The organism is Hoyosella sp. YIM 151337 (assembly GCF_026041215.1).
Lineage (GTDB): Bacteria > Actinomycetota > Actinomycetes > Mycobacteriales > Mycobacteriaceae > Hoyosella.
This window is the reverse complement of the sequence record NZ_JAPEIQ010000039.1, coordinates 403,701-461,371: the sequence shown is the minus strand read 5'-3', so window position 1 is coordinate 461,371 and position 57,671 is coordinate 403,701. Positions and strand designations below refer to the sequence as shown.

At 62.8% G+C, this 57,671-nt stretch carries 50 protein-coding genes (1 of these 50 only partly in view); 18 read left to right on the top strand and 32 right to left on the bottom strand.

What is annotated here, in order from left to right:
• On the bottom strand, positions 1–548 hold the 5' portion of the coding sequence (locus ONR57_RS20295) for a DNA-3-methyladenine glycosylase (RefSeq protein ID WP_265125487.1). The gene continues 70 nt to the left of window position 1, outside the view; 548 of the gene's 618 nt are visible here — the first part of the coding sequence; its start codon is at positions 546–548; the stop codon falls past the left edge of the window.
• A 126-nt stretch (positions 549–674) separates the two neighbouring features.
• On the opposite strand from ONR57_RS20295, the gene ONR57_RS20290 reads away from it, so the two are divergent.
• Positions 675–1,103, top strand: coding sequence for a hypothetical protein (locus ONR57_RS20290; RefSeq protein ID WP_265125486.1), 429 nt, complete (start codon positions 675–677; stop codon positions 1,101–1,103).
• 3 nt (positions 1,104–1,106) lie between these two features.
• Here the strand turns inward: ONR57_RS20290 and ONR57_RS20285 are convergent, their stop codons facing one another.
• The 17 genes from ONR57_RS20285 to infC all read right to left on the bottom strand — a co-directional run bounded on the left by ONR57_RS20285 (position 1,107) and on the right by infC (position 19,686).
• Positions 1,107–1,325, bottom strand: coding sequence for a Trm112 family protein (locus ONR57_RS20285; protein WP_265125485.1), 219 nt, complete (start codon positions 1,323–1,325; stop codon positions 1,107–1,109).
• Between the two features lie 28 nt (positions 1,326–1,353).
• Complete coding sequence (locus tag ONR57_RS20280; protein ID WP_265125484.1) at positions 1,354–4,335, bottom strand: AMP-binding protein; 2,982 nt, start codon at positions 4,333–4,335, stop codon at positions 1,354–1,356.
• A 106-nt stretch (positions 4,336–4,441) separates the two neighbouring features.
• Positions 4,442–5,875: an argininosuccinate lyase gene (argH, locus tag ONR57_RS20275; RefSeq protein ID WP_265125483.1), complete on the bottom strand. Its 1,434-nt coding sequence runs from the start codon at positions 5,873–5,875 to the stop codon at positions 4,442–4,444.
• A gap of 9 nt (positions 5,876–5,884) precedes the next feature.
• A complete protein-coding gene (locus tag ONR57_RS20270) occupies positions 5,885–7,084 on the bottom strand; it encodes an argininosuccinate synthase (protein WP_265125482.1) in 1,200 nt (399 codons plus the stop codon).
• Between the two features lie 62 nt (positions 7,085–7,146).
• On the bottom strand, positions 7,147–7,659 hold the full coding sequence (locus ONR57_RS20265) for an arginine repressor (RefSeq protein WP_265125481.1): 513 nt from the start codon (positions 7,657–7,659) through the stop codon (positions 7,147–7,149).
• Complete coding sequence (gene argF, locus ONR57_RS20260) at positions 7,638–8,561, bottom strand: ornithine carbamoyltransferase (protein WP_265125480.1); 924 nt, start codon at positions 8,559–8,561, stop codon at positions 7,638–7,640. Before argF ends, ONR57_RS20265 begins: the two co-directional genes overlap by 22 nt.
• Positions 8,558–9,781 (bottom strand): acetylornithine transaminase, encoded by a 1,224-nt coding sequence (locus tag ONR57_RS20255; protein WP_265125479.1) that lies wholly within the window; start codon positions 9,779–9,781, stop codon positions 8,558–8,560. The genes argF and ONR57_RS20255 overlap by 4 nt, the downstream gene beginning before the upstream one ends.
• Positions 9,778–10,731, bottom strand: a complete 954-nt coding sequence (gene argB, locus ONR57_RS20250; protein ID WP_265125478.1) for an acetylglutamate kinase — start codon at positions 10,729–10,731, stop codon at positions 9,778–9,780. Before argB ends, ONR57_RS20255 begins: the two co-directional genes overlap by 4 nt.
• A gap of 38 nt (positions 10,732–10,769) precedes the next feature.
• Entirely contained in the window at positions 10,770–12,029 is a 1,260-nt protein-coding gene (argJ, locus tag ONR57_RS20245) for a bifunctional glutamate N-acetyltransferase/amino-acid acetyltransferase ArgJ (RefSeq protein WP_265125477.1), read from the bottom strand.
• The gene (gene argC, locus ONR57_RS20240) at positions 12,026–13,063 is read right to left on the bottom strand and encodes an N-acetyl-gamma-glutamyl-phosphate reductase (protein WP_265125476.1); all 1,038 of its coding nucleotides are present in this window, start codon (positions 13,061–13,063) and stop codon (positions 12,026–12,028) included. The genes argJ and argC overlap by 4 nt, the downstream gene beginning before the upstream one ends.
• A gap of 48 nt (positions 13,064–13,111) precedes the next feature.
• Positions 13,112–13,606, bottom strand: a complete 495-nt coding sequence (locus tag ONR57_RS20235; protein WP_265125475.1) for a hypothetical protein — start codon at positions 13,604–13,606, stop codon at positions 13,112–13,114.
• 81 nt (positions 13,607–13,687) lie between these two features.
• Positions 13,688–16,183 carry a phenylalanine--tRNA ligase subunit beta gene (pheT, locus tag ONR57_RS20230; RefSeq protein WP_265125474.1) on the bottom strand — a complete coding sequence of 832 codons (2,496 nt, stop codon included), beginning with the start codon at positions 16,181–16,183 and terminating at the stop codon, positions 13,688–13,690.
• A 33-nt stretch (positions 16,184–16,216) separates the two neighbouring features.
• The gene (gene pheS, locus ONR57_RS20225) at positions 16,217–17,239 is read right to left on the bottom strand and encodes a phenylalanine--tRNA ligase subunit alpha (protein WP_265125527.1); all 1,023 of its coding nucleotides are present in this window, start codon (positions 17,237–17,239) and stop codon (positions 16,217–16,219) included.
• Positions 17,240–17,402: 163 nt separating this feature from the next.
• A complete protein-coding gene (locus ONR57_RS20220; RefSeq protein ID WP_265125526.1) occupies positions 17,403–18,218 on the bottom strand; it encodes an RNA methyltransferase in 816 nt (271 codons plus the stop codon).
• A 45-nt stretch (positions 18,219–18,263) separates the two neighbouring features.
• Positions 18,264–18,653 carry a 50S ribosomal protein L20 gene (rplT, locus tag ONR57_RS20215; protein WP_265125473.1) on the bottom strand — a complete coding sequence of 130 codons (390 nt, stop codon included), beginning with the start codon at positions 18,651–18,653 and terminating at the stop codon, positions 18,264–18,266.
• Between the two features lie 77 nt (positions 18,654–18,730).
• Positions 18,731–18,925 carry a 50S ribosomal protein L35 gene (rpmI, locus tag ONR57_RS20210; RefSeq protein WP_265125472.1) on the bottom strand — a complete coding sequence of 65 codons (195 nt, stop codon included), beginning with the start codon at positions 18,923–18,925 and terminating at the stop codon, positions 18,731–18,733.
• Positions 18,926–19,080: 155 nt separating this feature from the next.
• Positions 19,081–19,686, bottom strand: coding sequence for a translation initiation factor IF-3 (gene infC, locus ONR57_RS20205; RefSeq protein WP_265125525.1), 606 nt, complete (start codon positions 19,684–19,686; stop codon positions 19,081–19,083).
• 325 nt (positions 19,687–20,011) lie between these two features.
• Here infC and ONR57_RS20200 point away from each other — a divergent pair, with 325 nt between their 5' ends.
• The gene (locus ONR57_RS20200; protein ID WP_265125524.1) at positions 20,012–20,362 is read left to right on the top strand and encodes a DUF1844 domain-containing protein; all 351 of its coding nucleotides are present in this window, start codon (positions 20,012–20,014) and stop codon (positions 20,360–20,362) included.
• Between the two features lie 11 nt (positions 20,363–20,373).
• Here ONR57_RS20200 and uvrA read toward each other — a convergent pair whose 3' ends face one another.
• Complete coding sequence (gene uvrA, locus ONR57_RS20195) at positions 20,374–23,361, bottom strand: excinuclease ABC subunit UvrA (RefSeq protein WP_265125471.1); 2,988 nt, start codon at positions 23,359–23,361, stop codon at positions 20,374–20,376.
• A 189-nt stretch (positions 23,362–23,550) separates the two neighbouring features.
• Between uvrA and ONR57_RS20190 the strand changes: the two genes are divergently transcribed.
• The 4 genes from ONR57_RS20190 to ONR57_RS20175 all read left to right on the top strand — a co-directional run bounded on the left by ONR57_RS20190 (position 23,551) and on the right by ONR57_RS20175 (position 28,319).
• Entirely contained in the window at positions 23,551–24,228 is a 678-nt protein-coding gene (locus ONR57_RS20190; RefSeq protein WP_265125470.1) for an MBL fold metallo-hydrolase, read from the top strand.
• A gap of 163 nt (positions 24,229–24,391) precedes the next feature.
• Complete coding sequence (locus ONR57_RS20185; RefSeq protein ID WP_265125469.1) at positions 24,392–25,363, top strand: DoxX family protein; 972 nt, start codon at positions 24,392–24,394, stop codon at positions 25,361–25,363.
• A gap of 144 nt (positions 25,364–25,507) precedes the next feature.
• The gene (locus ONR57_RS20180) at positions 25,508–27,754 is read left to right on the top strand and encodes an AAA family ATPase (protein WP_265125523.1); all 2,247 of its coding nucleotides are present in this window, start codon (positions 25,508–25,510) and stop codon (positions 27,752–27,754) included.
• A gap of 100 nt (positions 27,755–27,854) precedes the next feature.
• Positions 27,855–28,319 carry a DUF732 domain-containing protein gene (locus ONR57_RS20175; RefSeq protein ID WP_265125468.1) on the top strand — a complete coding sequence of 155 codons (465 nt, stop codon included), beginning with the start codon at positions 27,855–27,857 and terminating at the stop codon, positions 28,317–28,319.
• 51 nt (positions 28,320–28,370) lie between these two features.
• Here the strand turns inward: ONR57_RS20175 and ONR57_RS20170 are convergent, their stop codons facing one another.
• Positions 28,371–28,823, bottom strand: coding sequence for a universal stress protein (locus ONR57_RS20170; protein ID WP_265125467.1), 453 nt, complete (start codon positions 28,821–28,823; stop codon positions 28,371–28,373).
• A gap of 183 nt (positions 28,824–29,006) precedes the next feature.
• Complete coding sequence (uvrB, locus tag ONR57_RS20165; protein ID WP_265125466.1) at positions 29,007–31,175, bottom strand: excinuclease ABC subunit UvrB; 2,169 nt, start codon at positions 31,173–31,175, stop codon at positions 29,007–29,009.
• Between the two features lie 118 nt (positions 31,176–31,293).
• Between uvrB and ONR57_RS20160 the strand changes: the two genes are divergently transcribed.
• Positions 31,294–31,854 (top strand): DUF402 domain-containing protein, encoded by a 561-nt coding sequence (locus ONR57_RS20160; protein ID WP_265125465.1) that lies wholly within the window; start codon positions 31,294–31,296, stop codon positions 31,852–31,854.
• Here the strand turns inward: ONR57_RS20160 and coaE are convergent.
• Together coaE and ONR57_RS20150 are read right to left on the bottom strand one after the other, a co-directional pair.
• The gene (gene coaE / locus ONR57_RS20155; RefSeq protein ID WP_265125464.1) at positions 31,851–32,993 is read right to left on the bottom strand and encodes a dephospho-CoA kinase; all 1,143 of its coding nucleotides are present in this window, start codon (positions 32,991–32,993) and stop codon (positions 31,851–31,853) included. The genes ONR57_RS20160 and coaE overlap by 4 nt on opposite strands.
• A gap of 26 nt (positions 32,994–33,019) precedes the next feature.
• Positions 33,020–36,139, bottom strand: a complete 3,120-nt coding sequence (locus tag ONR57_RS20150; RefSeq protein ID WP_265125463.1) for an AAA family ATPase — start codon at positions 36,137–36,139, stop codon at positions 33,020–33,022.
• Positions 36,140–36,245: 106 nt separating this feature from the next.
• Here ONR57_RS20150 and ONR57_RS20145 point away from each other — a divergent pair, with 106 nt between their 5' ends.
• The 3 genes from ONR57_RS20145 to ONR57_RS20135 are packed head-to-tail and all read left to right on the top strand — an operon-like array spanning position 36,246 to position 38,620.
• A complete protein-coding gene (locus ONR57_RS20145) occupies positions 36,246–36,827 on the top strand; it encodes an NADPH-dependent FMN reductase (RefSeq protein ID WP_265125462.1) in 582 nt (193 codons plus the stop codon).
• A 21-nt stretch (positions 36,828–36,848) separates the two neighbouring features.
• The gene (locus ONR57_RS20140; RefSeq protein ID WP_265125461.1) at positions 36,849–37,862 is read left to right on the top strand and encodes an ATP-binding cassette domain-containing protein; all 1,014 of its coding nucleotides are present in this window, start codon (positions 36,849–36,851) and stop codon (positions 37,860–37,862) included.
• On the top strand, positions 37,859–38,620 hold the full coding sequence (locus tag ONR57_RS20135; RefSeq protein ID WP_265125460.1) for an ABC transporter permease: 762 nt from the start codon (positions 37,859–37,861) through the stop codon (positions 38,618–38,620). Before ONR57_RS20140 ends, ONR57_RS20135 begins: the two co-directional genes overlap by 4 nt.
• A 73-nt stretch (positions 38,621–38,693) precedes the next feature.
• Here ONR57_RS20135 and rpsA read toward each other — a convergent pair whose 3' ends face one another.
• A complete protein-coding gene (gene rpsA, locus ONR57_RS20130) occupies positions 38,694–40,160 on the bottom strand; it encodes a 30S ribosomal protein S1 (RefSeq protein WP_265125459.1) in 1,467 nt (488 codons plus the stop codon).
• Positions 40,161–40,406: 246 nt separating this feature from the next.
• On the opposite strand from rpsA, the gene ONR57_RS20125 reads away from it, so the two are divergent.
• Entirely contained in the window at positions 40,407–41,243 is an 837-nt protein-coding gene (locus tag ONR57_RS20125; RefSeq protein WP_265125458.1) for a class I SAM-dependent methyltransferase, read from the top strand.
• Here ONR57_RS20125 and ONR57_RS20120 read toward each other — a convergent pair.
• Together ONR57_RS20120 and ONR57_RS20115 are read right to left on the bottom strand one after the other, a co-directional pair.
• Positions 41,205–43,037, bottom strand: a complete 1,833-nt coding sequence (locus ONR57_RS20120) for a hypothetical protein (protein ID WP_265125457.1) — start codon at positions 43,035–43,037, stop codon at positions 41,205–41,207. The two genes, ONR57_RS20125 and ONR57_RS20120, sit on opposite strands and share 39 nt — an antisense overlap.
• Positions 43,034–43,711 (bottom strand): alpha/beta fold hydrolase, encoded by a 678-nt coding sequence (locus tag ONR57_RS20115; protein WP_265125456.1) that lies wholly within the window; start codon positions 43,709–43,711, stop codon positions 43,034–43,036. Before ONR57_RS20115 ends, ONR57_RS20120 begins: the two co-directional genes overlap by 4 nt.
• Positions 43,712–43,862: 151 nt before the next feature.
• On the opposite strand from ONR57_RS20115, the gene trxA reads away from it, so the two are divergent.
• Complete coding sequence (trxA, locus tag ONR57_RS20110; protein ID WP_265125455.1) at positions 43,863–44,246, top strand: thioredoxin; 384 nt, start codon at positions 43,863–43,865, stop codon at positions 44,244–44,246.
• Here the strand turns inward: trxA and ONR57_RS20105 are convergent.
• A complete protein-coding gene (locus tag ONR57_RS20105) occupies positions 44,243–45,334 on the bottom strand; it encodes an isocitrate/isopropylmalate dehydrogenase family protein (protein ID WP_265125454.1) in 1,092 nt (363 codons plus the stop codon). The genes trxA and ONR57_RS20105 overlap by 4 nt on opposite strands.
• Before the next feature lie 41 nt (positions 45,335–45,375).
• Between ONR57_RS20105 and ONR57_RS20100 the strand changes: the two genes are divergently transcribed.
• Positions 45,376–45,885 carry a 2'-5' RNA ligase family protein gene (locus tag ONR57_RS20100; RefSeq protein ID WP_265125453.1) on the top strand — a complete coding sequence of 170 codons (510 nt, stop codon included), beginning with the start codon at positions 45,376–45,378 and terminating at the stop codon, positions 45,883–45,885.
• A 2-nt stretch (positions 45,886–45,887) separates the two neighbouring features.
• Here ONR57_RS20100 and ONR57_RS20095 read toward each other — a convergent pair whose 3' ends face one another.
• Entirely contained in the window at positions 45,888–46,046 is a 159-nt protein-coding gene (locus ONR57_RS20095; RefSeq protein WP_265125452.1) for a hypothetical protein, read from the bottom strand.
• Positions 46,047–46,138: 92 nt separating this feature from the next.
• Here ONR57_RS20095 and ONR57_RS20090 point away from each other — a divergent pair, with 92 nt between their 5' ends.
• Positions 46,139–47,122, top strand: coding sequence for a GlxA family transcriptional regulator (locus ONR57_RS20090; protein ID WP_265125451.1), 984 nt, complete (start codon positions 46,139–46,141; stop codon positions 47,120–47,122).
• A 4-nt stretch (positions 47,123–47,126) separates the two neighbouring features.
• Here ONR57_RS20090 and ONR57_RS20085 read toward each other — a convergent pair whose 3' ends face one another.
• Both ONR57_RS20085 and polA read right to left on the bottom strand, forming a co-directional pair.
• A complete protein-coding gene (locus tag ONR57_RS20085) occupies positions 47,127–48,245 on the bottom strand; it encodes an FAD-binding oxidoreductase (protein WP_265125450.1) in 1,119 nt (372 codons plus the stop codon).
• 2 nt (positions 48,246–48,247) lie between these two features.
• Positions 48,248–50,929 (bottom strand): DNA polymerase I, encoded by a 2,682-nt coding sequence (gene polA, locus ONR57_RS20080; protein ID WP_265125522.1) that lies wholly within the window; start codon positions 50,927–50,929, stop codon positions 48,248–48,250.
• A gap of 293 nt (positions 50,930–51,222) precedes the next feature.
• On the opposite strand from polA, the gene ONR57_RS20075 reads away from it, so the two are divergent.
• Genes ONR57_RS20075 through ONR57_RS20060 form a run of 4 tightly spaced genes read left to right on the top strand, consistent with a single transcriptional unit; the run spans position 51,223 to position 55,345 of the window.
• On the top strand, positions 51,223–52,560 hold the full coding sequence (locus ONR57_RS20075; RefSeq protein ID WP_265125449.1) for a branched-chain amino acid ABC transporter permease: 1,338 nt from the start codon (positions 51,223–51,225) through the stop codon (positions 52,558–52,560).
• Between the two features lie 22 nt (positions 52,561–52,582).
• Entirely contained in the window at positions 52,583–53,569 is a 987-nt protein-coding gene (locus tag ONR57_RS20070; RefSeq protein ID WP_374116501.1) for a branched-chain amino acid ABC transporter permease, read from the top strand.
• Positions 53,562–54,554 (top strand): ABC transporter ATP-binding protein, encoded by a 993-nt coding sequence (locus tag ONR57_RS20065; protein WP_265125447.1) that lies wholly within the window; start codon positions 53,562–53,564, stop codon positions 54,552–54,554. The genes ONR57_RS20070 and ONR57_RS20065 overlap by 8 nt, the downstream gene beginning before the upstream one ends.
• Positions 54,551–55,345, top strand: a complete 795-nt coding sequence (locus ONR57_RS20060) for an ABC transporter ATP-binding protein (RefSeq protein ID WP_265125446.1) — start codon at positions 54,551–54,553, stop codon at positions 55,343–55,345. The genes ONR57_RS20065 and ONR57_RS20060 overlap by 4 nt, the downstream gene beginning before the upstream one ends.
• Positions 55,346–55,401: 56 nt before the next feature.
• On the opposite strand, the gene ONR57_RS20055 is transcribed toward ONR57_RS20060, so the two are convergent.
• Positions 55,402–56,745, bottom strand: coding sequence for an ABC transporter substrate-binding protein (locus ONR57_RS20055; RefSeq protein WP_265125445.1), 1,344 nt, complete (start codon positions 56,743–56,745; stop codon positions 55,402–55,404).
• A gap of 156 nt (positions 56,746–56,901) precedes the next feature.
• Positions 56,902–57,621 carry an ANTAR domain-containing response regulator gene (locus ONR57_RS20050; RefSeq protein WP_265125444.1) on the bottom strand — a complete coding sequence of 240 codons (720 nt, stop codon included), beginning with the start codon at positions 57,619–57,621 and terminating at the stop codon, positions 56,902–56,904.
• Positions 57,622–57,671: the final 50 nt, after the last annotated feature.

Here is a 57,671-nt window from a genome sequence, read left to right as displayed (position 1 = left end):
CATTGCCGGTCCGCGGCTTTGCTGACACCCACACGAGGCCCGGCATGGATATCACCGCTGAACTGAGTGATCGACAACGTGACCCCAGAATCACCGGAGATCACGTCGGTTCCCTGGTCATCGAGCGTGATGCCCAGGGCTTGCACAAGATTGGCAGGACCAGACGCGAGACCGCTTGGAGCAACTCCGGCGCGGCGGCGCACTCGCGCACGCTCGACTCCTGTAGTCAGCGCTGCGGCGCGGAGCAATACGGCGCCCGCGTGCCCGTCGGGACCAAAAGACACGTTCGCGCAGAGGTGCATTCCGTAGATTCGATAGACATACAAGCGACCCGCTGGCCCGAACATCACAGGATTTCGGCCGGTGCGTCCCGGATACGCATGGGAGGCCGGATCAGGCCATGGCCCCGCCCTATCACTTCCGTAGGCTTCGACTTCGACAATCGTCGCTGCACAGTCCCTGACTTCCAGCGAACGCCCCAGCAGAGCTGACGCAGCTTGCGGCGGATCCGCACGGATCAGCAGTTCCCGCAAGTCTTCGGGTGTCATCACGTCCCTCATCATTGTGTGCACCATCATCGTCATACGACGCATCGCACGGACGAACGGTTCCCGCGAATAGTTGTCCACAGGGATAACTCCAAGCCTCCGCCATACGATGCAACGATCACCGGCATGACTACGCCTTCATCCCCACTGCACGGTCTCCTTGAGACTCCCGTCCTTACCGATGACGACATGCACGCGCGCATCGTCACGATCGTCGGGCCAGCCATGTTCCCACAGTTGTGGCTACTTTTCTTCACCCCGCTGGGGTACCAACTGCCACTTGTCGTACCGCTCGCTGACCCGGAAGAAGGACTGCCCGAATCCGAACAATGCGAAGTAATGCTGAGTGCCCTCGCAGGCGCCGCACGCGAGATGGCGGATCACCCGTGCGGCGTGCTCGTCATAGAGCGTCCAGACCAGACCACCATCCGAACACGCGATCAAAAATGGGCTAGGCGCCTGCACTTCGCGTCGAACACCGTGGGTCTGCCGCTGCGCGGAGCGTATATCAGCCTCGCTAGCGGAGTCCGGCCGCTCCCGCTCACGCCGGGTTAAGCGTCAGCTCGCAGTCTCTGCCTCAGCGCGGCGAACGTATTCTTGATGCTCCTCGTCAGTGGCGTCCCGGGCTTCGTCGATGAGCAGCACGGGAATCCCGTTCTCGATTGGATACGCCCTGCGCAACCGCGGGTTGTAGAGCACTTCGTCACCAACGAGAAGCAACGGCCCGTGGTCCTGCGGGCAAGCTAGGACATTCATGAGGATCGGATCCAGAGTCACGACGACTACCCTACCTTCGCTGCTTCACTCAGTTGCCTGCCGCGAAACGTTTACGTGCGGCCTCAGTAAGTCGGCGATACTGGTGGCTTTCCGGGTCGTAGTACCACGAGTGGACACCAGCGCCTGGTACTCCCTGCTCCACAAGAGCTTGCCGTTTCGGCCGGTACCAGGCCGTCACCGGGATGTCGTCTACAACGTGGACGATATCCGGCCGCTGACCTTCCGGAAGAATCGACAGCGCCGCATCCAGGTTTCCAGGCTTCACTTCTGGCTTCTGTGCGGCATTCTCGGGCATCCACGTACGCAGCGCCAGAGCTGCGACAACGAGCGTACGGCCGCCTGTACTTACTCCATAAACGACAGCGAGGTCGAGCGCATCGATATCGGAGAGAGCATCTTCGATCGGCAATGCGAACACCACCCCACGATCGGTGCGGATGACGGAGTTTCTGTTGTCGACCATCCAGTAGTCGCCGTCACTGTCGCGCCGGAAAAGGTGGTCCGTAGCAATCCATGTGTCACCCGCCCGGAATACACCACGGATTTCGTTTGCCGTCAGCTCCACGCCCGCTCGCGGATGCGCGAGAAGCAGCCCCACATCTCCATCCTCAGCCAGGGTCACGAACCCTCGCTCGTCTTCGATGAAGCGATCGTTCTCGACGTCGTAGGCAGCGAGGCGGATGGTGGCCGAACCTGGGATGGGCCGACCTTTAGCACCCGGCTTGGACCCGGAGATATTCGCCAGTACAGCTTCGCCTTCCGTCGACGCATAGAACTCGACGACGTTCGCGGGTGCGAACCGCTCAACGACCCGGCGCCACAGCGCGGCAGGCATGCCCGACCCGATAAAGAGCCGGATAGGGTGGTGCCGCTGAATCTGAAGGTCTTCAGCGGCGACAAGCTCCCTGAGCAGCGTCCACGTATACGAAACAACCGTGACGCCGTAACGGTGAACCTCTTCAGCGAATTGATTCGGGTCAAACCCTCTGCTGAGCGCAACCCGGGCGCCTCCGGCCACAGCACCACCAAGTGCCATGAGCAGACCGGACGGGTGATGCAGAGGAGTCAAGCAGTACACAGTGTCGCTCTGGTTCAGCGATGCTGCAGTGGCTGTGCCGAATGCCGACAGCGCCCACCTGTGGTTCGTGATGAACTGCGGTTCTGTGTGCCCGCTCGTGCGAGTGAAGACGATGAACGCCAGATCGCTGGCTAGACCAGGGTCTGGGCGATACCACGCCGGAAGGCGCACCGCGTCGGGATCGATCTGCTCCATGTCAACGACGTCAGAGTCCTCTGTGAGGCCAAGGTCACGCGCCTCGCCGCCCCCGAGCACAAACACACGCACCCCCGTGGCGGTGGCATCGTCGAGATTCGGCGGGTCGGCGACGATCGCCGAGACCTCACCAATCCTGATTGCTTCATCGAGGTCGGTGCCTGGCTGCAGCAGCACACTCACAGCCCCGAGCCGGGACAGCGCCGCAATAGCTGCCAGGGCACTGGGCCGGGTCTCCATCAGCACGCCGATATGGCTCCCCTGCCTCACACCCACGGAGATGAAGCCACGCACCACATTGTCGATGCGCTCGTTGACCGCGGCATGCGTGTGTACTCGATCGTCGAAAAGAAACAGTTCGCCCAGCGGATTGCGCTTGGCTTGCTCGGCAAGGAGCAAGCCAAGCGACATCCGGGTGTGCGCCTGCATCACGCCGAGCCGCGCGAGCTTCGGCAAGGTGCGCATCGCCTCCCCCGTGACTTCTTTGGTCGAGCGGGCAGCGCCAACGGTGGCACCGATGACATCCTGAGCGACGCCGAAACCGATCTCGGCCACTTGGCTTGCACTCGTCACAAGCCGCTGTGCGACCGTGTACTCGCCGTCGGCCGCCTCCTGCGCGTCGTCAGTCATCTGGTTGACTATCGGCGGTTTTGCGCCAGCGTTCTCCTGCCACCTCACCCATTCCGCGACCGTGGGCCACGTATGGGTAGCCGCGCTGGATCCGACAACGAGCCCGAAATGGCCAGCGCGCAGGGTAGCTTCGTGCACATCCGAACGCGGCGCTGCGCGCCGGATAGCCCGCACCGCACGCGGCTGACCTATGTCATCATTTGTACCCACAAAGACCAGTACGGGGCAGGTGATCTCGGCCAGGCTAATGAGCCGGTCATCCACGACAAAGCCGCCAGTGATCATGCGATTGTGCACCACGAATTGCTTGAGCAATTCCGCGATCGCGGGCCCCGACCACGCGACCCATCCTTCAGCCTCAAGGAAGCGCCGCTGTTTCTCTCGCGGCAACAACGCCTCTCGGTCATGCAACTGCAACAAGAAGTCGACGCGAGACTTGAGTGTCTTGACAGGGTCGAGCATCTGGAAGCCCGTTCGCGCCATCCAGCTTGGCAGAGCCAGTCGGCTGAACACATGGTCAGCAAGAAAATCCGCGCCTTTCGACGCGAGTCCCACAGGGATACCAAGAGGCAAGGCGACGGCATCCACCGGCGAGCCGAATGTGATGACGCTTTTGAGCCCCACCGAACGCCGGTATGCGGCAACTTGATAGCAGAACATCCCGCCCTGCGAATAGCCGGCCAGGTGTACGTCCCGCCCGGTGTGCTTGCGTACCAGGCTGACGACCTCGCTCACCGCGACAACGTGATCGGCCAGATTCCGCGTGAGGCCACCAATCTCCCGATCCGGGGAACCGAAGTCCACTACCCAGGGATCGAGGCCCTGCGCGTGGAGAACCCCCACCGCGCCTTTGTCCTGCGTGACGTCATAGACGTCTGCTGCCACCATCATCGGTGGTACCAGCACCACCGGCACACGGTCCTTCAGATTCTTGGTCTGCGGGAAGTACCGCCGCAGCCGGAACATCGGCCGACGCTCTACCACTATGTAGGGCGAAGCGTCTTCCCCGGTGTCGAGCCCACCGAAACGGATGACCTCGAGGCCGTTCTGCGCGGTAGCTAGCACGCGATGCACCGGCGATGTCAGCGTGCGGACTTTGATCGGCACTCAAGACCTCCGTATCCTCTCCGGGCGCATACGCGTCCGGATCCAGTCACGGGAATCTTCGCACATCACCCACGCTGTGCGCAGCCAGGTTAGTGAGACACTCGCCTCACTCCGGCAACGGCTGGGCCCATACACGCAGCGCCGCAGCCTCCTCGCGGACACGCTTCAACTGTTCGAGCACGCGTTCTCCCGCTGTGCCGCCACGAGCGTTACGCGACGCGATCGAACCCGCCACTGTCAGCACCTCGCGGACCTCTGGTGTGAGATTCGGGTCGATCGCGGCGAACTCCGCATCCGTCAGTTCGTCGAGCCCCACGCCGCGCCCCTCCGCTGCCCGCACACACGCACCGGCTGCTTCATGCGCTACACGGAACGGAACCCCTTGCCGCACAAGCCATTCTGCGATATCAGTCGCCAGCGTGTAACCAGCTGGCGCAAGTTCGGCCATACGCGACTCGTTGAATGTGAGGGTTTTCGTCAAACCAACGATCGCGGGCAGCAGCAACTCAAGCTGCGCAACTGAATCAAAGACCGGTTCCTTGTCCTCCTGGAGATCGCGGTTGTACGCAAGCGGCTGCGCCTTCAGTGTTGCGAGCAGGCCAGTGAGATTACCGATGAGACGACCGGATTTGCCGCGTGTGAGCTCGGAAACGTCGGGGTTCTTTTTCTGAGGCATGATCGAGCTGCCCGTCGACCACGCGTCGGCAAGCGTCGCGTAATTGAACTCCGGAGTCGTCCAGATGATGATTTCTTCTGCCATCCGCGACAAGTCCACGCCGATCATCGCGAGTACGAACGCCGCTTCCGCGGCGAAGTCCCGCGACGATGTCGCGTCGATCGAATTCTCGGCGGCAGCCGAGAAACCCAGGTCGGCAGCAATCGCATCTGGGTCCAGGCCCAGCGAGGAACCGGCGAGCGCCCCTGAGCCGTACGGCGATACCGCGGCCCGCCGGTCAAAGTCCTGCAGGCGCTGCACGTCCCGAAGCAGCGGATGCGCGTGCGCGAGCAAATGGTGCGCGAGCAAAACCGGCTGTGCGGCCTGCAGATGCGTCTTCCCGGGCATCACTGCCGCGGGATGGGCGGCAGCCTGCTCGGCCAGAGCGTCAACGACTTCGAGCAATCCGGCGGCGATCCGCCGGGACGCGTCACGCAACCACATACGAAACAGGGTTGCGACCTGGTCATTTCTCGAGCGGCCAGCCCGCAGCCTGCCGCCGACCTCCGGCCCTGCACGCTCAATCAAGCCCCGTTCGAGAGCCCCGTGCACGTCTTCATCCGCCTCTGCTGGCGCAAAGGCACCACTGGCGACGTCACTGGCGAGCTGATCGAGACTCTCGGTCATCGTGACGAGGTCGGCGTCGCTGAGCAGCCCGGCGCGGTGCAGCACCTTCGCGTGCGCCTTCGATGCCCGAATGTCATACGGGGCGAGCGCCCAGTCGAAGTGGGTGGACTTGCTCAGCGCCGCCATGGCCGCGGCCGGTCCCGATTCAAACCGGCCGCCCCAGAGTGCACCTTCGTTGGTTCCGTGTTGGTCAGCCACGCGAATGCCTTACTGGCCGAGATCGCGCTTGGCCGCGACCTTGGATGACAAGCCGTGAATCTGCACGAAGCCTTTCGCGAGTGACTGATCGAACGTATCGCCCTCGTCGTAGGTGGCGAGATTGAAGTCGTATAGCGACTCGTTGCTTCGGCGCCCGTTGACGACGGCACTGCCCCCATGCAGCATGAGCCGGATGTCGCCGCTGACGTGTTCCTGGGTGTTCGCGATGAATGCGTCGAGCGCGTACTTGAGCGGTGAGAACCACAGGCCGTCGTACACCAGCTCACCCCAGCGCTGTTCAACCTGCCGCTTGAACCGCGCCAGCTCACGCTCGTTCGTCACTGCCTCGAGTTCCTGGTGCGCCGTGATGAGCGCGATCGCGCCGGGCGCCTCGTATACCTCGCGGCTCTTGATGCCGACAAGGCGGTCTTCGACCATGTCGAGGCGGCCGACACCGTGGCGCCCCGCGCGCTGGTTCAGCTCCATGATCGCTTCGAGAACAGTGACGGAGCGGCCGTCGATCGCGACTGGGACGCCTTTGTCAAAGGTGATGACGAGTTCATCGGGGGCCTGCCAGTGCGCGGTGGGATCTTCGGTGTAGTCGTAGACGTCTTTGGTGGGGGCGTTCCAAAGATCCTCGAGGAAGCCGGTTTCGACGGCACGGCCCCACACGTTCTGGTCGATTGAGAACGGTGATTTCTTCGTCACCGTGATCGGGATGCTGTTTTGTTCCGCAAAGGCGATCGCCTTTTCACGCGTCCACGCGTAGTCGCGAACCGGCGCAATGACGTTGAGGTGTGGCGCGAGGGCGCCAATCCCCACCTCGAAGCGGACTTGATCATTGCCTTTACCAGTGCAGCCGTGGGCAACGGTGGTGCCACCGTGCTCCCTCGCGGCTTCGACCAAGTGCTTGACGATCAGCGGCCGGGAGATCGCCGATACGAGCGGATACCGGTCCATGTAGAGCGCATTGGCCTGAATAGTGGGCAGGCAGTATTCGTTCGCGAACTCGTCGCGGGCGTCCACGCAGATCGATTCGACCGCACCGCAGTCGAGAGCGCGCTGACGCACAACCTCCATATCCTCGCCGCCCTGGCCAAGGTCGATGGCGAGAGCGACGACTTCGGCGCCCGTCTCCTTCGCGATCCAGCTGATTGCGACGGAGGTATCCAGACCGCCTGAGTAGGCGAGGATCACGCGTTCTGCCATGGTGTCCTGACTCCTTTAGTCGTAGCTCTTACGTTTAATGCGTTTACGTTCAACTCTGGGCGTTATGCGAGACCTTCGAGCATCGCAGCCACCTCCACACCCAGGTGAGGTTCTCGCGCGATTACGACGATCGTGTCATCGCCGGCGATGGTTCCGGCAATTTCCGGCAAGGCCGCTTTGTCAATCGCGCTCGCGACAAATTGTGCCGCACCAGGCGGGGTTCTTAGTACCGCGAGATTCCCGCTGGGCTCGGCTGATACTAAGAGGTCACCTAGCACCCGCGACAACCGGTCGGTTCCTCCTGTAATGCCCCGGACTGGGCTGCCATCTTCTGGCACCACATAGACGCCAGTCCCGCCATCGGCTGCACGCAACTTCACGGCCCCAAGTTCCTCGAGGTCGCGCGACAGCGTGGCTTGTTTGACGTCTATGCCTTCCGCAGCGAGGAGCCGCGCGAGTTCAGTCTGGCTGCGGACCTGATGCTGTGCCAGCAGTTCAACGATGCGCGCCTGGCGTCCCGCGCGACTCGCCGCGAGGGACCTGCCCGGTTCGCTCACTGATGATCCAGCAGCCATGCGAGTAGTGCCTTCTGTGCGTGCAGCCGGTTTTCAGCCTCATCCCACACGACGCTGTGCGGTCCATCCATCACATCGTCAGTGATCTCTTCGCCCCGGTGTGCAGGCAGGCAGTGCAGCACGATCGCGTCCGGGTTCGCATGTTTGAGCAGTTCCGTGTTCACCTGATATGGCAGGAACGGAGCTATCCGGTCGAGTCCGTCGGCCTCCTGCCCCATCGACGTCCACGTGTCCGTGACGATAACGTCCGCTCCGCTCACCGCAGCAACTGGATCGGCAACGACTGCAACCGCAGCGCCGGTCTCCTCGGCGCGGCTGTGGGCGGCCTCAACAACTGCCGGGTCGGGTGAGAACCCCGCGGGCGCGGACACGGTCACGGAAATGCCCGCTGTCACTCCCCCAACCATGAGTGAATGCGCCATGTTGTTCGCGCCGTCACCGAGGTACGTCATTCGCAACCCGCGCAACCGGCCCTTGTGCTCGGCGATGGTCTGCAGATCCGCGAGAACCTGGCAGGGGTGGAACTGATCCGACAGGGCGTTGACGATTGGGACAGTCGCTGATTCCGCCATTGCCTCGAGCCGCTCCTGTCCGAACGTCCGCCACACAATGGCGTCGACATAGCGGGAGAGCACACGCCCGGTGTCTTGCAGTGACTCATCCCGGCCCAGCTGTGTCGAACGCGATTCGACTACCACCGCATGCCCGCCGAGCTGGGCGACTCCGACTTCGAAGGAAAATCGGGTGCGGGTCGAGTTCTTGTCGAAGATGACGGCCACACCCCGTGGCCCTTCGAGCGGACGCTGCGCAAAAGGCTGCAGCTTCATCTGCGCCGCGAGTGCGAGTACCTCCGCCTGTTCGGCTGGCGTCAGGTCATCGTCGCGCAGAAAATGCCGAGTCATGCTTGTCCTTCCTCGAGGGCCTTATCCAGGATTGCAGGAAGCGCACTGATGAACCCGCGGACCTGAGCCTCCGAGATGACGAGCGGCGGCGCGAGACGGAGCACCGATGGCTGAGCGGCGTTAAGCAGGTATCCGCTTTCGCGCGCGGCCGCCTCAGCATGCTTCGCGACGGGTTTGGTGAGCACGACGCCCAGCAGCAGGCCGGCTCCGCGAACAGAGTCGACCAACTCGTGACCCATACCTTCGATCTCGGCGGACAGAAGCTTACCGAGCCGGTCGGAGTGCGTGAGTAGGTCGTCCTCGTCGATCGTGCGCAAAACCGCGAGCGCAGCAGCAGCGCACACTGGGTTGCCGCCGAAAGTGGAACCGTGGGAACCCGGCCCCATGAGTTCTGCCGCGGCTCCCGTTGCCACGCAAGCGCCTATTGGCAGGCCGCCGCCGAGTCCCTTCGCGAGTGTCATGACATCTGGCGTAATTCCGGCCGCCTGGTGAGCGTAAAACCATCCGGTGCGGCCCATGCCCGTCTGCACTTCGTCAAGGACGAGGAGCGCGCCGTGGTCGTCAGTGAGTTTCCGCGCCGCCGCGAGGTACCCCTCTGGCGGCACGACGACACCGGCTTCACCCATCATCGGTTCAAGGATCACCGCGGCGGTGTCGTCGTCGATGGCTGCCGCTAAGGCTTCAACGTCACCGTAGGGAACGTGAACCACACCAGGCACCAGCGGCTCGAACGGCGCTCGCTTGCCGGGTTGTCCAGTCAGCGACAGCGCACCCATCGTCCGCCCGTGGAATGCCTCCTCTGCCGCGATCACTTTGGTGCGGCCTGTGCGGCGCGCGATCTTGAATGCGGCCTCGTTTGCCTCAGCGCCGGAATTGCCAAAGAAGACCCGCCCCTCGCAACCAAGCCGGGCCAGCAGCAGTTCCGCGAGTTCGATGACGGGCGTACTCATGTACAAATTGGACACGTGGCCGAGTGTCGCGAGTTGGGTATTCACGGCGGTCCGAACGGCAGGGTGGCCATGGCCGAGAATGTTGACGGCGATGCCACCAAGGAGGTCGAGATAATCCCTGCCGTCCGCGTCCGTGACTACCGCTCCACTGCCACGGACAAGCGCGAGGCGGGGCACACCGTAGGTGTCCATGATCGCTTCGGACCAGCGGCGCTGCAACGCCGCGCTATTGCTGCTGCCGTGCAGGTTCGGTCCCTGAGCGGCACTCATGTCCCCACCAGGTCCTGGGGCACAGTACCGTCACCGAGAGTAACCATTGTTCCAATTCCTTTTTCAGTGAAGATTTCCAAGAGAACGGAATGCGGTACCCGGCCGTCGATGACGTGAGCGGATGGTACGCCGCCACGCACCGCTCGCAGGCAGGCCTCCATCTTGGGGATCATGCCGCTCGCCAGGTTCGGCAGCAGCTGTGTGAGCGCACCGCTGTCGATCTCGCTGACTAGCGAATCCTTATCTGGCCAGTTCGTGTAAAGACCTTCGACGTCGGTGAGCACGATCAGCTTCTCGGCACCAATCTCCTCCGCGAGCGCAGAGGCCGCGGTATCGGCGTTGATGTTGTGCACGACACCGTTGCGGTCCGGAGCAATCGTTGAAACCACGGGGATCCGCCCGGCGGCAACCAAGTCCAGCACGGCGGCAGGGCTCACCGCTGATACATCGCCGACGAGCCCGATATCGACGGGTTTCCCATCGATCATGGCGGACCGCTTCTGCGCGGTGAAGAGATGCGCGTCCTCGCCAGAGATACCGACCGCATACGGCCCATACTCATTGATAAGGCCAACGAGTTCCCGCCCCACCTGGCCGAAAAGGACCATCCGCACGATATCCATGACTTCCGGCGTCGTGACGCGGAAACCACCGCGGAACTCACCCTCCATTCCGAGGCGCTCCAGCATCGCGGTGATTTGTGGCCCGCCCCCGTGCACCACAATCGGGTGAATTCCGCAGGTCCGCAGGAATACCATGTCTGCCGCGAACGCGCGCTTGAGGGTGTCGTCGACCATCGCGTTACCGCCGTACTTCACGACGATCGTCTTGCCGTGAAACTTCTGCAGCCAGGGCAGCGCCTCTGCGAGCACGTGCGCCTTGTCCAGCGCAGTCAGGTCATCACGGACCCCAGTCTGCGGAGAGATGGTGTCCGTCGATTTGTCCGCCACTTCAGTTCACCCGCCTCAGAGTTTGCGTACTGCCAGTGTCACGACGAGTACGCGGAATTCTCTTCCACGTACGCGTGTGAGAGATCAGTCGTACGAACCGTCGCTTCACCAGCGCCGATGCCCAACTCGACACGTACTGCGATGTCTGTGCCGCTCAAATCGATGCTGCGTGCACCCGGAGCTCCAACACCGTTCTTACACACAGCCTGGCCGTTGAAGTAGACGCTGATGCGGTCGGGGTCAAGCGCGATGGGCGCGATGCCGATGGCCGCGAGGACCCGGCCCCAGTTTGGGTCGGACCCGAAGAGTGCAGTTTTGACGAGATTGTCCCGAGCGATGGCACGGGCACCTGTGAGGGCTTCACTTTCACTCGCCGCACCCGCCACAGTGACCCGAACCCGTTTCGTCACGCCTTCGGCGTCGGCCATGAGTTGCTCGGCGAGGTCGTCGCAAATCGCTGAGACCGCCTCGGTCAGAGCCGACTGGCTTGGCGCCACCCCACTCGCCCCTGAAGCGAGTAGCAGCACGGTGTCGTTGGTCGATGTCGCGCCGTCGACATCAAGCCGGTCGAAACTGTACTTCGTCGCGTGGCGCAGCGCGGTCTCTAACTGTTCACTGGTCGCGACCGCATCGGTGGTAACGACGCAGAGCATGGTGGCGAGAGCTGGAGCAAGCATGCCCGCACCTTTCGCCATACCCCCGACCGACCAGCCACCCTCATGGCGCAAACAGGCCTCTTTGGGCACAGTGTCGGTCGTCATGATCGAGGTGGCCGCATCGGTGCCAGCCTGAGCATCGTCAGAAAGCTGCTGGACGGCAGTCCGCACGCCGCCAAGAACAGCGGGCATCGGCAGTAGGTCACCGATCAGTCCGGTGGAGCACACCGCCACCTCGACGGCACCCGTTTCGGTGCCTCCCGCGGTGAGAGCCGCTGCCACTTCCTCGGCGGTGTGGTGCGTATCAGCGAATCCCCGCGAGCCGGTACATGCATTGGCACCGCCCGAGTTGAGGACAACGGCCCGCAACTTGCCCGTGGTGAGGACCTGCTGAGACCACAGCACAGGCGCGGCCTTCACTTTGTTCGTGGTGAAGACACCAGCGGCGAAACGGTCCGGTCCCCGGTTGAGGATGACGGATAGATCTCGTGCACCGGACTTTTTGATCCCCGCAGCGACCCCCGCCGCCGCGAATCCCGCAGCTGCGGTGACCCCTGCTGAGCGCTGCACCGCGGCACTCAGCGCGCTCACCGCCGCAGCTGACTGACCGGCAGGAAATTGCGAGGCGTGAGGTCCCGTCATGGCGCTACTCCCACTGTCGAAAGCCCGGCCGCCTCTGGCAGCCCAAGCGCGATGTTCATAGACTGTACGGCCCCGCCTGCGGTGCCCTTCGTCAGGTTGTCGATTGCGGATACGACGACGAGACTGCCTGCAGCGTTATCAACGTGCACGCTGAGATGGACCGCGTTGGACCCGAGCACCGCGCTCGTCTGTGGCAGACGCCCAGCGGGCAGCAGGTGCACGAATGGCTCGTCGGCATATGCCTTTTCGTACACTTCCCGCGCCTGAGCGTCAGAAGCCGTCGTGGGAGCGACGCATGTCGCGAGGATGCCACGCGCCATGGGGGCAAGGACCGGTGTGAACGAAACGGTTACCTTCTCGCTGGTCAGACTCTGGAGATTCTGGCGGATCTCCGGGGTGTGCCGGTGTACACCGCCGACGCCGTAGGCCCGCGCAGACCCCATTACCTCCGAGCCGAGAAGATCCGTGCGCAATGAGCGCCCCGCACCGGACGCGCCGGTTACCGCGACGATTGTCACGGACGGCGTTACGATTCCCGCCGCAACCGCTGGCGCCATCGCGAGCGACGTCGCAGTGGGATAGCACCCGGGTACAGCGATTCGCGTCGCGCCACGCAGCGCCGCACGAGCGTCCGGCAACTCCGGCAGACCATACGGCCAGGCCCCCGCGTGCGGGGAACCATAGAAGGTCTCCCAGTCATCCGAGTCACGCAGCCGGAAGTCTGCCCCGCAGTCGATAATCGTCGTGCTAGCTGGCAGCTCTCGCGCGAGGGCCGCGGAGTGGCCGTGCGGCAGTCCCAAGAAGATGACGTCGTGCCCTGCCAGTGAGTCGATCGAGGTGTCTTCGAGAACACGGTCAGCCAGCGGCAACAGGTGTGGGTGGTGCTCACCGAGCGTCGACCCCGCGTTGCCGCCCGCGGTGAGCGCGCCGATCTGCAGTGTTCCGTCGAGATACGCCGGGTGACCCAGCAGCAGCCGAAGGACCTCTCCTCCCGCATACCCGCTGGCACCTGCGACGGCAATCCTCGTATTCATGTGATGATTATGCACATATGTGAAACTTTATTCAACTCGAATATTTGGCTACTTCTGCATCAGTCCGCGAATCTGATTGAGCCGTTCCCGGGCTGCTCGCGCACGAGCCTCCCACTGTTGCTCCAGGGAGCGATCTTCTGCCTCTTGAATGGCGGCATCAGGGGCCCCGATCGCCACCGCGAAACGTGCGGCGATCTTGTCCCGCACTCTACTGAAGGTGGGAATGCCGTCCTTCGTCCAACCAGGCTCAAGCGCCGCGTCGCCCGTGGTTCCCGGGTCTTCCAGCGGGGGCACCTCACCCACTGGCCCCTCTGAAACATCACGTGGTGCCACAACTCCGCCGGCCACCGAGATACTTGCGTCATCTGTCCCCTCGACCGGAGCGGGACCCGCGATCGCTGACAACTGCGCTACTTGATGCAGCGCCCGCAAATGCGAGCGGTGCACGGTAACTTCTGCGACCAGCTCGGACAGATCGTGATCCGACAACTCCCCCAGCCGCGCGAGCAGCGCACCGAAGTCTGCACCTGAATCAGTCGCCATGATCAAGCCCTCCTCCGCATGGTTGCATCAAGGATACGTCTGAAGCACCATACCCACCGGAAGGAAGTAGTATCGGCCCCGTCAGTGGCGCAATTCCGCACCCACACGCTCCTGTGCAGTCGCCACAGCCTGATCCCGCGCCGAAGTAGCTTCGTCTTCGGTGAGTGTCCGGTCAGGCGCGCGGAAACGCAGCGAAAAAGCGAGAGACTTTCGGCCCGCACCAATCTGCGCGCCGGTGAAAACGTCAAACAGGCGAATTTCCTCTAGAAGCGATCCGGCTCCTTCTCGCAGCGCAGCTTCGACGGACGCGGCAGGAGTGTCTGTATCCACCACTACAGCGACATCTTGATGCACCGCCGGGAACACCGAAAGCTGCGGCGCAGGCAGGTTCTCGCGCACCGGCAGACCGTCGAGCTCCATCTCCATGGCACACGTGCGCGGAGGCAGGCCCATCGCCTCCAGCGCAGCGGGGTGGAGTTCACCGGCATGCCCGATAACGACACCGTCGACCAGGAGTTCTGCGCAGCGCCCAGGGTGCCAGGGCAAGTACTGCGCTGCGCGCCGCTCAAGAGTGACACCCGCCGAGTTCGCGATGAGTTCCGCAGCCGCGAATGCATCCACCGCATCCGCAACGCGTCCCTTGCCCCACGGGCCCGCGGGTTCGCGCAGCCCGGTAAGGACTACTCCCACACGAATCGGCTGGTGCGGCAAGGAGGCGAACAGCTTATCGACCTCGTTGACGCTGGGCCGACGACCCACATCCAGCATCTCGACTGGCCCGGTTTCTGGCCCGGGAAGCACTACCTGGCCGATCGTGAAGATCGACAGGTCACGCTGCCCGCGCGCAACGTTGCGCAATGCCACGTCGAACAAGCCGGGCAGCAGTGTTGTCGCGAGCGCTGGCCGTTCGCTGTCTAGCGGGTTGAGCACTTTCAGCGTGTTTCGCCGCGGATCATCGGCGTCGAGCGACCACTGATCGAACATGGAAACGGACATAAACGGTGATGGCTGCACCTCAACGTAACCGGCATAACCGAGGCCCCGGCTCACGGCGCGGCGCCGCTTCTGCAGCGGGGTGAGGCCCTGGCCGGACGGAGCCGCCGGCAAAACGGAGGGAATGACGTCAAGCCCTTCGAGGCGCAGCACTTCTTCAACAAGGTCGGCGGGCAGGGTGAGGTCGGGCCGCCAGGTCGGCGGCGTCACGAGCAGCGCAGTTTTCCCGTCAGCCAGCGGTTCTTCGAGCACCGTCGCGCCAATTTGTTCGAGCCGGAACTGCGCCGCACCAGGGCGATAGGTAACCCCGGCCACGCGTCCGGGAAGCTCCGGGTCGATGCGTATCGTCGGCCGTTCCGGAACGAAGCCGATGTCGGTCAGCACCGGCTCAACGATGCCGCCCGTGATTTCGGCCAGGAGAGCGGCGGCACGGTCAAGCGCTGCGACTGTCACCCCAGGATCAACGGAGCGCTCGAATCGCCTGCTTGCTTCGCTGGACACTTTATGTCGCCGCGACGTTCGGAAGACCGCCAGCGGATCCCAGCACGCCGCCTCGAGAAGCACGTCGGTCGTCTCACTCGAAACCTCCGTGCTAGCACCGCCCATCACGCCGGCGAGCGAGACCGGCCCCGTGCTGTCGGCGATGACGACATCCTCGGGGTCGAGCTCCCGCACGACGTCGTCGAGCGTAGTGAGCGTCTCTCCTCCCTCAGCACGCCGCACGACGAAGTCACCACGGACCTTTTCAGTGTCAAACGCATGCAGTGGCTGGCCAAGCTCAAGCAACACGTAGTTCGTGACGTCAACTGCCGGGGAGATCGCCCGGATCCCCGATAACAGGAGCCGGCGCTTCATCCACCACGGCGTCACGGCCTGCGTGTCGATTCCGGTGACTCTCCGCAGCGCGAATCGCATCGCACCCGACTCTGGGGCGACCGTGACTGCCCACGCCTCATCTACAGACTGCTCACCGGCTGGATCGGGCACATCCGCCGGGTCTTTGAAATCGAGACCCCAGCCGCAGCTTAGTTCCCGGGTCAGCCCCCGCACCGATAGACAGTAGCCACGGTCCGGTGTGACCGCTAGCTCGATGACGTGGTCGTCGAGACCCGCAACGGCATGGGCATCAGCACCCGGTTCAGCAGCCCCGGGAGACAGCACCAAGATGCCCGAGTGGTCACGCCCTATTCCAAGTTCGCTTGCTGAGCAGATCATCCCCTCTGACACGCGCCCATACGTGGAACGCGATGCGATGCGGAAATCTCCGGGCAGCACCGCCCCGGGCAGCGCGACGATCACCAGGTCGTCCGGGACGAAGTTCTGGGCGCCACACACGATGCCCCGCGGTTCAGTCTCTCCGACGTCAACCGTGCAGAACCGGATCGGTTTCTTGAACCCCTCGAGTTGCTCGATTGTGAGGACCCTGCCGACAACCAGCGGGCCAGTCACCGGACCCAGCGCGGCAACATCTTCGACTTCAAGACCCACACCGACGAACCCAGCATCGAGTTCCTCAGCGGTCACCTGCCACCCCGGGTTGGCACGCTGAATGACCTCAGTCAGCCAGGACTGCGCTACTCGCACGTGAACTCGCTTCCCATCCGTGAAGAATCGTCGTTAACCCTGCACACCGAACGGCAACGTAAACCTGATGTCACCCTCGACGATGTCGCGCATGTCCGGGATTCCGTTCCGGAACTGCAGCGTGCGTTCCAGCCCCATCCCGAACGCAAACCCGGAGTACACCCCAGGGTCGATGCCACTGGCTCGGAGCACGTTCGGGTGGACCATGCCGCAACCGCCCCACTCGACCCAGCCGGGCCCGCCCTTCTTCCGCTCGAACCACACGTCGACCTCAGCGGACGGTTCAGTAAAGGGGAAATAGTTGGCGCGCATACGCGTAATTGCCGCAGGGCCGAAAAGCGCGCGCGCGAGCGCATCGAGAGTTCCCTTGAGGTTTGCCATCGTCAAACCCTTGTCGACTGCGAGGCCCTCCACCTGTGAAAACACTGGTGTGTGCGTCGCGTCAAGTTCGTCGGTCCGGAACGTCCGGCCCGGGCACACCACGTAAATCGGCACATCACGGGTCAGCATGCTGCGGACCTGCACCGGTGACGTGTGGGTGCGCAATACCTGGCGTGAGCCTTCCGGCGCGATATGGAAGGTGTCCTGCATCGTGCGGGCCGGATGGTCGGGCAGGAAGTTGAGGGCATCGAAGTTCGCATGCTCGGTCTCGACCTCGGGACCTTCCGCGACCTCCCAGCCCATGGCTACGAACACGTCGCAAATCTCTTCGGAGATGGTGGTGATTGGGTGGCGTGCGCCCTGCGGAGCGCGTGCCGCGGGGAGCGTAACGTCAATTGTTTCCGCAACCAGCACCGCCGCGTCCCGTTCCGCATGCAACGTTTCCGACCTCGCCTCGTACGCGTGCTGCACGCGAGCGCGATAGACGTTGACGCGCTTACCCGCATCGGCACGGTCGGTTTTCGGCAGCGTGCCGAGCGCGCGGCGCGCGAGCGCGATGGGAGCCTTGTCACCGAGGTGCTGGGTCTTCGCGTGGGCGAGCGCGTCCAGGGATGCGGCAGACTCGAACGCTTCCTCAGCCGCCACCGCCGCAGCGTCGAGCGCTTCCTCACTCAGGAGCTGCGCGGCGTCAGCGCCGTAGTCTCCTGAGCCAGAATTGTCGCGTTGTGCGGACTGCTGAGGATGGTTCTGTGCCACGATCCGTCTCTCTCCTCACTAATGTGCTGTGCCGATGTTATGCGAGACGACTCGCATCCCCGCAATTGCTGCTCCCATTCCCTCACTCACGTCTCACAAGCCTTGCACTCTCGTACAGGCAGAGCGCGCCTGCCGTCGCGAGGTTGAGGCTCTCCGCACGCCCAAAAATGGGAATACGCACCGTGAGATCCGCAACACTGAGCACTCCTGGCGGCAAACCATGCGCCTCGTTGCCGAGCAGCCAGGCGACGCGTCGCTGCGGCCCGATCTCCGGCTGCAGCCCGAGCTGAGGAAGTGCCACGTCACCCTGCGCTGTAGTGGCAAGCACAAGAAAGCGCTGCTTCCGCATTCGATCGAGAGCATCGGCCGTATCGCGGGCACGTACGACGGGGATGTGGAAGAAACTTCCCGCGGTGGCCCGGATCACCTTGCCGTTATAGGGATCCACGGACTCACCAAGCAGCAGCACAGCGTGTGCGCCTGCCGCATCAGCCACCCGGATGATCGCCCCGGCGTTCCCTGGGTCGTTCACGTCAATAAGCACCGCCACAAAAGCAGACTCACCTGCGACGCTGAGCACCCGGTCTAGCGTGTGTTGGGACTGCTCGCACACCGCCACCACACCCTGTGGAGTAACGGTCTCGGAGAGACCGTTCGCTACCCGATCCGAAATCTGCCACACCCGAATGTCCCGCGACTGTGCCCGGCCGATGATGTCCGTGTAGCGGGCAGCGGCCTCGGCGGAAACAAATATTTCCCGGGCGACACCGCTGTCAATCGCACCGCCCGCTGCGTTCGCGCCTTCCGCCAGGAACAGGCCCGTGGCGCGCCGTTCACTGGCTTTCACCAGCTTCAAAGCCGACACGACCCGTGGATTTCGGTCAGAGATCGTATCCACGGGTCGTGTCACTGGAGTTTTCTGCAGGTTCCGGTCCGCCAACTGTCAGGCTGCGTCCTCGGACGGCGCATTCACGTCTGCAGGCAGGGCATCCTTCGCGACCGCGACGAGTGCGGTGAAGGCGTCAGGATCCGAGATAGCAATCTCAGCCAGGTTCTTACGGTCCACCTCGACACCAGCGGCCTTCAGGCCCTGGATCAGGCGGTTGTAGGTGATGTCGTTCGAGCGGGCTGCCGCGTTGATACGCGTGATCCACAGCTTTCGGAAGTCACCCTTACGCGCGCGACGGTCCCGGTACGAGTATGTCATCGAGTGGAGCATCTGCTCCTTGGCTTTGCGGTAAAGGCGTGACCGCTGTCCGCGGTAGCCTTTGGCGCCCTCGAGGATTGTCCTGCGCTTCTTCTGAGCGTTGACCGCTCTCTTAACGCGTGCCACTAGTTTGTCCTGTCAGTTCTCTGGGGTCGGCTCGACCCAAATGTGGTCTATTGCTGTTTCAGCGTTCGTACCCGGCCTCAGAGGCCAAGCATCCGCTTGATGCGGGGCGCATCGTTGTCGCTTACCGTGGTAACGCCCTCGAGGCGGCGTGTCTGACGGCTCGACTTGTGCTCAAAAAGGTGGCGGCGGTTCGCACGCTGACGGAGCAGCTTCCCGGTGCCCGAAACCTTGAATCGCTTCGAAGCACCGCTGTGGGTCTTGTTCTTCGGCATGAGTTTGTCCCTCGTTCTTCGTTCGTTTGGCACAGCGTGCTGTGCTTAGCCCCCGAGGGGGCACGCATGTCTATTGACGTCTGGCTGCGCAGGTCATCCCGCGCGAACGCGCCGCACGTCTGGAGTTTGCGCGCGGTGGCACGAACCGCTGCTCGCTAGCTCGCCTCAGCGGGCCCAGCTGCCTCGTCTTCACGCGGCTCGCCACGCGCTGCCCGCCCGGCAGTCTGCTGAGCCTTGACTCGTGTCTTCTGCCCCCGGTGCGGCGCCAGGACCATGGTCATGTTCCGGCCGTCCTGCCGGGCTGATGTCTCGACGAACCCTAGTTCGGCAACGTCTGCGGCGAGCCGCTGAAGGAGACGGAATCCGAGTTCCGGGCGCGATTGCTCACGGCCGCGGAACATAATGGTGACCTTCACCTTGTTACCAGCGTCGAGAAACCGCACGACATTACGCTTCTTGGTCTCGTAGTCGTGATCATCGATTTTCGGGCGCAGCTTTTGTTCCTTGATGACAGTCTGCTGCTGGTTCCGGCGGGATTCACGAGCCTTCTGCGCCGCCTCATACTTGAACTTGCCGTAGTCCATGATCTTGCAGACTGGCGGACGAGCATCAGGGGCAACTTCGACGAGATCCATGTCCGCATCGAGAGCAAGGCGCAGTGCATCTTCAATCCGCACGATTCCCACTTGCTCGCCGTTCGGCCCTACCAGCCGAACCTCGGGAACACGGATGCGGTCATTGATGCGGGTCTCAGTGCTGATGGGGCCTCCTCAGTTAACGGTTCGGTCGTGACCAGCGAACCCTGCCCCAACAAAGAAAACCCCTGACTCGATACGGTACGTATCGAGCGGGGCCCATTTGCCGACCGATCACTGCTGAGACATCGCATGCTGTCTCACCACCCCACACAGCGGGAACCCGGGCCAAGCTCGGGCGGACCGGACCGTGAACACTCTGCGTGCCACGGTGGGAGCTGGGCTCCACTTGATGCCCCCGAGATGATCGGGAGCGGTCGCGTATGACAGGGTACCACCTATGGCGGATGAAACCTACGCGAGCAACAGCTCAGCACCTCACGAACCCCATATGCAGCCCGGAGAGATCGAGGGCGAGCTTCCGGTGCGTGAACTCGCGGAGATCCCCTCAATCGAGGTTATTTCCCGTGCAGCCGTGATGCTGCTCAGCGCGGGTGCGGAAAAGCTGGGTCTCTCAGCGGAGCAACCCGCGGATAGTCCGCATTTCGATCTCGACGAAGCCCGCCGAATTATTACGGCGCTCGCGGGGCTGATTACCGCGTCCGCGGAGTATCTCGGACCGCATGCTGCACCACTGCGAGACGGACTGCAGGCGCTGCAGCGCGCGTTCCGTGAGAGCTCCGCTTATCCTGACCCGCCGGGGCAAGGGCCTGGCGAGAAGTACACCGGCCCGGTGCACTGACGATCCTGCGTTCAGGCAACGGGCGCGGGCGCCGGCCGCGGGCCCGTTGCTGTGCGCTTCCCTTTGCCGTTGCCATTACCCGCCGCGTTGTTTGCGGCCCGGCGGGGCCGCTGTCCGGCTTTTCCCGCCGACAAGTTCGCCGCCGAGCCGAGGGCGGTGGCGAGGAAGCGGCCGGTGTGGCTTTCGGGAACGCCAGCGATGTCCTCCGGAGTTCCTTGCGCTACGACGACGCCACCGCCTGAACCGCCCTCCGGGCCCATGTCGATGATCCAGTCCGCCGTTTTGATGACGTCCAGGTTGTGCTCAATCACGATCACGGTATTGCCCTTATCAACCAGTCCGTTGATCACTTTGAGCAGCTTCCGGATGTCCTCGAAATGCAACCCGGTAGTCGGCTCATCGAGAATGTAAATGGTTCGGCCCGTCGAGCGCTTCTGCAACTCAGCGGCGAGCTTGACACGCTGCGCCTCGCCTCCGGACAGTGTCGGGGCTGACTGACCCAGACGGACATACCCGAGCCCGACTTCAACGAGGGTCTTGAGGTACCGGTGGATCGTGGTGACGGGTTCGAAAAAGTCCGCGGCCTCCTCGATCGACATATCGAGTACTTCCGCGATGTTCTTGCCTTTGTAATGCACCTCGAGTGTTTCCCGGTTGTACCGCGCTCCATGACACACCTCACAGGGCACATACACATCCGGCAGAAAGTTCATCTCGATTTTGATGGTGCCGTCACCGGTACAAGCCTCACAGCGGCCGCCCTTGACGTTGAAGCTGAACCGTCCCGGCTGGTAGCCGCGGACTTTTGCCTCCGTGGTCGCGGCGAACAGGGTACGGATCTTGTCGAATACGCCTGTGTAGGTTGCTGGGTTGGAGCGTGGTGTGCGGCCGATCGGCGATTGGTCAACCTGCACAAGTTTGTCGAGATGATCGACCCCTTTGACGCGGGTGTGACGCCCTGGAACGTTACGTGCACCGTTCAGTTTGTTGGCGAGCACCTTTGCGAGGATCTCGTTGACCAGCGTCGATTTACCTGAGCCGGAGACGCCGGTAACTGCGAGAAGCGCCCCGAGAGGAAACTCGACCTCGATACCCCGCAGGTTGTGTTCACGCGCGCCAACGACGGTCAGCGAGCGCTTACGGTCGATTGGCCGACGGACCAGCGGCGTTTCGATATGCAAGCGCCCTGCGAGGTAAGCACCGGTCAGCGATCGCTCGTTATCAAGCAGGTCCGCGAAAGTCCCGCTGTGCACGACCTCACCGCCGTGTTCGCCCGCGCGCGGACCGATGTCTACCACCCAGTCCGACGTGCGGATGGTGTCCTCGTCATGCTCAACAACGATCAGGGTATTCCCGAGGTCGCGGAGCCGTGTGAGCGTGTCGATGAGTCGCCGATTGTCACGCTGATGCAAACCGATCGAAGGCTCATCTAGGACATACAGCACCCCCACGAGGCCTGACCCGATCTGAGTGGCAAGGCGAATACGCTGGGCCTCGCCACCTGACAAAGTGCCGGCCGCGCGGTCCAGCGACAAGTAATCGAGCCCCACATCGAGCAGGAACCCTAGACGCGCCTGCACCTCTTTGAGGACCCGCCCCGCGATAGCCGCTTCGCGCGCGCCCAAATGAAGTTCAGAAAGATACTGCGAGCACGCTGCGATGGAAAGTTCGCACACTTCTGCAATCGACCGCGCCTTGCCATCCCCGCCCGCTATCCGCACGGACAAAATCTCCGGCCGCAAGCGCGTCCCCCGGCACGCAGGGCAGGGAATGTCCCGCATAAAGCCCTCGTACCGCTCCTTCATCTGGTCAGACTCTGTCTGGTCGAGGCGGCGTTGCAGAAATGGCATCACGCCTTCGAACTCGGCGTAGTACGAGCGCGTCCGCCCGTACCGGTTCGTGTAGCGCACGTGGACTTGATGCTCGGAGCCCTCGAGGACAGCCTTTTTCGCTTTTGCCGACAGCCGCTTCCAGGGAGTGTCCAAGGTGAAGCCCATCGCCTCGCCAAGGCCCTTGAGGAGCCTGGTGAAGTACTCCGCCGACTGTCCCGACGACCACGGCGCGATAGCACCGTCCGCCAGAGAGAGTTCCGGATCCGGCACCACGAGTTCTGGATCCACTTCCTTACGGATACCGAGACCATGACACTCCGGGCACGCGCCGTACGGCGAGTTGAACGAGAACGACCGCGGCTCGAGATCGTCGATCGCAAGCGCATGGCCGTTCGGGCACGCGAGCTTCTCCGAGAAACGGCGCTGCCTGTCGGGCGCGGCATCGTCCCGGTCGACGAAGTCGAGGACCACGATGCCGTCGGCGAGCCGCAGCGCAGTCTCAACGGAGTCGGTGAGGCGCTGTTTCGCACTCTCTTTCACCACGAGGCGGTCGACGACAACCTCGATGTCGTGCTTCTCTTGCTTCTTCAGGGTCGGCGGATCCGTGAGCGGATAGACCACACCGTCGACTCGCACGCGCGCGAAGCCCTCAGCACTGAGCTGGGAGAACAGCTCGACGAACTCACCTTTTCGCGTGCGTACCACGGGCGCGAGTACCTGGAACCGCGTACCAGGCTCCATCGCCAGAACCTGATCGACGATCTGCTGGGGTGTCTGGCGTGCGATCTTCTCGTCACAAACCGGGCAGTAGGGCGTGCCCGCCCGCGCGAAGAGAAGCCGGAGGTAATCGTAGACTTCGGTAATCGTGCCGACGGTCGAGCGCGGGTTGCGGTTCGTCGACTTCTGATCAATCGAGACCGCGGGTGAAAGCCCTTCGATGAAGTCGACGTCAGGCTTGTCCATCTGACCCAGGAACTGCCGCGCGTACGCGGACAGTGACTCAACGTAGCGGCGCTGGCCCTCGGCAAAAATGGTGTCGAACGCGAGACTCGACTTCCCCGATCCGGAGAGGCCTGTGAAGACAATCAGGCTGTCGCGCGGGAGGTCAAGATCGATTCCCCGCAGATTGTGCTCGCGCGCGCCGCGAACAACTAACCGATCCGCCACTGTGACAACCCCTCTGTCCGGCACCCTGTGCGCCTGGTAAACACCTGGCTGGCTCCCACGGAGCAGCCAGTTCCGGCTCGCGCCGACATACTATTCGGAACCCCTGACAACTTTTGCTGACAAATCTGCCACCAGCAATTTTCCTGACCACACCAGCGTTGAGGCAGCGCCACCGCTAGCGTTGACGGCATGGCACAACCTCTCACGATCGTCGACGAGTACACAGGCTCCGTGGAACCCGGCGGGCCCGCGCAGCGAAAAACAACGAACGGTGCGCGCATAGTCAAGATGTCCGTGGGCCCAATGGATAACAACGTTTATCTCGTCACGTGCGAACATACCGGAAAATCACTGCTGATCGACGCCGCGAACGAAGCTCAGAGGGTCCTCGCACTCGTCGCCCAGGCGCCCCAACTCGAACTCATTCTGACCACCCATCAACACGCTGACCATTGGCAAGCACTCGCTGAGGTCGTCTCAGCCACCAGCGTACCGACTGCGGCACACCCTCTCGATGCCGGCGCACTGCCGGTACCACCATCAACAACGGTAGAGAACGGCGACACGTTCCCCATTGGCGACATCACTTTTGAAGTGATCCATCTCCGCGGCCATACACCCGGTTCCGTAGCTCTCGCGACCACCATAGGTGACACAACCCACCTTTTCACCGGCGACAGCCTCTTCCCCGGTGGCGTAGGTAAGACACAGTCCCCCGAAGCCTTCGACAGCCTCTTGACTGACGTGACGCAGCGGCTCTTCGACCGATTCCCCGACACCGCTGTCGTGTACCCAGGCCACGGGGCCGACACAACTCTAGGCGCCGAGCGGCCGCAACTTGCCGAATGGCGCGAGCGAGGATGGTGACTGCGGCCCGGCCAGCGAGGCCACCGGTTTTGTCCAGAATCGGTGCCGTTCCGTCCGCTTTAGCTGAGATTTTCGTGAACGGTTCGCGGCGCGACGGATAAGGACGCCGGTTTCGGGGTATGGAAGTAGGAGTGTCCGGACTAGTTCGTGGAAAGGCTGACTCATGCTGCTTCGCAGGATCGCACGCCCAATGCTCGCCGGCATCTTTGTTGCCAACGGTGTGACCACGCTGCGCAATCCGGAGGAGGTAGCCGGCAAGGCAGCGCCGCTCGTCGAGCAAGCACACGCATCATTACCGCCCGAAACTGCCGAAAAGCTGCCCACCGATCCGGCGACGGTCGCGCGCATCAACGCCGCCGTCCAGGTCGGCGCAGGAGCGCTGCTCGCAACCGGGCGGCTGCCGCGCATCGCCTCCGGTGTGCTGGCAGCGACACTGATTCCCACCACTGTCGTAGAACACCCGTTCTGGGCCGAGAGCGACAGCGCCCGGCGCGCGGAACAACGTTCACACTTCCTCAAAAATGTCGCGCTTCTTGGTGGCCTGCTCATCGCGGCGGGTGACACCGAAGGAAAACCCTCGATGGGCTGGCGGGCCCGCAAGTTCGCCGATCGCGCCTCCACAGCTGTGACCGCGGCGATTCCGGTGGCGTCCGCTTCGGCCGGTGCCACCAGCGAAAGCGCGCGGCACAAGCTGGCTGAGGGCTTGCACACCGTTTCCGAACGAGCGAAGGAACTCGCGGGTGAAGCGGGTGAGCGCGGCTCCGAGTTCCTCGATGTAGCCAGTGACCGTGGCTCGGACTGGCTCGAATCTGCCTCCAAGAAGGGCGCGGAGTGGTACGAAACGGCGGCGGACAAAGCGCCTGACCTGTACGAAACGGCAGCCGATCGCGCCGGCAAATGGTACAAGGTGGCGTCGCACCGAGGTTCCGAGCTCGCGTCCCGGGCAGCTGACCGTGGGTCAGAACTTGCATCCCTCGCCGCAACCAAGGCACCGGAACTCGCCGACACCGCGGCTGACCGCGCCGACAAGTGGTACAAAACCGCATCGGATCGTGGTTCAGAACTGGCGCACCTCACCGCTGACCGCGCTCGCGAAGCCGCATCTGACGTGCGAGCCCAAGTGAATCATCGGTGAACCCGCGGAGCACGCCTTCGGCGAACGCACTGTCACCTTTCTGAGCTAGAGTGGTTGGCTCAGTGACGCGACGTGGCTGTCGTGCAGCCGAAGGAGCCTGGGTTGGAGCAGCAAGAAATCGACCGAGAGCAGCAATACGTCACGATGCTCTACGGACGGTTGGATGCACTTCGCGATAACGCTCGCAGAAACCTGGCCGAGGTGATGCGCGAACGCGGCGGGACTCCGCAAGCACAGTCCGAACGCGAGTCGTACAACGCGATGTACACCGCGAAGCTGGCCAAGTACCTTGCGGCCGAAAACGGGCTGTGCTTTGGGCGCATCGACCTCGGCGAAGGTGAAGGCGAAGCCCGCTACGTTGGCCGTCTGGGAATGTGGGATGAAGACAGCGACTTCGATCCCCTGCTGCTCGATTGGCGCGCACCAATGGCACGCCCCTTTTACCTCGCCACGCCCGCATCCCCCGAAGGGGTGACGCGGCGGCGCCACATACGGACCCGCGGACGGACAGTGACCGCGCTGAATGACGAGTACCTCGACCCCGAGGCCCTCAGTGACGTCAGCGGCACCAACGGTTCGGCCACCACGTCGCGTGGCGACGAGGGCGGCGTGGCCAGCGAAAACGCCTTGCTTGCCGCGATGAGCGCCGCACGGACGGGGCACATGGTGGATATTGTCGCCACCATTCAGCGGGAGCAAGACGAGATCATTCGCTCAGAACACCGCAGCGTGCTCGTCGTTCAGGGCGGCCCGGGAACTGGAAAGACCGCTGTCGCGCTGCACCGGGCGGCGTTCCTGCTGTACACCTATCGTGAGCAACTCGAACGCAGCGGTGTGCTGATCATCGGGCCTAACGACACCTTCCTGAAATACATCAGCCAGGTTCTGCCGTCTCTCGGTGAGACCGGTGTTGTTCTCTCCACGGTCGGTGACTTGTATCCCGGTGTCACAGCTAGCGGCCACGATTCGCTCGAATCGTCCGCGATTAAGGGCTCCCTTGACATGGTCACAGTCCTGAAGAATGCCGTGCGGGACCGGCAGGAATTGCCATCGAGTCCGGTCGAAATCGAGTTCGACACCTACACCCTCACGATCGACCGAAAACTGATTACCCGAGCGCGGGGGCGTGCCCGCTCATCGCGCCGGCCCCATAACAGGGCGCGCGATATCTTTTTCGCCACCGCAATCGAAGGTCTCGCTGACCAGTACGCTGCAATCGTAGGCGCGAATCTCATCGACAGGCAGTCGCTACTCAGTCGCGATGACATCGCTGATGTCCGCGACGAGATGCGTCAGGACCCCACCTTCCGGACTGTGATCGGTTCCTTCTGGCCGCACCTGACGCCGCAGGATGTATTAAGTGAGCTTTTTAGCTCGGATGACCGGCTGAGCCGTGCGGCTCCGGACCTGTCTGATGCGGAGCGCGCACATCTGGTACGTCCCCGGGCTGCGCCGTTCACTCCGGGTGATGCACCCTTACTCGACGAGCTAGCTGAACTGCTGGGCGTCGACGGCGACGACGACGACCGTCAGGCGCAAGCGCGCTGGCGCGCAAAGATCGAAGAAGCTCAGGAAGCCCTCGACATACTGACCGGTTCCGCGCCGCAGGATCTGGAAGACGACCTCGATCCGGAAATCCTGATGGCGTATGACCTTATCGACGCGGAGCAGCTTGCCGAGCGTCAGGAGTACAGGCAGTCCCGGACGACTGCGGAACGCGCGGCCGCGGACCGCCAGTGGACGTACGGTCACGCAATAATCGACGAGGCCCAAGAGCTTTCCGAGATGGCCTGGCGCATGGTGATGCGCCGCGTTCCTAACCGCTGGATGACGGTAGTCGGTGATCCGGCGCAAACCGGAAGCCCAGCGGGTGCTTCGTCATGGGATGCGGCGCTGGAGCCGTACGTCGCGCGACGGTGGAAGCTGACCGAACTTTCTATCAACTACCGGACGCCCTCAGAAATCATGGCCGTGGCGGCCGGTGTCCTTGAACAAATTTCGCCTAATGCTGTTCCACCGAAGTCAATCCGGGAATCGGGCCACATCCCGTGGGCGCGCCAGATCCCGCACGGTGAGCTCACGTCAGCGGTGGCCGAGCAGGTGACCGCGTGGCTGCGGGAACAAGATGCGGGAACCGTCGCGGTCATCGCGTCTGAACGCCTGGCTGCTCAGTTCGCGGAGCTGAATTCCGATGCTGTCAGCGTGCTTGTTGTGCGGGAGGCCAAGGGCCTGGAGTTCGACTCGGTTCTCCTAGTCGAACCGGAAGAGTTACTTGCTGAGTCCCCGCGCGGGCTCAATGACATCTATGTTGCCTGCACTCGCGCGACGCAGCGGCTCGGGGTCCTGCATGCCGAGGAACTCCCCAAGTGTCTGAGTTTCATAACGGATTAGTACGGTACTAGTTGCCAGCTGGGCGAAGTTGATGTGCGTCAGCGCTCTCACACTGCACACTGCTGAGTAGATGCACCACTTATGAAGGGACCGTACCCCGATGCTCAAGAATCAGGCGCACTCATCGCGACGCGCCGCGGCCGCCACGCTGTTGGCAGCTGTAACTGCCATCGGGCTTGCGGGATGCGGCGGCAGCGAGCCGCTTTCTGATCTTGCCGATGCGCCTGCAGGCGCTGCGGCGCTGCACGCGGGAGCACACGGCGAGGCCGGGCTTGATGGAACCGACAGACCTGAAGCACTGCCCAGTTCTATCGCGGATGAGCGTGCGCGGGGTCTCCTCGACGCACTCGAACGGTCCGGGGTGGAAGGGCAATCGCCTGCAACCGCGCTGCAACTCGGCCGAGGCATTTGCGCGCAGATCAACGCTGGTGCCACCGAGGATCAGATCATCGACAACCTTCGGTCCGTGACGAATGTGATCGCACGCGAAACCAGCGGCGACATGTCCGGCCAGGAGATTGCACAGATCTACGTCGACGCCGCCCAAGCCCACTACTGCTCGTGACAACTGCGCCCGGGGCAGGCAATCCTGCCCCGGTCTGTGCGTCTCGCGTCCTTAGCGAGTTGTGTGCACGATCAGCACATCACTCGCTGATTTGCGTGCGACGTCCGACGGCACCGAGCCAAGCAACCGGCCAGTCAGAGTATTGAGGCCACGATTACCGACCACAAGCAAATCTGCGCTTACTTCCTCGACGAGCGCGAGCAGAGAGTCGACAGGAGCTCCCACCACGGCGCGTTCCACGACGTTCTTCGCCCCCGCATCAACCGCGCGTTCACGGGCTTTGCGCAGAATTTCGTACGTCGGCGCAGCACCAGTGATTTGATACGCATCGTCTTTGAGCTGGTCCGCCGCGTCGCCGAGTTCCTTCGGATCGCTCGGATAGTACGCGCAGGCAATCACCAGCTTGGCATCCTCATCGCCTGCGAGCGCTCCAGCCTTCTCGACAGCCTTGAGCGATGATTCGGAACCATCTGAACCCACGACAATCGTGCGGTAGGCGGTCATTCGTTCCTCCATTGATCTTGCCAGTGCTCGGGGCACGGTAACGCCCCGCATCGAGCGCGGTAGGTACTGCTAGCGCTGACACTAGTCTGTAGACACCTATCTTCACGCCGATTTCAGTGGTGATTCCACCGACTTTTGGAGGTAATTCTCGCGATCTCTGTCACAGATCACCGGAGTATGTGGTCAAGACATCCCCGCCGCATCCATTCCTCGAAGTTCTTTCTTTAGGTCAGTAATCTCGTCGCGCAATCGTGCGGCCAGTTCGAATTGAAGGTCCCGAGCCGCCGCCATCATCTGATCAGTCAGTTGAGCAATCAGGTCCGCAAGCTCAGCACGCGGCATGGCCTTGACGTCTTGCCCTTCGTAAACCCCAGGGCTCACGACCTTTCCAGGTTCTCCTTGCGCTCGGCGCCCGCGTGACGCGTTGCGACCCGAGCCCCCTACCGCAACTGCCGCGTCGGTATCATCGGCTTCTTCGTAAACCTGATCGAGAATGTCCGCAATCTTCTTGCGAAGCGGCGCGGGTTCGATGCCGTGCTCGTTGTTATAAGCGATTTGCTTCTCGCGACGGCGCTCAGTCTCTTCGATTGCCCGTTGCATCGAGTCGGTGACCTTGTCCGCGTACATATGCACTTCACCGGAAACGTTGCGCGCCGCTCGCCCGATCGTTTGGATCAGACTCGTAGAACTTCGCAGGAAACCCTCTTTGTCCGCGTCAAGAATCGCCACCAGAGATACTTCTGGCAGGTCAAGACCTTCCCGGAGTAGGTTAATTCCGACGAGAACGTCAAATTCGCCCAGACGTAATTGCCGTAGCAGTTCAACTCGCCGGAGAGTATCGATATCTGAATGGAGATAGCGGACTTTGATTCCTAATTCCAACAGATAGTCGGTCAGATCCTCCGCCATCTTCTTCGTGAGAGTGGTGACAAGGACACGCTCGTCGCGGTCGGTTCTGGTGCGCACTTCATGGACAAGGTCATCGATCTGACCCTTGGTTGGTTTAATTACCACCTTCGGGTCGACAAGCCCGGTCGGGCGGATTACCTGCTCAACGAATTCGCCACCAGTCCGGCCAAGCTCGTACGGTCCGGGCGTCGCCGACAGGTACACCGTTTGGCCGATGCGCTGCGAGAACTCTTCCCACGTCAACGGACGGTTGTCCAGTGCTGACGGCAGCCGGAACCCAAATTCAACGAGGTTTCGCTTTCGCGACATATCGCCCTCGTACATGCCGCCAATTTGCGGGACGGTCACGTGCGATTCGTCGATGACAAGCAGGAAGTCGTCCGGGAAATAGTCGAGCAGAGTCGCAGGCGGGGTCCCGGAGGCGCGAGCGTCGATGTGGCGTGAGTAGTTCTCAATGCCGGAGCAGAAGCCAACCTGCCGCATCATTTCGATGTCATATGACGTTCGCATACGCAAGCGCTGCGCTTCGAGCAGTTTGCCGCGATTTTCCAAATCGGCGAGCCGGTGTTCAAGCTCTTGCTCGATGCCCTGGATTGCCTTCTCCATACGCTCAGGCCCGGCCACGTAATGCGTGGCGGGGAAGATGCGCAGCGACTCGACTTGCTGCACGACATCACCCGTAAGCGGGTGGAGATAGTAGAGCGAGTCAACCTCATCACCGAAGAACTCGACGCGTACCGCCAGTTCTTCATATGCCGGAATGATGTCCAATGTGTCACCACGCACCCGGAATGCGCCACGCGTGAAAGCTAAATCATTGCGCGTGTACTGAATGTCGACAAGCAAACGCAACAGCCGGTCTCGCGGCACTTCCTCACCAACGCTGATCTCGATCGATCGATCGAGATACGACTGCGGCGTGCCCAGACCATAGATGCAGGAGACCGACGAGACGACCACAACGTCCCGGCGAGACAACAGACTCGACGTGGCCCGGTGCCGAAGTCGCTCGACATCGTCGTTGATTGAGCTGTCCTTCTCAATGTATGTGTCAGTCTGCGCGATATAGGCTTCTGGCTGGTAGTAGTCGTAGTACGAAACAAAGTACTCCACGGCATTGTTCGGCAGCATCTCCCTGAGCTCATTGGCGAGCTGCGCTGCAAGAGTCTTGTTGGGCGCCATCAGCAGTGTTGGCCGTTGCATGCGCTCGATCAGCCATGCAGTCGTTGCAGACTTGCCTGTACCGGTCGCCCCCAGCAGGACGACATCCTTCTCGCCGCGCCGCAGCCGTCGCTCGAGATCGTTGATTGCCGCTGGCTGATCACCGGCCGGCTGGTAGTCACTCACCACCGTGAACCGCCCGGAAGTGCGCTCGACCTCGCCAATCGGACGGTACTCGGAATGAGCTAGTGCGGCGTCCGGGAGTTCAGTCGCAAATGCCATAGACACCAGGGTAATGCGGCAGTCTGACAGATATCGGCGCCGAGATGGCCGCCGCGTTGAAGGATTCGCAGATTGGCGCCCCTCGTGTGACAAACTACGCGAAAGGTACGGTGGACATATGAGCCTCTATGACACACGTCACAGTAAGGCGGGCGCGCCCACTCCCGCAGCGGTAGTGCACGTGCACTCACCGAAAGTTGAGAAGTTCAATCTCACTGACCGCACAAACACAGATCCTAAGGGGTTCGTACGGCCAGTCGATCGATACCACCTTGAACCATGGGGCCTCTACATGGGCCGGCCTGCCGACCACGAACAGTTCCACTACCTCGAGTCGTGGATCATTCCCCGATTCGGCATCCGCGCGTCAATTTTCCACTTTTATCCCGCCCACGAACGAGACCAGAACTTCTATGTGGATATCGGTGACTTCACTCCCTCGCCCACGCAGTGGAGATCCGTCGACCACTACTTGGACATCGTGGTCCGCACGGGGCGGGAATGCGAGGTCCAAGACGTCGACGAGTTGCTCGCTGCCCACTGTGCAGGCCACATCAGCGCGGGAACCGCTCAACAGGCGTTTCAGCGTGCGATCAGAGTGGTCGACGGTATCGCGGCGCACGGTCATACACTCGAGGGGTGGCTCGCCGCGCACGGGATGGAAATCTGGTGGCGCTAGTTACCCATCATTCGGCTATACACCGCGTCGAACCACTGTTCCTTCGCGTCCGAATAGTCCGGTGACACCGCGGCCCGCTGCTTGATGCCCGCATATTCCGCGCGCGCGGCAGCGTCCGAGCGAAGCCAGTCACGAAACACGATGGCGTACCGCTCCCCCAGCGAGCCCGTCACGCGCACGTGGACATGCGCGGGCTGACCCGGGTCCGCGCTTGCGTGCAAGCGCTTCTCCCAGCCCTCGGGGCCGGAACCTGCACGTGGATTGTCGCTCGTGATATCAGTCCTGCGCGGAAAGCCGCCAGCCTCAAGCAGGGGCGCAATCTCATCAGCCGCGACCGTCGACTCCACCGATACCTGAAGATCGATGACGTCCCGTGCCGGGAGTTCTGGGACAGCTGTCGACCCGATATGCTCGACGCGCTGTGCCAAGCCGCCTGCAAGGAATTGCAGGCGCTTGACGAGCCGCGCACCCACGGCAGCCCAGCTGGCATCGGGCGAGCAGAGTTCCGGTTGCGCGGTCGCCGCCCGCCGCATTCGCACGTTCTCCTCGAAAGGAACGAGCCGGCTTGTCCACGCGTCGCGCACCTGTGCCGCAAGTTGTTGCTCGCTGCGGGTGTTGTCCAGCCAGATGTCTGCGGCGAGTCGGCGCTCCTCGTCCGTCGCCTGCGCGGCAATTCGCGCCCGCGCGTCCTCCTCAGGCATTCCGCGCAATCGGGTTAGCCGCTGCACGCGCTGCTCGGTTTCCGCGTGCACCACCATGACGAGATTGCACGTTGGACCGATCCCGTTCTCGATGAGCAACGGGATGTCGTGCACCAGAATCGCATTCTCCGGTGCGGATTCGCTCAACTCCGCCGTACGCCGGCCTACCAGCGGATGCACGATGGAATTCAGCTTGAGCCGCGACTCGTCGTCCTTGAACGCTTTCGCAGCGAGAGCAGGACGATTGAGGCTGCCGTCGCCGAGCAAGATTTCGGACCCGAACGCTGCAACAAGCCTACGTAAACCGGCGGTGCCGGGCGCGACTACCTCACGCGCGATCTGATCGGCATCAATAATCACCGCGCCCAGTTCGTCGAGCACCTTCGAGACCGTCGACTTGCCGGCCCCGATTCCGCCTGTCAATCCAACACGTAGCACGGTACAGAGTCTGTCACGTCCGTACCTCAAAGCTCCCACGGGTGGGTCTCTTGGGGGGCATACATGCATTTCAGCCCGGTTTGAATCGATGCGTCGAGATGCATGTACAGGCGCTCATCCCGGGTCCTTATGCGGCGCAGCGCATCGCGGATGCGCGCACTCACCGCTTTCCGTGATCGCTCGGCTTCATCTCCAAGGCGGTGCTCGTGGCTGCCGAACGCCGCGCTGCGGAGTTCGTCCAGCAGAGCCTGTCGTTCCTTATCTAGCTTCGCTGCTGCCGCGTCGTCCATGGCAGCGATTGCGTCGTCGATGAGTGTGTCGAGTGTTCCGATGCGTTCGCGGTACTGCCGCTTAGCTTCCGCGTCGAGAACTCGATCTCCGCTGAACGACCGGGCTGCCCTCGATTCCCTGCCGCTGCCCGCGGTGAGCAAATCCACGGCGGAGACAGGCCGGTGAGGGTGGCCCAAAAGGTAGCGAAGGTCGTGCAGCCCCTTCGCATCGGGGAGGTAACTGACGTGGTCATCGAAGGAGAGCCGCCAAACTGAGCCATCGAACACGAATGAAAACCGCCCTGAATCGGGCGGGGCAGCGTCCGCCTTGGCCTGCAAGGATGCCACACGGGCTTCCCATAACGGTGACCCCATTTTGCGTGCCACCCGGATACCTGCCTGCAGCGCTAAGCCCGTCTCCTCCACACGACCAGCGGCACGGTGGAGCAGGGCTCGGTAGAAGTCCACCGGTCCGAGCACGACTCCGCCGCCGGAGACCACCAGCCACTCAGGATAACCGGACAACTCAACGAGCACCTCGTCTGCGAGGTCGCGCTGAGCAGCGGCCGCCACTATCTCGGCGCGGGCAGCGAGCCACAGTGGGCGAAACCAAGCTGGGTGGGCACGCGAAAACTCTTTGAGTCGCGCGCAAGCCTCGTGCACCATCTGGATCGGGTAAATACCACCCGGCTGCCGACGCGCGAATCGGTCGAGTTCCGTCAGCATGTGCATCATTTCCACGACCGGGTCCGTCCGTTCCCGGCTATCTGCCAGCAACAACTCTGCCGCGTCGATGTCATTCTGGGCACGTGCCAGCGCCCATCGCTGGTCACGCAACAGCGCGTGCCGGTCAGGCTCCCCAATCTCCGCCCCCAGTTCATCCGCCGCCAGCATGGCTCGCTGCGCCTCATCGAAATCGCCACGCCAGGAAGCGAGGGCAGCGGCACGGGTTAGCACGATGAACCGCACCCGGGGCAGCCGTGCCGTGTCTGCGAGCTCACGTAAAGCGTGGTGCTCGTCGGCGAACCGGGGGTCGCCGAGCTCCATCCGGGCGTTCGCTCGCAACAGCAAGCCGGTCGCCTCGATTTCGCGGTGACCGGCCCGGCGAGCGGCTTCGACGATTCCGGTAGCCAACTCGACACGCTCACTCGCTGTTTCGGGCCTCCAGATCACGTCATGCCGCGCGAGCAAGCACTGTGCGAGGGTCTGATCGTCAGCCGCTAGCTGCGCCTGAGCCATCGCCTCCGTACTCAAGCCGTCGGCACGGGGATCCGATGGATCCAGCAATCTGAGCGTCCTGCTCGCTGCCGCGAACAGCTGTGCCCGCAGCGCAGCGCCTGCCGGATCCTCGACACTGGTGAGTTCATCGCCGGCCCCTTTCAAGAACGCCGCGAAATCGATTCCTCCGGAGACACCACCGAGTGAGTACAGAACAAGTGCGGCGCGGCCGAGCAAGAGCGGGTCGCGGGCTGCCTTCGCGGCGGCTATGACGCCGTCGAGTGTCTGCCGTGCATCCTCGATCCGTCCCGAACGCTGCAGTTGCTCGGCGTATTTCACCTGGACATCCGCGCGCTTCGCCGGATCCGAGAGGAACTCGAGTGCGCGCTCATAGTGCACGCACGCTTCAGCTGCAGCGAGTCGGCACGCCGCTTCCCGCGCCGCGCCGAGACTGAGAGTTGCAGCGTGCTCGGCAGCAATCGCAGGGACCGCCTGGTAGGCGTGGTAGGCCAGCATCACCGGGTTCGGTGTGTCACGCGCGAGTGCGGTGTGTGTTTGGATCGCACCGACGACCGCTGCGTGCCGTGACTGCCTGTCATGGGGTTCGATCGATTCATGCAGTGCATCACGGACGAGTTCATGCGCGAACCCGTACTCCCCCCGGCTATACGAGACGAGAATGCCCGCTTGCACGGCGGACTCAATCATGTGGTGCACCTCTGCGGGAGGCGCATAGTGAATCTGCGATAGCAGCGACCGGCTGAACCTCGGGCCCAGCACTGCAGCGTCCACCAATAGTGCGCTCACCGGCCCAGGGAGCGAGTCCACGCGTCTGCGCGCGGCATCGCGAAGATTCGCCGGGAGCTCAGTTGACGCTTGCGCGGCGTCTCCAAGCTGCACAAGCTGTTCGACGTAAAGTGGGTTTCCGCCACTGCGACGCTCGAGATCACCAACGACCGCATCCCCTGGTTCTGCGCCGGTAAGTGCACTGACTAGGCCGCGAATTTCCGTTGCAGCAAGCCCGGTCAGGGCGATGGTTCGGCCTTTAGCCACTAGCCTCTTGAGCGCTTCTTCCTGCCCTTCAGGCAGTGCGCCAATGCCCAATTCGGTATCACGGTATGTGCCCAGCACCAGTACGCGCTCGTACCAGGTGTGGCGCGCAACGAACTCCAGGGCACGCAGCGACGCGGCGTCAGCCCAGTGCAGGTCATCGATCGCGAGGATGACGGGACGTTCTCGTGCAACGAACATCAGCATCCGGCTGATCGCATCGAAATGCTGAAACTCTCCGTCCGAGAAGTCGTCAGCGCGCGGTGCTTCGGTGATATCGCCGAGCAGAAACGTCAAAGATTCCCCTGCAATCTGCACCGCGTCGCGCCATTTCTCAGCACCAATATCACGCTGAAGTCCACGTAACGCCTGGATTATCGGCCAGAATCCCGGTGCGCCGTCGCGTTCCCAGCATGCGCCGTGCAGCACGAGACAGTCGTCATCTATACGGCTCATCGCATGGGAGAGCAGTGTTGTTTTCCCGATCCCCGGCTCACCAGCGACTAGCACGACACCGCCGTGACTGGTCCGGTTGCGCTGGATTGCGTCATCCAGCAACTGCAAGGCCGTCTCGCGCCCGAACAGGCCGCGACGCATGCGAACCGTCACTGCCTCCCGCCTCCGCTGGTGATCTAGCGGCCCGCCAGATTCTGTCTGGCGGATCATCTAGCGCCCACAAGGTAGGCACGTTAATCCCAACCTACCGGAGGGAGCTATGAACACGACCCCAACCCATGGTCCGACGATCATCATCCTGATTGGCAGCACCCGTGAGGGCCGGGCAGGCAAGGGTATCGCTGACTGGTGTGCTCGCGTCGCTGATGACCGCGCCCGTTGCCGCGTCGATGTCGTCGATCTCGCTGACTTCGGCTTTCCTGCCCGCCATCCGGCGCGGCCGGATGCGGAAATCTCCCGATTGAACAGTCGGTTTCGCCAGGCAGACGGATTCATCGTGGTGACGCCGGAGTATAACCACGGCTACCCGGCATCACTGAAACAAGCAATTGACTACGCGTACGAAGAGTGGTTCGCCAAGCCCGTGGCTTTCGTGAGTTATGGAGCAGATGCGCACGGGTTGCGTGCAGTCGAACAGCTGCGGACCGTGTTCAGTTCCCTGCACGCGATGCCGCTCGCGGCGGGCCTCAGCTTCGGAGTGTTTGACGGAACTCTCGACAGCAGTGGCAAGCCGCGCGATGAGTCTGCCGCACTCCTCGCTGCGAAAACGATGTTAAGCCATCTCCTCTGGTGGGCGACCGCGTTGCGCGCCGCGCGAGGGGCAACTCCGTACCCAGCATGACGAACATCGATAGGAGTCACCATGATTCACACAACCGCACTCGCTCAGCGTTTTCAGACGAAGAACGAGGTAGTCGAAGCAGTCCGCGGGATCGATATTGACGTTGCCCCTGGAGAAATCGTTGCATTTCTCGGGCCGAATGGCGCGGGTAAGTCTACGACCCTGCGCATGCTCACAACCTTGCTGCCACCGACATCCGGCGCCGCGACGGTTGCAGGATTCGACATCGTGAGCCAGCAAGTCGAGGTTCGCCGCCGGATAGGCCTGATAGGACAGGGTAACGGGTCGCTTGATGGTCTTCGTGTCAGTGAAGAACTGACGCTGCAGGCGCGGCTGTACGGCATCGGGCGCAAGGAGGCGCACATCCGCGCCCAGGAGTTGCTGGGTGAGCTCGACCTCGACAGACAGGCCCAGCGGGACGTGGCCCGCCTCTCTGGTGGCCAGCGGCGCCGTCTCGATATCGCGATGGGCCTGATACACCGCCCCAAGCTGGTATTTCTGGACGAACCTTCCTCCGGGCTCGACCCCCAAAGCCGGGCGAACCTCTGGAACCATATCGTGCGACTGCGCGAACAACACGGCATCACGATCTTCCTTACCACGCATTACCTCGATGAGGCGGATGCAGTGGCGGAACGCGTGATCGTCATCGACAACGGCGCCATTATCGCCGATGGCACACCTGATCAATTGAAAACGAAGGTCGAAGGCGATCTTCTGCTCGTGAACCTGTGCGATCCCGGCGATCGTGAAGCAGCCATGAGCGTAGCGCGTCAGCTTCCGACATCGCACGACGTGACTGCCGATGGCGCAGTGCTGAGTCTGCGCGTGGGACACGGTGACCTGGCACTGCCGGACCTCGTACGGGCGCTTGATGCAGCGGGTGTACGAATGACGAGCACGCAGGTCCGCCGTCCTTCCCTCGACGATGTCTTCCTCAAGCTCACCGGCAGAAGCTTGCGCGACGAAGCCGCGCCGCACAGTGCCCCCGACAGCGGGCCAACGGACCGCCTTCAGACAGGAGGCCAGCTATGAACCTCGTCGCTACGCTTCCACCCGTTTTCGAACGCGATCTGCGGGCGAAGATTCGCACCCCGTGGCCGTATATCGAAGCAATCGGTGATCCGCTGTTGCTGCTGTTATTCTTCGGCCCGCTCGTCGCGGGACTCGGCACGCTGCCCGGCATGCCGGAAGGTGACACACTACAGTGGTTCGTCCCCGGAATCCTCGTATTTATGGTGTTCACAACGGCAGGGTTCGCGGGTGTTGGTCTGCAGGAAGAACGCCAAGCCGGTTCGCTGGAGCGCCTGCTCGTGACCCCGGCCAGCCGAACCGGATTGCTTCTCGGAAGGGTGCTGCGCATCATCGCGATCGTCGAGATTCAGGCGATCGTCATGATTCTGGTGACGATTCCGTTCGGACTGAGCATCCCGCTGGGCGGGATTGCGCTGGCCATGCTGCTGCTCGGGCTGCTCGCGGGGGCGCTCGCGCTGGCATCGTTCGCCGTAGGCCTGTTTCTGAAGAACGCCGCCGCGTTCTGGGGGCTGCTCACGCTGGTGTTCACACCCGTGATCGTGACATCTGGTGTGCTACTTCCGATCACACTGGCACCTGACTGGCTTTATGCCGTTTCGCGGCTGAATCCGCTTTCCTACGCCGTCGATGCCCAGCGGGCGCTTTTCGCCTCCGATGTCACAAACTCTGCTGTTCCCCTTGGTTTTACGGTGATCATCGGCTTCGCACTGGTCAGCCTCGCTTTCGGAGTGCGCGGCATGCGGCGGATCCGGATCTGAAAACCACCGCCGTACGCAAAAGTCCCGGACTTCAACAGAGGTCCGGGACTTTTGGGTTCAGCTATTCAGCGAATCAGGCTCCGCCCGAAAGCTTCTCGCGCAGAGCAGCAAGCTGCTCGTCGCTGGCGAGGGTGCCACCTGACTGCGCAGGAGCACTCGACGCGGCAGGCGCCTGCACGCCGTCGCTCGAGTAGTTGCTCGGTGCAGCCTCAGCAGCCTCTGCTTCGACCTTCGCGAACTTCTCCATCTGCGCGGTGTGCATCTTGTGGCGACGCTCAGCCTCGGCGTAGCGGGCTTCCCACTCTTCACGCTGCTTCTCGAAGCCCTCGAGCCATTCGTTGGTCTCGGGGTCGAAGCCCTCGGGGAAGATGTAGTTGCCAGCTTCGTCGTAGCTGTCGGCCATGCCGTACTTGGCAGGGTCGAACTCTTCGGTGTATTCCTCGTTGGCCTGCTTGAGGCTCAGCGAGATACGGCGGCGCTCGAGATCAATGTCAATGACCTTGACCATTGCGTCGTCACCGACAGCGACAACCTGATCCGGCACCTCGACGTGGCGCTCAGCCAGCTCGGAGATGTGGACGAGGCCTTCGATGCCCTCTTCGACGCGGACAAACGCACCGAACGGAACAAGCTTGGTGACCTTGCCCGGCACGATCTGGCCGATCGCGTGCGTACGCGCGAACTGACGCCACGGATCTTCCTGCGTTGCCTTCAGTGACAGCGACACACGCTCGCGGTCCATGTCGACATCGAGAACCTCGACGGTGACCTCGTCGCCAACCTGGACAACCTCGGACGGGTGATCGATGTGCTTCCACGACAGTTCGGAAACGTGGACGAGACCGTCGACGCCGCCGAGGTCAACGAACGCACCGAAGTTGACGATGGAGGACACAACGCCCTTGCGGACCTGTCCCTTCTGCAGCTGGTGCAGGAATTCGCTGCGAACCTCAGACTGCGTCTGCTCAAGCCAGGCGCGGCGCGACAGCACAACGTTGTTGCGGTTCTTGTCGAGCTCGATGATCTTCGCCTCGATCTCCTTGCCGACGTACGGCTGCAGATCACGGACGCGGCGCATCTCGACGAGCGAAGCAGGAAGGAAGCCGCGCAGACCGATGTCGAGGATAAGGCCGCCCTTGACGACCTCGATGACGGTGCCCTTGACGGCCTCGTCCTTCTCTTTCAGTTCCTCGATAGTGCCCCAGGCCCGCTCGTACTGAGCGCGCTTCTTGGACAGGATCAGACGGCCGTCTTTATCTTCCTTGGTGAGGACGAGCGCTTCGACCTCATCGCCGACGTTCACGACCTCGCTGGGGTCGACATCGTGTTTGATCGACAGTTCACGAGAGGGAATGACGCCCTCAGTCTTGTATCCGATGTCGAGAAGGACCTCGTCACGGTCGACTTTGACGATAGTGCCTTCAACGATGTCCCCATCGTTGAAGTACTTGATAGTTGCGTCGACTGCGGCAAGGAAATCCTCGGCAGAGCCGATATCGTTGACGGCTACCTGCGGCGAGGTCGGGGTTGTGGTGGGCATTAGGTGAGCTGCTCCGGACAGTTGGACTAGGTTGTACGTGGACTGGGCGTGGATGCCATACGTCGACCCGCACCCACCAGCACCACAGCAATCCGCGATCCAGCAGAACACAGTGAACGCATGCGCATCCGTGCTGTACGTCAAGTACAGCGTGGATAGCCTACGCGATCACGATCGAGCACGGCAAACCTGCCCGGTTACCTACACTAGCCTGATCATCCGCCGACTACCACTTGGTGCGCATTCATGATCATTCGAAAAGCCGGCTCGCCCGAGAGCGACCGGGCGAGTCGCCTGTGGTGGGACTCCGACGCCGACAACTACCACGACGAGCACGGTGAGTTTCTGGGTACGGACTCCCCTAACGGAGAGTTCATCTGGTGCCCCGAAGGTCTCCACGAGGGTGATGCGCGACTCCTCGGCGAAGTCGCTGGGACACAGATTCTTGAGATTGGATGCGGTTCCGCGCCTTGCGCCCGCTGGCTGCGGCACGAGGGTGCCGACGTGATCGGGCTCGACATCTCCGCCGGGATGCTGCGGCACGCACGAACCGCGATGTCGCACGGAGGACCGCTGGTGCCCCTGGTGCAGGCGAGCGCCGAGCGTCTCCCGTTCCGGGATAGCACCTTCGACAAGGTGTGTTCGAGTTTCGGCGCAATCCCCTTCGTCGCGGACTCAGCTCGCGTGATGCGCGAGGCTGAACGGGTGTTACGCCCCGGTGGCCAGTTCGTGTTCTCGGTCAATCACCCAATGCGCTGGATGTTTCCCGACGACCCCGGGCCGAGGGGACTTACCGTAACCATGCCGTACTTCGATCGCTCGCCGTACATCGAGACCGACGATGCGGGAGTACCTACCTATGTCGAGCACCATCGGACGATCGGCGACCGAATCAGGGAAATAGTTGCCGCGGGCCTCGTTGTCGAAGACGTCGTCGAACCAGAGTGGCCCGAATGGCTGGACCAGGAGTGGGGACAGTGGAGCCCCTTGCGCGGACAATACTTCCCTGGGACTGCTATTTTCTGTTGCCGCAAACCTCGAGTGCTAGTTCCCCGCGTGACTGGCCACACCGACAGGACCTGACCCAAGACAGATACTCGTCTCGGGCGTGAAGACCTCGAAATGCAGGGCGTCCGCACCACCAACGAGACGCACGAACGCAGTGTTGATGCCCTCTTCGACCGGGACGGTCACCGGTGCCCGCCGCCCCGCCGCCGAGTCAAAAGCAACGCCGACCTCACCGTCAGCGCTGGCAAAGTAATTCAGCTGCACAGTCCAGCCGTGATCGATCATGTCACCGCCGAGTGGCACAGTGACCGGCTCACCCGCTGTCAGAAACCAGCCGCAGTCAGGCTCTGGGCCTTGCGGGATGCCGCGATTCCACCACACTTCCGCGGGAACGACGTGTCCGTCATCGGTGAGCATCAGCAACTCCGCGACGGCATCCGTGACCTGCACCTGGTCCCGGATCGGTGCGAGAACCCGGCTCGCGAGATTGTTCGGGTAGGTCAGCGGGCCGAGCACCTGCCAGGGCACTTCCTGATCCAGCAGCTTCACTGGCACGTCAGCGGCCGCTCCGGGTACGGTGCCTGCTCTGATATTCGAGAGGTAGTCACGGGCGGGGCTTTCGGACCACGAGTGCGCGAACGCCACTGTGGACCACATGCTGCTCGCCACGAAAGCAGCGCCCGCCGCAGCACCCGACGTCGTCACAACCTGGCTCGAGAGCCGCCGCTCCGGGGAGCGTGCCGGCGCGAGGCATATCAGTGCAATCGCGGCAGTGATGATCACACTCGTCTCGGCGAGATAGCGCAACGACTGAACCAGTTCGGGCGCCACTTCGGACCCCACACGCACTGCCAGCACCGGCACGGTCGCCACCACCACATACGCGGTGGCGAAGCCGATCACCCCACCAGCATGCCGCTTGGTGATCAGCACCGCCGCGACTGTGATGATGAGCGCACACCACGCGGCGATCGTCGCCCACTGCGGCGCCGCTGCCCAGGGCGTTGACGGTAGCCAGCGCTCCCATCGCCAGGGCCCGCCGAAGAGCGCTGGCACGAGACTGTCGGTGAACGTTCGGCCGAGTATCGTTGCCGCACTACTCCCTTCCTCCGCCCGAAAATCCCGCCGTACAACGCTGAAATAGAGCGGCAACCACCACACCACGAGCACGACACTGCCGATCCACAAAGCGCGACCCCGGTACGCGACCTCGCGCGCGGCACCGCCTAGCCCGCGCTGCCCCGTACCGTCCGTCACACGAGCCCACAGCACCGCCAGTCCAAACACGACGACGGGGATAACGACAGACTTTTCGAAGAACAGCAGCGCGATCACGAAAGCAGCGAGCCCAGAAGCCGCGTACCGCCACCGGCCCGTCTGCACCAGCTTGACCGCGTCGGCAGTAACCCACGCCAGCGCCGCCTGCAACGGCAGCGCATTAAGCCCAGCCGCCCACCATGCGAAGGCCGGAAGGCTTAGGGGCGAGAAGAGATAGAACACGAACGGAACCAGCAACAGCGGGCGCCAGCCCAACAGCACCACCAGCATGCGGAGCACCGCGACGGATGCCGCGAGTTGCAGCACGAGGAGCGAAGCGGCCGCCGCCCCCCACTGCAGTGGAGCCGCGATTGTCATGATCCAGGCGACTGCGAAAGCCAGCGGCATCACGTGCCCGTCGTGATCGTAGAAGAGCAGATCAGCGGAGAGAAGCGGATGCTCCGCTGCCCGGCCAGTCAGAATGAAGTCATCCCAGTAAAAGTAGCCGCGGCTGAGCACCCAGCCACGGACGGCCAGACTGGCGGCGAGCAGAACCAGCGCTGCCGTGACTACCGTTCGCGCAGGGTTGTGGCGGGTGGTGACAGCCGTCATTGCAAACCGAACGTGTCGATTACGGCACTTGCCGCCTCTTCCACGACCCATTTCTTCTTGCCGCTGCCAAGGTCATGGCCGGTCCCTGTGACTTCGAGCAGTCTCGTGTGCCCGGGGAGTAGTACCAGAGCTGCACGCAACTCCTCGAGCGACCCAAATGGATCCCGGTCACCGTGAATGAACAGCGCAGGCACCGTGACCCCGGGCAGATGCTCTGTGCGCGCCCGCTCGGGCTTTCCCGGCGGGTGCAGCGGATAGCTGAAGAGCACCAGTCCATCGGCCACCCCTGGGTACTCCGCGGCGAGCATCGAAGCCTGTCGGCCTCCGTAGGAATGCCCACCTATCAGTACTGGTCCGCCGATGCGTTCCCGCATGACATCCGCAGCGAGTCTGATGCCCTGCCGATCCGCGGCAGCGGCCGAGCGATGCGGCGGACCTGACGCTCGTTTGACGCGATACGGCAGGTTGTATCGGAGTACCGCGACCTGGCGGGCCGCGAGTTGTTCGGCAATCAGGCGGAGCATGGGAGAGTCGGCGTTGCCGCCCGCACCGTGGGCAAGCGCAAGTCCCGCAACCGGTGCGCTTGGCAGGTGAAGAACGCCACGGATCGCCGCGTCCGGTGAGGCGACCTCCACAGGCAGCTCGATTGTGTCAGCATGCTGGTCGCGCTCCATATGGCTCACCGTATCGGAATGAGCAGTGCACACCGCGGCGCGGCCGCCAGATGTCCGGGACTCGCGGAACTGTTCGGGAACATTTCGGCTGCCACGTCTGGTTACGTAGGAAGGAGCCCATTTAGGAAACACCACAACGTTAGGACTTAGTGTGGCAACTCAGAACCTCACCCATTCCGACTTCGAATCAACCATCACCAGCAACGAGGTCGTGCTGGTGGACTTCTGGGCGGAGTGGTGCGGTCCTTGCAAGCAATTCGCGCCCACTTTCGAAGCATCGTCGGACAAGCATCCTGACGTGGTGCATGCGAAGGTCGACACCGAGGCTGAGCAGTCGCTCGCGGCTGCTGCCGGGATTCAGTCCATCCCAACGGTGATGGCCTTCCGCGAAGGCATCCTCGTTTTCGCCCAGCCTGGCGCCTTGCCGCCCGATGCGCTGGAGAGCCTCATCACCCAGGTGAAAGACCTCGACATGGACACAGTGCGCGAACAGATCGCCGCGCAGCAAGCAGGCAGCGACAGCCAGCCGGGCTAACTCCAGCGCACCACCCGTGCCAGCACGTTCTCGGTGAATTCGCTCGTCGAGGCAAGGCCGCCGAGATCTGCGGTGGCGATTCCAGCCGTGGTTGTGGCCGCGACCGCGCGGCGAATGCGCTGCGCGGCGCGCCGCAACTCGCGGGCTTTCTCCCGATCACCAAGCCAATCCAGCAGCATCGCCGCAGAGAGGAACATCGCCGTCGGATTCGCGCGGTTCTTCCCAGCGATATCGGGTGCCGCGCCGTGCGCGGCCTGGGCCATCGCCTGGTTTTCTGATGCGTTCAGCGAGGCGGCCATACCTAGTGAACCCGCCAACTCCCCCGCCAGATCTGACAGAATATCGCCGAACATGTTTTCGGTGACGATCACGTCGTAATCACCGCCGCGCACCAGGTGGGCAGCCATCGCGTCGACGTGCTCATCGTCAATCGCCACATCCGGGAAGTCACGTGCGGTGGCGCGGCAAGTTTCGAGAAAAAGCCCGGTGGTGAGCGCGAGCACGTTCGATTTGTGCACGACGGTGACCCGGCGGCGGCGCTGACGCGCAAGCTGAAACGCGGTGCGGGCGATGCGTGCGCAGGCGGGCCGCGTGACCACGGCGACCGCCAAAGCGACGTCTGGGGTGGGCATGAATTCGCCCGATCCCGTGACCATGTTGCGGTCAGCGTAGAAGCCCTCGGTGTTTTCCCGAACGATCACAACGTCCAGATCCGGACGCACAGCGCGCACACCTGGCAGAGCGGCAGCGGGCCGAATGTTTGCGTACAGTCCGTAGCGCTTCCGGATTCGCCCGCCAGGCGCGGTCTCAGCGCGAAACTCGGCAGGGTAGGACGCGTTGTCGTGCGGTCCAAGCAGCCAGCCCGGCAGAGACGCAAGCGCTTCGTCAGTTACTTCGGGGAACGGATTTCCGTGTGTGGTGATCGCCGCTGCGCCGAATGGCAGCGGTTGCCACGCAATCGCGCCCGCTCCGACTGCCCGCATTGCCTCGTCAACGACGCGAACTGTCGCTGGAACGATTTCGCGACCGATGCCGTCGCCCTCCAGAACACCTAGCGGCAGGTCCACCATCTCCTCATCATCGCGCATCGGCTGAGATCGGCCGCGGCCCGGTGCCGCACAATATGGAAATGGTGCAGTCTGTCGAACTGCTCCTCAACGAGGAGCTTGAAGACTCGATCCGGTCGCAGTGGCGCGCTCTCCACGACGCTGGCCTGCCGTGTCAGCCGCTGCATGCGCGGCCGCACGTGACGATCGGGGTGGCACACGAAATTTATCCCCGAATCGAGAGACACATCCCGCGCGCACTCGGCGAGTTTCCTCTTGCTGCCAGGATCGGCGGCCTGCTTGTTTTCGGTGACCGGCGCATGGTGCTCGCGCGGGCCGTCACAACGTCCGCGTCACTGTTGACCAAGCACGAGAGCGTCTACGCGCTGCTGCGGGAGTGCCCCGGGCGTCCTGGCCACATGGCGCCCGGTCAATGGACGCCACACGTCACTCTGGCACGGAAGATGACGCCGCAACAGGTGAGCGCTGCGCTGCCACTGGTGGCGACGCGCAAGGATCTCACTGGCACGTTTGTCGGCGCTCGCCGATGGGATGGCACGCATCGAACGGAAACGATCATCGCCCACGAGTAATGTCAGTGTATGTGTGCCGCAGTCCCCCGCGGTGACTCAGTGTCCCACCATTGCAGGCTGCCGTGCGGGGACTTTTCGAGGTGGCTGTCGTGCGCTCGCCCGAGCAGCACCAGCACGTCAAGCGCGACCAGCAGGACCACGAAAGCGATCAGGATGATCATGCTTCTACTGTGATCCCTTTTGCTTCCCCCTGACAGTGGCAGCAACGCCAATTACAGTCGATTTTCCGCCAGCCGCCGGTCACACTGAACGGATGATTAATAAAGTGGCCGTGCTAGTCCCACCCTGCGCGGAGACTTTCGAACTTGGTGTGGCGTGTGAGGTTTTCGGTGTCGACCGAGCCGATGACGGGCTGCCCACCTACGATTTCTCACTCGTGGCGGCAGCCCCGGGTCCAGTGCGCACACGCCATTACCCGATGCAGATACCGCACGCGCTCGACAAGTTCGCCACCGCTGACCTCATCATTGTCAGTGCCGGTGGTGACGCTGTGAACGCGCCTGGCGAATCAACGGCACTCGCCGCAGATGCCGCCGGGTTGCAGCCAGCGCTCGAGGCGCTGCGAGCGGCAACGCTTCGCGGCGCCGCAGTGGCGTCCCTGTGCACTGGCGCGTTTCTGCTGGGCGCCGCGGGACTGCTCGACGGCCGCCGGTGCACAACCCACTGGCTGCACGCTCGGCGCCTTGCACACCGGTTCGCGGCGGCACTGGTCGACCCGAGTGTGTTGTACGTCGACGATCACCCGATATACACGAGCGCGGGCACCGCCGCGAGCATCGACTTGTGTCTGCACCTTGTGCGTAAATTCCAGGGCCCTGCGGTGGCGAACGGGATTGCTCGGCGCATGGTGGTACCACCCCATCGAGAGGGCGGGCAGGCACAGTTTGTGAATCGTCCGCTCCCGAACTCCAGCGGCTCGTCTCTTGCTCCGCTGCTCGACTGGATTTCGGAGCATATGCGCGACGACCATTCGGTTTCCGCGCTCGCGGCACGTGCCGGTATGTCACCACGCACGTTCGCGCGACGGTTTCTGGAAGAAACCGGCTCCACACCGGCACGGTGGCTCAACGACCAGCGTGTGCTCGAAGCTCAGCGTCTGCTCGAGTCGACGGACTTGACGATCGAGTCAATCGCGGACAAGGTTGGCTTCCGCAACGCAGCAGCGATGCGCATCCACTTTCAGCGGCTGCGACTCACCTCACCCAAGGAGTATCGGCGCGCGTTTACCCGCGTGTGAAACCTTAGCGGAACCGCTCCGGCGAGAGAGCTTCCGGCCGCACAGGGATGTCGGCGGGCATGTCGCGGCCTGTAAGCAGCGCTGCCGCCGCGACCGCGAGGGCAGGCGCCATTTGGATACCGTAGCCTCCTTGACCGGCGAGAAAGCCGAACCCGGGAACGTCGGAGACCAGGCCAGCAACCGGTTCACCGTCGGCAGCGAAGGTCCTCAGCCCGCCCCACGAGCGGCGCACAGTCCGCAGTCCCAGCGTGGTCGCCTTGTTGATCTCTTCCATCGCGCGCGCGATCCCCAGTTCGGACGGCTTCGCGTCACCTGGATTAACTGGGTCCGCGTCCGCGGGTGAGGCAAGAACACCGTCGCCTTCCGGTTTGAAGTACCAGCGCTCTGCCGGGTCACCGACAGTCGGCCCGTCAGCGGTCAGCTTGCCCGGTGCGGGAGACATGAACAGGGTGCGCCGCTTGGGCACGAGGCCCAGGGGCGGAACGCCAGCTTGAGCGGCGATCAGGTCAGCCCATGCGCCCGCCGCATCAACTATCAGATCCGCGTGTACCGTGCCGCCGGGAAGCTCGACAGTCCAACCGCTGCCGTTGCGCTGCAGTGAGCGGACCGCCGCGCTGGTGCGTATTGTTCCGCCCCGCGCCTTGAGGCCGCGTACATACGCCTGGTGCATACCGAGCACGTCTATATCTTGTGCTTCGCTGTCCAGGGCCGAACGCCGCGTCACATCCGGATTCATTACCGGGCAGAGTTGGAGCGTTTCTTCTGCCGTTAAGGTCTCGAGTTCTCCAGGTCCGCCGCTGCGTGCGTCGATCATGCCCGTCAAAGCGGTGTCAGTTTCCTCGTCGACGGCGACCCAGAGAACCGGACGTGGAGTAAGCGGGTGCACATCACCCCACTGGTCCGAGATAGAGCCAAACAGCGGGCGGCTCGCCACGGTGAGCGCACGCACGCTCGGGCCGCCGTAGCTTGGCAGATACGTCGCCGCGGATCGTCCCGTGGAATGAGTGGCGAGCATCGGCTCCGATTCGAGCAGCACAACTGACGACTCGCGTGCGAGTTCATAGGCCACGGAGGCACCAGCCATGCCACCACCGATAATTGCTGCGTCATACGAGTTGCTCATGATCAGTGCCCTGCGCTTTCCCACGAGTTGCCATGGCCCACCGAGACTTCGAGCGGTACTGATAGCGAGTACGCGCCCGCCATTTCGCGTCGCACGAGGTCCTCCACCTGCCGGGTCTCTGACTCGGCAACCTCGAGCACAAGTTCATCGTGAACCTGCAGCAACATCCGCGAGCGCAAGCCTTCCTTCTCAAGCGCGCTGTGCACACGCAGCATCGCGACCTTGATGATGTCGGCGGCTGAGCCCTGAATCGGAGCATTCAGCGCGGCGCGCTCGGCAACTTCACGACGCTGCCGATTATCGCTCGTCAAATCCGGCAAGTACCGGCGGCGCCCGAAGAGGGTCGACGTGTAACCGTCCTTACGCGCCTGCTCGACGACCGCATGGAGGTAATCGCGCACCGCACCGAATCGGGCGAAGTACGCGTCCATCTGTTCCCGCGCCTCTTCGGTGGAAATCTTGAGCTGCTGCGCAAGCCCGTAGGTCGAGAGTCCATAGGCGAGGCCGTACGACATGGCCTTGACCCGGCGGCGCATGTCCGCCGTCACCTCGTCGATGGGCACGCCGAACGCCCGAGCGCCGACGAAGCTATGCAGATCCTCCCCGGTGTTGAATGCCTCGATCAGACCCGCATCACCGGAGAGGTGCGCCATGATTCGCATCTCGATTTGGCTGTAGTCTGCGGTGAACAGCAGGTCGTAGGGGGTGCCGTCGCCTGCTTTGCCCACGACAAAAGCCTGACGGATTTGCCGGCCGGCTTCGGTGCGGATCGGGATGTTCTGCAAGTTGGGTTCGGTTGACGACAACCTGCCAGTAGCAGCGATTGTCTGGTTGAAGGTCGTGTGGATGCGGCTATCGTCAGCCACAGTTTTCAGCAATCCTTCGACGGTGGTTTTCAGCCTGGTGGCGTCACGATGCGCGAGCAGGTGCTCGAGAAAGGGATGCTGCGTTTTCTCGAACAGCGCCGCGAGTGCCTCCGCGTCCGTTGTGTAACCGGTCTTAGTGCGTTTAGTCTTCGGCATCTCGAGTTCGTCGAACAGCACCACCTGAAGCTGCTTCGGGGAGCCCAAGTTGATGTGCTTGCCTATCACACCGTAGGCCGATTCAGCCGCGTCGTTCACCTGGCTCGCGAACTGGCGCTGCAGATCGCGAAGCATTTCCAGGTCGACAGCGATGCCTGCGGCTTCGAGGTCGGCGAGCACGAAGGCGAGCGGGAGCTCCATATCGGTAAGCAGGCTTCCTGACTCGATCGCCTCGAGCTCCCCATCCAGCGCTGCCGCAAGATCGACGACTGCGCGCGCCCGCAAGATTTCACCTTCCGCCTGGGCCCGCTGACTGTCAGCTTCATCCTCGAGCAGTGATAGCTGTCCCTCCCCACCGTCTTCCACGCGGAGTTCGCGGCTCAGATAACGCAGCGACAGGTCGTCGAGATTGAAGCTGCGCTGACCTGGACGGACGAGGTAAGCCGCGAGGGCGGTATCGCTCGTCACCCCAGCAAGCTTCCACCCGCGGCCACGCAGTGCGTGAATAGCCCACTTGACGTCATGAACAGCCTTGGGGACGTCCGGGTCGCTGAGCCACTCCGTAAGCGCCGCATCGTCAGCGGGAGTCAGAGACTCTGGGAGAAGGTAGGCACCCTCACCGTCAGCAGCGGCGATCGCCACCCCCGTGGCATCCGAGCCGTGGACCCGCCGAACCCCCGCGACGGATAGTCCGTGGCGGGCCTCCTTCGTCGCGTGTGCAGCTAGCCAGTCAGCCACCTGGCCCGGCTCGAGGACGCCGCCGCGCACCTCGAAGCCCTCCTCCGCCTCGGGTTCCGGGGACGCCAGAGTTTCGAAGAGGCGGTCGCGCAACACGCGGAACTCTAGGTCGTCGAACAACTTGTGGATTTGTTCACGATCCCAGACACCGATTTCCAACTGGTCCGGCGCAAGCGGCAGCGCGACGTCACGGACCATCTCGGTGAGCTGGCGATTCATGAGCACCGATGAGAGGTTCGCGCGCAGCGCCTCCCCGACCTTGCCGCGTACCGAATCCACCTTCTCAACCAGCGAATCCAGTGAGCCGTACTCCCGGATCCATTTCGCCGCGGTCTTCTCACCCACTCCAGGGATACCGGGGAGATTGTCGCTCGGGTCACCGCGCAGCGCCGCGAAGTCCGGGTACTGCTGGGGCGAGAGACCGTATTTCGCTTCGACCGCTTCTGGCGTGAAGCGCGTCAGATCGGAAACGCCCCGGCGCGGGTAGAGGACCGTCACGTCATCACACACCAGCTGGAGCGAGTCTCTGTCACCGGTGCAGATCAGCACCTGATAGCCCAGCCCGATCGCCTGCGTGGTGAGCGTCGCGATGATGTCATCTGCCTCGTAGCCGGGCTCCGCGAGCACCGGGATACCGAGGGCGGCCAGCACGTCCTTCGTCAGTTCTACCTGGCCCCGGAACTCATCCGGCGTCTTGCTGCGGTTCGCCTTGTACTCCGGAAACGCTTCCGCCCGGAAAGTCTGGCGGGAGACATCGAACGCCACCGCGATATGGGTTGGCTGCTCGTCACGCAGCAGATTGATGAGCATTGACGTGAACCCGTACACCGCATTTGTTGTTTGCCCGCTGGATGTGCGGAAGTTCTCCGCAGGCAGGGCGAAGAACGCTCGGTATGCGAGTGAATGACCGTCAAGCAGAAGCAGCTTTACAGGGACGGCCGGTGTGCTTGGTCTCTCGGCGGCACGCCCAGCGGCGGCGGTCTGCGGAACAACGGGCGGAGTTACTGACGAAGGGCTCACAACAGGTCAGTGTAGGGAAGCACCCTGACAACTAGCCACGCGTAACGCCCTGGCAACACACCGGTGTGTCGAAAGGAAACGATCCCCCGTTACTGTCGCCGGACTGACAATATGATTCGGACAATCCACATCGCTGATACCAGCGCCGCTCGCGGGCCGCGGCCACTTCGGCAAGCCTTGCCAAGAGGAGGAACGTAGTGACGCACACCAGAGTCCCGCGGGCTCCGCGAGCGCCGCGCTCGCGCCGAGCGGGAGCGGCTTCACTGCACGCCCTCATAGCGGGCCTGCTCATCACGCTGATCGCCGTCGGAACGGCAGGCGCCGCGTTTGCGCAGGACAGCGATGAAGACGGTCCGCTGGGCACCATCCAGGGCACCTTGATCAACGCCGGCGATCCGCTCTCCGCCGTCCGGCTCGACGCCATCGACAGCGACGGCGACCGTGTTGCGGAAGCTATTTCGGACGAGCGCGGGCGCTGGTCGATGCGCGTACCACCAGGTGCGTACACAGTTGCGCTCGATGCCGAGACCCTGCCCGCTGATGTTTCGGTCCAGCAAACTGAGCGGTCCGCAACGGTGCGGGCGGACCGGGTCGCCTCGGTCATCTATTCGTTTGGCGATCCACGCACCGGCCTCGAAACCACGTTCGCCGACAGGTTCTTGCGGCTCACCGTAGAGGGCCTGCGGTTCGGGCTGGTCATCGCGATCACCGCAGTCGGCCTGAGCCTGATCTTCGGGACGACCGGCCTTACCAACTTCGCGCACGGCGAACTCGTGACGATCGGTGCGGTCGCGGCGTGGGTGGTGAACGTTAAGCTTGGAATGCATCTTATTCCCGCCACGGGTATCGCCATCATCGTCGGTGTCATCGTCGGCGTGCTTAACAACGCGATCGTGTGGCGGCCGCTGCGCAGTCGCGGCGCCAGCCTCGTCGCCCAGTTGGTGGTATCGATCGGTCTCGCGCTCGCGCTGCGTGCCGCGCTCCTGCTGTTCTTCAGTGATCGCTCGCAAGCATTCGCGACGTTCCAGAGTCAGCGGCAGCAAAACTACGGCCCCATTTCGATCACCCCGGTAAACCTGGCAACGATGCTGATCAGCTTGGCAGTTCTGATCGCGGTAGCGCTCATGTTCAAGTTCACGAAGATCGGCAAAGCGATGCGCGCGGTGTCGGACAATCGCGATCTCGCCGCCGCATCAGGAATCAACGTGGAACGGGTCGTCATGTTCGTCTGGGCGCTCGGTGGCGGTCTCGCAGCGCTGGGCGGAGTGTTGTTCGGGCTGTCTGAACTCAATGGCACCGTGCAGTTCGAAATGGGTTTCAAACTGCTGCTTTTGATGTTCGCGGGCATCATTCTCGGTGGCCTGGGCACAGCTTACGGCGCACTGCTCGGCTGTGTCCTCATCGGGCTCTTGGTCCAGTGGTCCACATTGGTGATCAACCCAGACCTGAAATACACGGGAGGTTTGCTGGTGCTCATCCTCGTTCTGGTTCTGCGGCCCCAGGGGCTCCTCGGTTCCCGGGCACGGATCGGGTGACGCTGACATGACCTTCCTTGGAATTGATTTCGGCGTCGTTTTCAGCAACGCATTCGCCCAATTCGTAGGCCCGCAAGCAATTTTCTTCGCACTGCTGGCGATCGGCCTCAACGTGCACTTCGGCTACACCGGCCTGCTTAATTTCGGCCAGATCGGTTTTGCGCTCGTGAGCGCCTACGGCGTCGGAATCACCGTCGTGATCTACAACCAGCCGCTGTGGCTCGGTCTGCTCGTCGGGATGGCAGCCTCGGTTGTGCTTGCGCTGCTGCTCGGTATCCCGACATTGCGTTTGCGTGCTGACTACCTCGCGATCGTGACGATCGCCGCGTCGGAAATCCTCCGGCTCGCCGCTCGGTCGACGGCATCCGATCAGTACACTCGCGGCACGCGCGGTATTCAGGGCCAGAACTTCGCGTTCCAGGCGATGAATCCGTTCACACCGGGGCGCGAGTACACGATTCTCGGTGTGAAGTTCCTCGGCTCGACACTGTGGGCCATGGTGGTCGGCTGGATACTGATCGCGCTCCTGCTCCTTGTTGTATGGATGCTGGTGAATAGCCCGTGGGGGCGCGCGCTGAAAGCGGTGCGCGAAGACGAGGATGCCGCGCGCGCACTCGGCAAGAATGTCTTCCTCTATCGGATGCAGGCACTTGTTCTTGGCGGTTTCATCGGCGGCCTCGCCGGCATCTTTATCGCGATGACTCAGGCGCTGAACCCTGATTTCTTCTCGACCCAGCAAACGTTCTTCGCGTGGACCGCGATGATCCTCGGCGGCGCCGCAACCGTATTCGGGCCAGTTGTCGGCGCAATGGTTTTCTGGTTCCTTTTCTCGTTCACCGACAATGTGCTCCGCCAGTTGTCTTCAGGACCCGATGCGGTGCTTCCTATCACTGCCCAGCAGGTCGGTGCAGTTCAGATCATGCTGGTTGGCATCCTCCTTGCGGTCCTGATCGTGTTCCGGCCGCAAGGGATAATGGGACGCAAGCGGGAGGTACAGCTCAATGTCTGAACCCAGGCAATCAGTGCGTGCGAACCCATTCGCCACAGTCGCCCGTGAGCCCGGCAGCCCGAAACCTGACCCGATCATCGTGGCTGACAACGTCACTCGCAGCTTTGGCGGTATCCGCGCGGTGGACGTCGCGCATGTCGAGTTTCAGCGCGGCTGCATCACCGGACTCATCGGCCCCAACGGTGCCGGGAAAACCACGCTGTTCAATTTGCTGACTGGTTTCGATCGCGCGGATAGCGGCACCTGGACCATCGATGGGTCCAAGATCTCCCATATGCCCGCGTACAAGGTGGCGCGCAGTGGTGTAGTACGTACTTTTCAGCTCACAAAGGCTCTTTCGAAACTAACGGTCCTCGACAACGTGCGACTCGGCGCGACCGGTCAGACGGGTGAGCGCATGGCCGGCGCACTCATGCCGTGGACCTGGCGGAGGCAGGAAGCCGACATCACAGAGCGCGCCCACGCGATGCTCACACGCTTCAAACTCGACGATAAGGCAAACGACTTCGCGGGTTCGCTGTCAGGCGGGCAGCGAAAACTTCTCGAAATGGCACGCGCGCTGATGGTCGAGCCCACCGTCATCATGTTGGACGAGCCAATGGCGGGAGTGAACCCCGCACTGACGCAAAGCTTGCTGGGGCACATCAAGTCGCTGCGCGAAGAAGGCATGACTGTGGTTTTCGTCGAGCACGACATGGATGTGATCCGCGACGTCAGCGACTGGGTCGTCGTCATGGCCCAGGGATCGGTGATTGCCGAAGGCCCCGCGTCGGAACTGTCAAGCAATTCTGCCGTCGTGGACGCGTACCTGGGCAGCCACCACGACAAGCCGCTCGAGTTTGATGAGCACGGCAATCCGGTCGGCGAGACCGCCGAGATGGTCGCTGAGATGGAGAGCGAGATTCAGGACGTCCTCGAAAGCGGTGGTGACCTGTCCGAGAATCCCCCCGCGACGTCTGACCGCGACAGTGAGGAGCCCCAGTGACGGAACAACGCTCCCCCGCTGAACTCGCAGCGAGCCCGGAAGCGCACGCGCGTCTCGCTGAGGGCGCTCTCATGCGCGGTGACGATTTGACGGCGGGTTACATCCCCGGCGTCAACATCCTCAATGACTGCAACTTCTTCCTGCAGCAGGGTGAGATCGTCGGCATCATCGGCCCCAACGGCGCCGGCAAATCGACGCTGCTGAAGACCCTGTTCGGTCTTATCCCAGTCCGGAAAGGACGAGTCACGCTACGCGGCGAAGACATCACGTCAGCGCCCGCGCATGTGCTCGTGACCAAGGGAGTTGGGTACGTCCCCCAGACGCAGAATGTGTTTCCTTCTCTCACCATCGAAGAAAACCTGCAGATGGGCATCTACCTGCGCTCCAGGAAGTTCGCGCAGCGCTTCGACTTCGTCGCGGGCTTATTCCCGCTGCTCAGTGAACGCCGCCGAGTGAAGGCAGGCGCGCTTTCCGGAGGGGAACGTCAAATGGTCGCCATGGGCCGGGCACTAATGATGGATCCGTCCGTGCTGTTACTCGATGAGCCTTCAGCGGGGCTGTCCCCGATGTTTCAGGACGAGGTCTTTGTCCGCTGCAAGAAGATCAATGCGACAGGCGTTTCGATAATCATGGTGGAGCAGAACGCGCGCCGGTGCCTGCAAGTCTGTGACCGGGGCTATGTGCTCGATCAAGGGCGCAACGCATACACGGACACTGGCGCCAACCTGCTGCACGATCCGAAAGTCATCGAACTCTATCTGGGCACACTCGCTGGCAGCCACGAAACATAGCAAATCGGGGAGTTCCCCGCCGGGTTACCGGTGGTGAACTCCCCGATTAGCAGTTGTCAGTCGATGCTGACGATAATGTAGTCCTCGACCTCGAGGAGCTGGTTGTCGGGGCCGAACTCCAGCACACCGTAGGACCCGATGCCCGGTTCACCGGCAGGGCGGAATTCCAGGTCGCCCGTCACACCGTTGTAGTTGATGTCCTGTCCGTCGGCGATCAGGTCGCGGCACTCCGCGAAGGAGGTGCAGTCCTCCCCGTCCTGGGTGACACCGTTGATCTCAGCAGCAATGTCGACGCCGTTGGTCGATGCGGCGGCCTCAGCGGCAAGCGCCGAGATGATGACCGCATCGTACGCTTCCGCCGAATACTGCAGGTCAGACAGCGTAAAGCCAGCCTCCTGACCGGCTTGGCGGACACGCTCTTCGAAGTCGCCGCTCAGCGCCGTTTGCGGAGCAGTTCCCTTCATTCCTTCGAGCAGCCCAGCCGGGAGACCTTCGCCCAAGGCGTTGCCCATGTTGCCGTCAGTGCCGTAGACGAGTTTGTCCTGCGGACCGATTCCGACCTCTGCCATGCGGGTGATGATGCGCTTGCTCTCGTCGAACCCGATCACCGCGATCCCATCGGGATCGAACTGGGCGATGCGGTCGATCTCAGCGTTGAAAGACTGGGCGTTCGGGTCGTAGATGATCAAATCAATCTGATCACCCGCGATGCCAGCCTCCTGCAGGAAACGCTCGGTGTTACGGGCGAGCCCCGCACCGTACGGGTCGTTACGCGCGAGGATGGAGACTCGCTGCACACCGTCTCCGGCCATCATCTGAACGAGCGCCTGGGATTGCAGGACGTCGGTGGGTGCCGTCCGGAAGTACATGCCCCGATCCGGATAGCACACGAACTGGTCGGAGGTGTTTGCTGGCGAGAACATCACCACGCCCGCGTCGACAATCTTGTCGATTACGCTTAGTGACACGCCCGACGATGCGGCGCCCACGATGACCTGCGCACCGTCAGCAAGCAAACGGTCGACGGTCTGGTTGGCAATGTTGGTCGTAGTGTCCCCGGAGTCACCCTGGTTGATGCTGACGGGGCTCCCCAGCACGCCCCCAGCTTCGTTGATTTCGCTCACGGCAAGCTCAGTTGCCGCGATTTCCGGTGGACCAAGGAACGCAAGGTCGCCGGTTTGTGGCAGCAGACCTCCGAATCGCAGTGGATCGGTCGAAGGATTGCCACTCGGTTCGGCTTGGGGCGGGTCGCAGTCAGTCTCCGCGAGCTCAACCTCTGTAAGGTCACTGCCGGTTTCCGTATCAGCTGCTGTGTCGTCGGTTTCCGTACCGCAGCCGGCGAGCACAAGCGAGGCTGCGCCCGCGACTGCGGCGAGGCGGATCAACGTGCGTTTTGCCATCCGAAGTCTCCCTAGATCCAGTTATGCCGTGATGCACCGAGCCATCGGGCTGCTGTGCGGTGCATCACGGTCTAGTTCGGGAGACTAGCGCTGATTCTGTTTCGGACAAGAAAGACACACCGTCCGTCACACGACCTTAATGCCGGTTTCACACCCCTACTTGCCTGGCTTCGGCTTCATGGCAAGCGTGTCGATGACAACCTGCGCGACAACCTTCATCGTGGTGCGGCGGTCCATGGCCGCACGCTGAATCCACCGGAACGCTTCTGGCTCCGTCATGCCGTGGGCGCTCATGAGCGCACCCTTGGCCCGATCGATGAGCTTGCGCGTCTCCAGACGGTCGGTGAGCTCACCGACTTCTTTCTCCAGCGCTTTCAGTTCAGCAAAACGTGTGGTGGCCAGTTCGATGGCGGGAACGAGGTCGCCCTGCGTGAAGGGCTTGACGAGGTAGGCCATCGCTCCGGCGTCGCGAGCGCGCTCAACGAGTTCACGCTGACTGAACGCGGTCAGTATGACGACTGGGGCGAGCCGTTTCGCGGCGATTTCGGATGCTGCATCGATCCCGTCACGGATCGGCATTTTCACGTCCATGATGACGAGATCTGGAGTGAGTTCCTCCGCGAGCTCGACCGCGCGCTGCCCGTCGCCTGCTTCACCAACGATGTCGTAGCCCTCGTCGCGAAGCATTTCGGTCAGATCCAGACGGATCAGGGTTTCATCTTCCGCGACAAGAACGCGCCGCACCGGCCACGCAGGCGCACTCTGATCAGCGTTGGAAGCCGGATTTTCCACCGGATCCGTTGCCTCAGAAGCGATTGCACCCTTGACGCTGGCCTCAACACTGGCTTCCGCGTTCGAAGCCTCGGAGCCCTTCATCGACACCTGTCCCCTTCACGACCATTCACTAGTGATTTTTTGCGGAAAAC

Bases quoted from the DNA above. Each gene is read 5' to 3' on its own strand.
- ONR57_RS20100 (WP_265125453.1), top strand. From the start codon at position 45,376: ATGGTGCAGTCTGTCGAACTGCTCCTCAACGAGGAGCTTGAAGACTCG.
- rpmI (WP_265125472.1), bottom strand. From the start codon at position 18,925: ATGCCGAAGAACAAGACCCACAGCGGTGCTTCGAAGCGATTCAAGGTT.
- ONR57_RS20105 (WP_265125454.1), bottom strand. From the start codon at position 45,334: ATGCGCGATGATGAGGAGATGGTGGACCTGCCGCTAGGTGTTCTGGAG.
- ONR57_RS20050 (WP_265125444.1), bottom strand. From the start codon at position 57,621: ATGAAGGGCTCCGAGGCTTCGAACGCGGAAGCCAGTGTTGAGGCCAGC.
- ONR57_RS20145 (WP_265125462.1), top strand. From the start codon at position 36,246: ATGAACACGACCCCAACCCATGGTCCGACGATCATCATCCTGATTGGC.
- ONR57_RS20235 (WP_265125475.1), bottom strand. From the start codon at position 13,606: ATGGCGACTGATTCAGGTGCAGACTTCGGTGCGCTGCTCGCGCGGCTG.
- ONR57_RS20140 (WP_265125461.1), top strand. From the start codon at position 36,849: ATGATTCACACAACCGCACTCGCTCAGCGTTTTCAGACGAAGAACGAG.
- argC (WP_265125476.1), bottom strand. From the start codon at position 13,063: ATGAATACGAGGATTGCCGTCGCAGGTGCCAGCGGGTATGCGGGAGGA.
- ONR57_RS20175 (WP_265125468.1), top strand. From the start codon at position 27,855: ATGCTCAAGAATCAGGCGCACTCATCGCGACGCGCCGCGGCCGCCACG.
- ONR57_RS20185 (WP_265125469.1), top strand. From the start codon at position 24,392: ATGCTGCTTCGCAGGATCGCACGCCCAATGCTCGCCGGCATCTTTGTT.
- ONR57_RS20200 (WP_265125524.1), top strand. From the start codon at position 20,012: ATGCAGCCCGGAGAGATCGAGGGCGAGCTTCCGGTGCGTGAACTCGCG.
- ONR57_RS20255 (WP_265125479.1), bottom strand. From the start codon at position 9,781: ATGAGTGCCGCTCAGGGACCGAACCTGCACGGCAGCAGCAATAGCGCG.
- rpsA (WP_265125459.1), bottom strand. From the start codon at position 40,160: ATGCCCACCACAACCCCGACCTCGCCGCAGGTAGCCGTCAACGATATC.
- argJ (WP_265125477.1), bottom strand. From the start codon at position 12,029: ATGACGGGACCTCACGCCTCGCAATTTCCTGCCGGTCAGTCAGCTGCG.
- ONR57_RS20265 (WP_265125481.1), bottom strand. From the start codon at position 7,659: ATGGCTGCTGGATCATCAGTGAGCGAACCGGGCAGGTCCCTCGCGGCG.
- ONR57_RS20180 (WP_265125523.1), top strand. From the start codon at position 25,508: ATGCTCTACGGACGGTTGGATGCACTTCGCGATAACGCTCGCAGAAAC.
- ONR57_RS20125 (WP_265125458.1), top strand. From the start codon at position 40,407: ATGATCATTCGAAAAGCCGGCTCGCCCGAGAGCGACCGGGCGAGTCGC.
- ONR57_RS20090 (WP_265125451.1), top strand. From the start codon at position 46,139: ATGATTAATAAAGTGGCCGTGCTAGTCCCACCCTGCGCGGAGACTTTC.
- ONR57_RS20115 (WP_265125456.1), bottom strand. From the start codon at position 43,711: ATGGAGCGCGACCAGCATGCTGACACAATCGAGCTGCCTGTGGAGGTC.
- argF (WP_265125480.1), bottom strand. From the start codon at position 8,561: ATGACTCGGCATTTTCTGCGCGACGATGACCTGACGCCAGCCGAACAG.
- ONR57_RS20290 (WP_265125486.1), top strand. From the start codon at position 675: ATGACTACGCCTTCATCCCCACTGCACGGTCTCCTTGAGACTCCCGTC.
- ONR57_RS20190 (WP_265125470.1), top strand. From the start codon at position 23,551: ATGGCACAACCTCTCACGATCGTCGACGAGTACACAGGCTCCGTGGAA.
- ONR57_RS20085 (WP_265125450.1), bottom strand. From the start codon at position 48,245: ATGAGCAACTCGTATGACGCAGCAATTATCGGTGGTGGCATGGCTGGT.
- ONR57_RS20120 (WP_265125457.1), bottom strand. From the start codon at position 43,037: ATGACGGCTGTCACCACCCGCCACAACCCTGCGCGAACGGTAGTCACG.
- uvrB (WP_265125466.1), bottom strand. From the start codon at position 31,175: ATGGCATTTGCGACTGAACTCCCGGACGCCGCACTAGCTCATTCCGAG.
- ONR57_RS20170 (WP_265125467.1), bottom strand. From the start codon at position 28,823: ATGACCGCCTACCGCACGATTGTCGTGGGTTCAGATGGTTCCGAATCA.
- ONR57_RS20055 (WP_265125445.1), bottom strand. From the start codon at position 56,745: ATGGCAAAACGCACGTTGATCCGCCTCGCCGCAGTCGCGGGCGCAGCC.
- ONR57_RS20135 (WP_265125460.1), top strand. From the start codon at position 37,859: ATGAACCTCGTCGCTACGCTTCCACCCGTTTTCGAACGCGATCTGCGG.
- ONR57_RS20065 (WP_265125447.1), top strand. From the start codon at position 53,562: ATGTCTGAACCCAGGCAATCAGTGCGTGCGAACCCATTCGCCACAGTC.
- ONR57_RS20270 (WP_265125482.1), bottom strand. From the start codon at position 7,084: ATGGCAGAACGCGTGATCCTCGCCTACTCAGGCGGTCTGGATACCTCC.
- ONR57_RS20160 (WP_265125465.1), top strand. From the start codon at position 31,294: ATGAGCCTCTATGACACACGTCACAGTAAGGCGGGCGCGCCCACTCCC.
- ONR57_RS20095 (WP_265125452.1), bottom strand. From the start codon at position 46,046: ATGATCATCCTGATCGCTTTCGTGGTCCTGCTGGTCGCGCTTGACGTG.